The organism is Trichocoleus desertorum AS-A10 (genome assembly GCF_039962155.1).
Classification (GTDB): Bacteria; Cyanobacteriota; Cyanobacteriia; order FACHB-46; family FACHB-46; genus Trichocoleus.
This window is the reverse complement of record NZ_JAMPKN010000014.1, coordinates 1-57,671: the sequence shown is the minus strand read 5'-3', so window position 1 is coordinate 57,671 and position 57,671 is coordinate 1. Positions and strand designations below refer to the sequence as shown.

The following is a 57,671-nucleotide window of genomic DNA, read 5'->3' as shown; positions in this document are numbered from 1 at the left end:
TATATCTACTCGGCTCCACCACTGAAGCTGAAACAGAATGGCTGGTTGGGTAACTACGCACTTGGGGCTAGCTATATTGCTTTGCCTTGGTGGGCAGGACATGCGCTGTTCGGGGATCTCAATCCCACAATTGTGGTTTTAACGTTGTTCTATAGCTTTGCGGGCTTAGGCATTGCGATCGTGAACGACTTCAAGAGTGTGGAGGGCGATCGCCAGCTAGGTTTAAAGTCGCTACCAGTCATGTTTGGTGTCACTACCGCCGCCTGGATCTGCGTACTGATGATTGATGTGTTTCAAACCGGGGTTGCAGCTTATCTAGTTAGTATTCATCAGAATTTGTATGCGGTCATTTTGTTACTGCTCGTAATTCCCCAAATCACGTTTCAGGATATGTACTTCCTGCGTGATCCCCTCAAGAATGATGTGAAGTACCAAGCGAGTGCTCAACCGTTTTTAGTGTTAGGCATGCTAGTCGCGGCTCTAGCACTAGGCCATGCGGGTGTTTAAGCCTGTTTTAGCTAATTTTTTGCCTAAAAAGGTTATGAACACTTGACTTTTAGACTGAGGTTACGATAGGACGATTTCGATCATTGGGGTGCATATTGGGATACCAAGCCCTAAAATTAAGAGCGAAGAGCGGCTTGGTGTGTGGTGGCGAGTGAGGAGCTACAGTGGCAAAGTTTATCTCAAGGCTCAGGGGTTTTTCGGCCAAGTTCAATAATGCTGAGTCAGCAGAACCTGGACCAATCGCCTCCAATGATCAATCGCAACCTAAAAAGCGGCGCAAGAAAGTGCCCAAATCACCAGGGAAGCGGCTAAAGTCGAACGTTAAGCAATTATCGACTCAAGCCGTTTCTCGCGTTGAAAGATCACGACTCGCTCCCATTCTGCGACCATTCCGAGGCCCAAAACCGCTTCACCAGAATCGCTTATTTTGGTTGGGACTCGGTTTGACTAGTGGTATCTGCGCTTTGGGAATTGGTTGGTGGTCTCTGGAGAGCACTTTACCGGATACCGGAAGTATCTTTACCTTTGTCCGAGACGGCACCCTCACGATTAAAGCCGCTGACGGAACTATCCTACAGCAGTCGGGGCCTGCTACAAGAGAAAAATTGACCATCCGTCAATTTCCCAAAAACACGGTCGAAGCTTTTATTGCAGCAGAAGATCGGCGTTTCTATAAGCACAAGGGCGTAGATTATCAAGGGATTGTCCGTGCAGCTCTCTCCAATGTTGTCTCAGGGGATTTGGTGCAAGGTGGCAGCACGATCACGCAACAGGTAGCCCGCATTGTATTTTTAAACCAAGAGCGTAGCATTACGCGCAAATTGAAAGAAGCCATGCTAGCTCGAGAGCTAGAGCGGCAGATGCCGAAAGAGCAAATTCTAGAGCGCTACTTGAATTTGGTTTATTTGGGTTCTGGGGCTTATGGTGTCGCTGATGCGGCTTGGGTTTACTTCAGTAAGCCAGTGGACAAGCTGACTTTGCCAGAAACCGCAATGATTGCTGGGTTGCCTCCTGCTCCTAGTGTTTACTCACCTTTGGTCAATCCTGACTCTGCCGTCAAGCGGCGCAACGTTGTGTTGCAGCGGATGTTTGATACTGGCTACATCAGCAAGGCTGAGATGGAAACGGCGATCGCGGCTCCTCTGCAACTCAAACCCAGCACTCCAAAGCGCTTGGTGATCGAAGCGCCCTATTTTACCTCCTACATCCAGCAGGAGCTACCCAAATATGTTTCTCCCGAAGCGCTGGAACTGGGTGGCTTAACGGTTGAAACTACCTTAAATCGCCAGTGGCAAAAGACCGCAGAAAAAGCAATTAAAGATGCCGTAGAGCTAGATGGCTCGGCGGAAGGTTTTAGCCAAGCCGCCTTAGTGTCGCTCGACCCCCGCAACGGTGAGGTAAAGGCGTTGGTAGGAGGTAATGGTTATGGCAAGAGCCAATTTAACCGAGCGACCCAAGCCCAACGGCAACCAGGGTCTACCTTCAAAACCTTGGTTTACACAAGTGCGATCGCGGCTGGGTTCTCGCCCACCGATGGGTATCTAGATGCTCAGTACACGGTTGATGGTTACAAGCCCCAGAACTACGGTAAGACCTATCGGGGATGGGTCTCGATGCGAGATGCCTTAACCTATTCTGTCAACGTGGTTGCGGTCAAGGTCTTGATTGACGTTGGCTTTGATCCGGTGGTCAAGATGGCGAAAGACATGGGCATTCGGTCTAAGTTAATGCCGACTTATTCCTTAGCCTTAGGAGCGTCGGAAGTTAACTTGCTAGAGCTGACTAGTGCTTATGGGACATTAGCCGCTCAAGGAAATGCAGTTACACCTCACGGCATTACTCGGATTCTCAATCGACAGGGACAAGTTCTTTACAGCGCCGACTTTAAACCCAAACGAGTGGTTGATAAAGGTACTGCCTCCATCCTCACTTGGATGCTAGAGGGTGTGGTGCAGTCTGGAACAGGTCGGCCAGCCCAGGTAGGGCGGCCTGTTGCTGGAAAAACAGGCACTTCTGAGGAAGCTCGTGACTTGTGGTTTATCGGCTATATTCCTCAGGTTGTGACTGGGGTGTGGTTGGGCAACGACAACAACGACCCTACTTGGGGAACGAGTGGTACGGCTGCTCACACTTGGCGTGAATTCATGACTAAAGTTGTGCAAGGCATGCCAGTCCAGAAGTTTCCCGAGTTACCAAGTTTTGAGGGGCGCAAAGGCAGCATCAAAGCTAAGCCTGTCACTCCTAAACGTGAGCTTTCAGGCAGTACTGCGCCTGAAACTGGGGGTGCGAATAGCGAGAGCTCTGGTGGTGGATACGATTCTGGAAGTAGCTACGATTCGGGTGGTGGCTATGATTCTGGCGGCGGCTATGACTCCGGCGGCTATGAAGATGCCGCTCCCAGTGAACCTGCACCTGAACCTGCAGCAGAAGAAGCGCCACCCAGCGACTATGCACCCGTGGAAGAAGCGCCTGCGGAAGAAGCACCCGTAGAAGAAGCGCCTGCAGAAGAAGCTCCCGTAGAGGAAGCGCCTGCGGAACCTGAACCGCCTGCTGATTCTGAGCCTGCGCCACCTGCATTCTGAAGAACTGTCTTAGGAAGGGGGATCGAATCCAACTCTGGGGAGAGCCAGCCTCTGAGCAAGCTCTGCTACTGTTGTTGTACTGTAAATTAGTATTTCAAATCGTAGAGAGGTTATTAAGATGTCTTTATTAATTGCGGCAGCGGCAACAGCAGAAGTTGCTACAAATACTCCTCATTTCCCCATCTCTGCCACCTTGGTTTATATCGTTGGGTTTATTGCAGCTGCGTCAATTGGTTCGGTCGCTTGGTACAACTCTAAGCGTCCTGTCGGCTGGGAAGATAAGGATCGCCCTGACATTGTGCCTGAAGTTGAGAAGGAAGAAACTCCTGGCATCGGTCAGCCTCGCTAAGCTTTTTAGAAAATCGATTGAAGTGGTCTCTGTTTGGGAACTCCAGTGCATTAGCTGGAGTTATTTTTTGTCGTCTAACCACTGAGCATAAAGCTTGCGAATTGCTCTCTTTACTCGCAACATTGCCATCCTTAAAGATGAGAGCCTCGATCGCCTGAATTAACTAGTGGCAGTCTGCCGAACTGCACGCTTAAGGCGAACCATGAAAAAGCCATCCATCTGTTGACGATGGGGCCAAACTTTCACCAGGCCTTGAGGGGTGGCAAAGGCCGCAGCCGGGGAGTTGGGTGCAGGTGGCTCGATCTGCCAATCGGGATGCTGAGCGAGAAAAGCCTCAATGACTTGCTCATTTTCTTGCGGATGCAGCGTACAGGTAGCGTAAACCAGCACGCCATCGCGTTTGAGCCAAGTGGCGGCTGCGACTAAGAGTTCCTGTTGCAGCGTTGCTAGCTCTTGCACACGATCGGGAGTTTGTCGCCAACGAGCATCGGCGTGACGGTTGAGTGTACCAAGGCCAGAACAAGGTGCGTCGAGGAGAACGCGATCGCCCTTGCCGACAAATTGCGGTTGGTTGCGGCTGTCTCCAATGCTGATCTTGGTGGAGTGGATGCCCAATCGTTCGGCGTTTTCCTTGAGTTTTTTCAGGCGAGATGCAGTGCGATCGCAAGCCCAAATGGTACCTTGGTTTTGCATCAGTTCTGCGAGATGTAGAGCTTTACCACCGGGAGCTGCACAAGCATCAATCACAAAGTCACCAGGTTGCGGGTCAACCAGATAGCTAACCAACTGGGCGCTGGCATCTTGCACCATCCACCAGCCTGACTGAAACCCTGGCAATTTCTGAATCGCACCCGCAGGCTCCAGTAATCGCAAGGCTTGAGGCAAATGGGGCAAACGTTGCACCACCACGCCTGCGGCTTGCATCGCTGTCTCCACTTCGTCGAAGGAAGTGCGGAGAGGATTGATTCGCAGGTCAATGTGGGGCGGGCGATTCATCCACTCGCACAATTGCTCGGTTTCGGCTAAATCCAGTTGGTCGAGCCAAACTTGAACGATCCAGTCAGGATAACTGTGCAGAGTGCCTAACCGCTGAACGGGATCAGACGGAAGTTGCAAGGGATCGCCAGCCGTCTCCACCAAGCGGATGTATTGGCGCATGAAGCCGTTGACAAACCCAGTCAACCCTGAAAAGCCATTTTGTTTGGCTAGCTCAACGGTGGTATTGACGGCGGCTGAAGCAGGAATTTGATTCAAGTAGCGCAGTTGGTACAAGCCCAAGTGCAGAATAGTTCGCAGATCAGGGGGTTGTTGGTGAGCTTTCTTTTTGCCCAACTGATCGATCAGCGCATCTAAAGTGCGTTGCCGTCTGACGCTGCCATACACTAGCTCAGTCATCAGCCGTCGATCTTGGCTACTGAGTTCAGCATCTTGCAGGACGCGATCGAGCGCCACATCTGCAAAGGCGTCCCGTTGGATCGATCGCAGAGCAAGGAAAGCAAGTTGGCGAGGGTTGGGCACGGGCAAAATTAGGCAGCAATGCGCTTGTCGTATTCCAGCTTGCCATAATCCAGCTTCACAATGCGGTCACCAAGGTGGAAATAGTGGTCGTCGTGGCTAATCACCAAGACAGCTTTGCCTCTCTGTTTCAGTTCTGGTAGCAATTGCGTGTAGAAAATTTCTTTGAAGATCGGGTCTTGGTCGGAAGCCCATTCATCAAATAGATAAATCGGGCGGTCTTCTAAATAAGCTGTGAGCAGCGCTAACCGTTTGCGTTGTCCCTGAGAAAGTGTCGTGGTCGATAAAGTGCCATCCTGAACGCGAACTTTGTGGTCGAGATGGAGTTGGCTCAGATACTCTTTGGCTTGTGGATCGAGATCGCTGCGATCGCCCAAACCCAACAAGCGATCGAATAGGTAAAAGTCAGCAAAAACCACCGAGAAGTGCTGCCGATACCATTCCCGATTCGCATCGGTAATCGGTTGACCATCAAGCTGTAACTCGCCTGCTTCAGGACTATAGAGTCCTGTAATTAGCTTGGCTAAAGTTGATTTACCGCTACCGTTACCCCCGACCAGAAACACTACTTCTCCCGGGTGAAAGCTTAAAGTTAGTGGCCCTAGCGTGAATCCGTCTTCTTCGCGCTCGCCTCGGTAAGCATGAGTTACATCTACGAGATCGAGTTGTTGCCAAGCTGGATTGGGTGGAGGAGGAGCGATCGCTGTTGTCTCAGTAGCGTGTTCTGCTAAAGCTAATCCCAAGGCTTGAATCGCGTCTAGGGCTACGGTGGCTCGACTCAAAACGGGAATCACCCCCAAGATTCCTTGGAAAGGCAGCATTAAATAGAGCGCAACGAGGGCATAACCAGACAAAATTTCGGGGCTGGTGCTGATAAAGCGGGGCAAGGCAAAGAGCAACAAACCGATGATTAAAAAGGTGGCGAGAAGTCCATAGCCTCCAGCGATCGCAAAGGTGGTCATGCCTGCGACGTTGTGGTCACGAGCAGCCGTGGCAGTTACATAAAGGTCTTCGGTCAGGAAGCTTTGTCGCCGCTGATAATGCAGCTTTAGCTCCTTAATGCCTGCAATGATTGCCTGGAAGTGATGTAATAGGTTGTCTTGTTCTTTTCGAGCTAGAGAGAGGGCTTTTCTAGCTCTACTAATAATTACTTGCAGGCTAGCAATCACGATTGCCAGCACTAGCATCATCAACCCAAATACAGACAATGAAAGCCACGCGAGGTAGGTGAGGCAACTGACCAGAATGGCAATATCAATGCAGAGTACTGGAAATGAGAAAAGGGCGTTGGCAACCGATTGAATGTCGTCTGTGAGGGTAGCCAGAAGCCGAGATGCGCCTAGTGCTTCTAGTTGGCGTAGGGGGGAAGCCAGTATTTGACGACTTAACAACAACCGCAACTCAAAAATTGAGCCTTGGGCCAGTCGAGCTAACAAAATCTGCGAGGCGATCGTGGTGAGCAACAGCACTAAGCCCAGACCCGCAAAGTTTCGCATCAAGGCGGCAGTAGGCGGATTCTGGCTGGTTAAGCTGGTGTTGGTCAGGGCAATGAGTCCGGTACTACTCGCACCGCCCAGCAGTCCAGTTAGCATCGCCAGTAGAACACTCACCCAAGAGGTTTTGAGCAGCAGATAAACCAAGTTCACAAGAGTTTAGCCTCACAACCCGATAGTTAAGCAAGGTCTCAAAACCAGAACTTCACATTCTAAGTCGGTATTTCCGCTTATAACCTAACAAAGAGAAAGCCATGCTTTTGAGGGCATGGCAACCGGGATGAACGTACAAGATTCAAAATTGGGGTTTTTCGGAATTTACAGTTGTTGCGGGTTCTGCTTACGCTTCCAAGCAGAACCCGCAACAAACGCTCCAACACCCAAAAGTCCTACGAGAGAAGCAGGTTCAGGAACCGATGCTGTATCCTTCTTTTCAAAGAAACTCACTTCATAGAAAGGCTCTTCACCGTCCTCAGCTAAGTAAGGAGCGAATGCAATTCCTGTTGCTCCATCTAAGGCATCTAAAGCCTTTGAAAGAGAACTGGAAGAAACTTGAAAGCTAGACAAAAAACTAGGAAAAAGAACCGCGACAAAGTTGCTATCTAGCGCATCCTGAATGGGACCGAGACTGAAGGCGATCGCATCTACAGTATCTGAACCCAGCAGATCGTTGCCAACATAGAAATCAACATCTTGAAATGTCAACGACTGGCCATATCCTGTGACTGTAGCCTGAGAAATGGCTTTGGCGTAGTAGCTGATGTCAAAACCAAGGACAGGGCTGGTTCCGGGTGTCGTGTCATCAATCGTAAAACTACCTGTGATTGGGAAACCTTCGTAACTACTTTCAAAACCAAATATCCGGGCAGCTTCAGCGGGGGTAGCATGAGCCGCGATCGCCAGCACCGAAGCACTAGCAGCCGCGATCGATAACTTCTGGATCGTTGTTGCCATAGTCATGGGTTGTATTTCCCTCAATAACAAAACTCGGCAATGGGTCCGTTGCGTGAAGATACGTAGAAACTGGGTTGAAAGAAGCGATCCAAACTCCAGCTTCCTCAACACAGAAACTATTTTGATTGCAATCAAATAGCTTGAAAAAATTTGATGGAAAGGGACTTTGGTAGAAGCAGCCCCAACATTTAAGTCTCGTAAGATCTTGTCATACGCCTCCATAAATCCATCCCCGTATTCGGACACTCTTCATTAAAAATTGATACTCACACGGCATTAGCTTCATGAAGTTGCTATCTAGGAGGCAGCACCACTTAAGTAGCAATGACCTTCTTTTCTAGAAGTAGACTGAAAAAAACTGCGGAGTACCGGAAATTGCCGCTTCAGTTCGAAGAAGTGTACTGAATGCTATATATTCTCTAGTCGCTGCTACTCACCCGTGACGGGAATGCCTTGGCTGTAAAGCAGTAGAACAAAATTGCCCCCGACAGAATTAGTAACAAAGCTTGCATGCTAGTCAATCGGATTGTCATCGGTTCAGCCGCTTTCGGCCTTAGCTTTGGCTTGAGTTTTCTCGCTGAGCGAAACTTGCAGCGATCGCTCCTCACCGGGTTGATTGCTCCCGGTGCCTATGCGGGTGCCGTTGCTATTGACGATCGCCAGAAGCAGCAAGCCCGATTAAAGGGACAGGCGATCGCGGGACAGTTGCAGGCTTACGAGCAACGGCAAGCCGAAATTCAGCAAGCTCTCCTGAGCGCAACCGCAGAAAAGCAACAAGCCGAAACCAGTTTGAGCTTTTTGCAAGCTGACCTTGAAAAGCTTCAAACTCGAATTGCTGAACAACAACAGCAAGATCGGGAACTAGGTCAAGCGATCGCTACTTTGGAAGGTCGCAAGCAACAACTGGAAGTTAACTTTCAACAGTGGCAAGAGCGGGTCCGAGGGTTGGCAGCGCAGGAAGGCGAAATCCAGCAAGCGATCGCCACTACGAACGAGGCGCGGCAAACTTTAGCGGTTGATGTGGGCCAGCTCCAGCAAGAACTGACGCAACTCAAGGCTCAAGCTGCTGAGTTTACGACTCAGAAACTCCAACTCCACAGTGATGTTGCTGCACTGCAAACGAGCAAGCAGCTATTAGCCGCAGAAACCCAAGATTTGCAAGCGCAAATTCAAGCGCTAGAGCGATCGCGACAAACTCTAAACCAGTCTCTGACGGACCTAGCAGCCATCGATATAGAGCCGTTGAAGGCGGAGATTCAAACCATCATTTCTGCTGTGGATGTGCAGCCATTAAAAACGGAAATCCAAGGATTAGTTTCGGCGATTGACACTGAGCCGCTAAGAGCCAAGATTCAAGAGCTAGCGGCAGCCATCAATGTGCCGTTGTTGAAAGCGGAGATTCAAGAATTAGTCACTGCGATCGATCTGCAACCGCTGAAGTCGGAGATTCAAGAATTAGTCACTGCGATCGATGTTCAAAAGTTGAGATCAAAGATTGAAGCATTAATTTCAACCATTGATGCACAGTCATTGAAGTCGGAAATCCAAACCATCATTTCCGCGATCGATGTAGAGCCGCTGAAATCGGAAATCCAGAAGATTGATTTACAACCGCTGAAGTCAGAAATTGCAGAATTAGTCACTGCGATCGATCTGCAACCACTAAAGTCAGAAATTCAATCACTAGTGACGGCGATCGATACACAGCCGTTAAGAGCGGAAGTTCCAAGCATTGATTTGCAACTGCTGAAATCGGAAATTGCAGAATTAGTTACAACGATCGATCTACAACCGCTGAAATCGGAAATTGCGGAGTTAGTTGCAGGGATTGATCTCCAACCCTTGAAGTCAGAAATTCAATCGTTATTTGCGGCGATCGCCACTCAAAGGCGCGAGCTAGAGACATCTCTGGAAACTCTGCTAGCACAGGTTTCGAGTCGAGAATCTCTTCCTGGCAGACTTATAACAGTCGAATCCGTACTTCCAGCGATCGCGCCGCCGTCTGAACTGCCTGTTCCTACATCTAATCCAGATGCAGATCAAAGACCTTTTTTACCTCCTGAGTGGCACGAGCTGATTAATCAACTTTCCGACTCTGAATATTGGGCATTAGAAGCGATTCTGCGACAAGACGCGGAAGAACTGCGACAGATTGCTGATGCGGTGCCCACCATGCCGCAAATGCTGGTGGATGCCATTAACGAGAAAGCGGATGCCATTATTGATGACCTGATTTTTGAGCCTGGAACCTCCTCGCTGATTCCACAAATTTATGAGGACTATGAGGAGTATTTGCAGCGAGCGATTGCGGTTGTGGGTCGGGAAAGTTTCCCGGTCACGACCATTGATGTTGAGGTGGCGGATGTGCCAGCAGCGATCGCGGCCCTACCCTCCAAACTGGGCACTTGGAAATGTCGGGTGATCTTTGAGAGTGGAGCCAACGCTTTAGTAGTCACCTCGAATAACCAAACCTTAATTAGTGGTGGTAGTGACAACAAGCTGCAAGTTTGGGCCTTGGAAGGTAAATGGGTGCAAACCCTCCCTCACCCAGAAAACTCTGGCTCGATTTATGCCCTAGCTCTACATCCCGGCGGCAAGCTGTTGTTTAGCAGTGGCAGCAGCAGCACGATTAAAGTCTGGAATCTCAAGGCAGGGAAATTATTACGAACCCTCACCGGACATACAACCGCCGTAAATGCGATCGCCGTCAACCCAGATGGACAGTTGCTCGCCAGTGGCAGTGCCGATCGCAGCATTAAGGTATGGGACATCAGAACTGGGAAGTTAATCCAAACCATCAACGGTTATGGCTTCATCACCTCAGTGGTTTTCAACCCTCGGCCTGACAAAGACATTCTGGCCAGTGGTGATCAAAATGGCACCATTCACCTCTGGAATTTAGACACCAAAACAAGTTTCAACTCGCTGCCTGCTCATGGCAGTAAAGTTTGCTCAATGGCATTTAGCCCCGATGGCAAAACCTTGGTTAGTGGTGGTGCAGACAGCACCATCAAGCTTTGGGATTTAAGGCCAGACGTTAGTTCTAGCCTCGCGTTGCATAAAGGTCAAGTATCGGCAGTTGCCATTAGCCCCAATGGTCAATTCTTAGCCAGTGGCGGTGAAGATGGCACACTGAAAGTTTGGAATTTAGAGTCGAGAGAATTACTAACCACTTTGAGCGACCATACGGCTAAGATTTGTGCGATCGCCTTTGCGCCAGATAGCAATACATTGGTTAGCAGTAGCGCCGACCAGACCATCCGAGTTTGGCGGTACAGTTAACAGACACTCGTACCAATCCACATCAGCCACTACAAGACCGAGCAAAGACACATGGCAAAGCAGAAACTGTCTAAGCGCGTATCCACAGCCTTGATCAATGCTTTGGGTGCGGGAGTTGTGCCCAGAATTGGTCTAGAGCAAATTGCCGTGGGTCGCGAAGTGGAAGCCAAAGCCCTAGTGCAAGACCTAGAAAATACCGCTGAAGGTGGCGCAGCCTTTCGGTTTGTCGTCGGTCGTTACGGCTCTGGTAAAAGCTTCATCCTGCAACTAATCCGCAATCAGGCGATGGAGCAAGGCTTTGTCGTCGCCGATGCTGATTTGTCTCCAGAACGCCGCTTAGCAGGAGCCAGTGGGCAAAGTATCGCCACTTATCGCGAGTTGATGCAAAACATTGCCACAAAAACGAATCCAGACGGCGGCGCGATCGCCCTAATTTTAGAACGCTGGATTAGCGGTGTCTTAACTCAAGTCGCTCAAGAAAGCGGCAAACGTCCCAAAGATGAAGGCTTTGATGACTTGGTAGAAGTAAAAATCCGGGAAGTGGCCCAGACCCTAGAAGGATTAGTTCACGGCTTCGACTTTGCCAGCGTGATCATCGCTTACTGGCGGGGCTACCGCACCGATGACGACCAGCTTAAAGATTCGGCTCTGCGTTGGCTGCGAGGAGAATTCTCGACCAAATCCGACGCGAAAGCAGCCTTGGGCGTGAAGGTGATCATTGATGATGAAACTTGGTACGACTACATCAAACTGTTTGCCAAATTTGTCTCTGGAATTGGTTACAAAGGCTTGCTGGTGCTGCTAGATGAGGCGGTCCATCTCTACAAAATCACCCACGCAGGTTCCCGCCAGAACAATTACGACAAGTTGTTGGCAATGTTTAATGACACCGTGCAAGGTCGAGTCGGACATCTCGACATCATCATCGGTGGCACCCCACAATTTCTCGAAGATTCCCGCCGAGGACTCTACAGCGACCCCGCTTGGCAACGCCGCACCGCTCAAAGCCGCTTTGCTCAACCAGGTCTGCAAGATACCTCTGGCCCCGTAATTCGCCTAGAACCCCTCACCCAAGCCGAAATTCTCCAATTGCTGCAACGCTTGGCAGAAGTCCATGCCGCTCACTACGCTTACCAAGCTTCCCTCAATAATCGCGACCTGCAAGCCTTCCTCAAAGAAATCACCAATCGTCTTGGTGCGGAAGCCCTACTTACCCCTGGCGAAATTGTCCGCGACTTCATCAGCGCCCTCAACCTACTCCACCAAAACCCCAAACTCTCCCTCACCCAACTACTCGGCGGCACCAATTTTCAACCTACCCGTTCAGGCAAAGACGCCAAAGTAGACGAAACCGGAGAATTTGCAGAATTTACACTGTAATTGCAGGAATAAAGATTAGTAGCGATCGCTTTCACTATTGATTAAAGTTCAGAGAAAACTCACTTAATCCAGAAAAACATTTCCCAGCCCTAAATTTGATAATCAAGTTAACTCAACTAATCTAAAGCCGCTATTAAGATTACCAAGGAGTACGTATCCTAGAAGTTTTGCGTACTTTTCTCAATACGCCCTTTTGAATGCCTGTAGTAACTTGCTTGACCTTTTTGATACCGTCGCTGGCAACCTTAATAGTAGACTTTGGAAGCTCTTCAACTTGTGAGCTTCTGGATCTACCTTTCTTACACCAATTTGCAAAGTGCTCACAATTATTAAAAATAAGATTGTAGTTTCGTTCGCCTAAGCGTCGTTTAGCTCTCTTTACAACTCTGGTTTGTGAAAATGATTTGCGATGGCGTTTTATATGAATTTTTTCTGTCTTGGCAAATTTAGACAATAAAGTTTTACCAATTCTTTTGGCATTTACGTAGTGAATAACTTCATTATCACCACAATAGATTCCATGATGAAAGCAGTGACCATAATCAGCATAGATATGATCACCCATTTTTAGACCAGTCCTACAATAAATAGCGAAGTCCTTGCTATTAATAAATTTATATTTAAGCTTTTCTTCTTTGAGTCTTGCTTCCGCTTTTTTAATTGTTTTTTCTCGATCAATACATCTGCAAGCATGTTTCCTGACTTTGGAATTTGCACCTTGAGTGAACTCTGCGAGACTCACTCGACAAAGTTGATCACTTTTTGAATCCTGATCTGTCCAGTAAACAACTAAATCTTCACCAACGTATATTCCATGCTGCTTGCAGGAACAACGATCAACATAGATATGATCGCCCTTTTTCACGGTATTAGTCTCTCTATTTATTTTTTATAGAGTTCCCATCTCATTGATAAGCTGATCATCATTACCACTACTGTTGAACTTGGAGAGAGCAATCACCTATCTTTTTTGGCTTCCTGCTAATGGTTGAATTGAGACAATAAGAGTTACAGAAAATTCTATTGCAGAGGTTTAGGAATTGGACGATCGCACAGTGAAGCTCACTTTTAGCAGTCACACAATACTTGCCCAAAGACATGTTCAATTTACGTAACTCTCTCTTCTCTTGTTTAGCGATCGCCACCCTCGCCGGAATTAGCCTCTCTGCCAACGGCCCTACAAATGCCCAATCTGCTGGAAATGCCGCAACAACAACCGTTGCTGCTACAACCAGCACCAAGCCAGTCAAAGTGTTTTTCCCCACCAGCCGCAGCCAACAAGATTTCTCTTACGTGGCTCCCGTAGTACGACGCACCCAAACTCAAGGGGTGGCTCAGTTTGCCATTGAGCAATTAATCGCAGGCCCAACCAGTCAAGAAAGACAACAAGGTTTTAGAGCCCCGATCAATTTTCAAGGTAGCTCTAACTGTGGTCGAGACTTTAAGCTTGCTGTGTCTACAGGCGTTGCCAAGTTACAGTTCTGCAAGCAAGTAGTATCCGGCGGCATTGGTGATGATGCACGGATTAAAAGCTCTATCAGTGCCACATTAAAGCAATTCTCTAGCATTAGTTCAGTGGTACTTCTCGATCGAAATGGCAACTGCTTGAATGACCAAAGCGGCGAAAATCGCTGCTTACGATAGAGCTACAAACTGTCATCACTTCAAGTTGAGTGATGAGTAAAGCGATCGCTTTTAACTTAATTGGTAAAGGGCGATCGCTTTAACAAAACAGAAATAGAAAACCAGATTCTTGTTATTCTAAAGTTTTCTATTTGTTTGCCCGACTTGAAATACTATACGGCGAACTTCTGCTTATACATTAATTTGGGGTGAGTATAGAAGTCACTTATCTATTTACTTCGCCTCAAAATAATATGAACTGAGTTTACTAAGTCTACCTCTCTGTTCTCTGCAAGGATTACCTATGAATATAACTTTTTCACGTCTAGAAATTCAGGAAGTTGCTAAGTACCATAGGTTACTTTTATGGTCTATTATGGCCGCTATAGCTGTTAACTTATCTCGTGTTTCTCTAGAAGAGCCATCCATAGGTTTGTTTGTATATGTGGCTGCATCAGTACTTCAGATATTTGCGTTGTACAAGCTTGGCAAGTCTCTCAAACTTTCCGTCACATCGATGGTATTACTTATGATTGGTCTACTCGTACCAGTTTTGGGCTTATTAATACTACTTTTCATGCACGATAAGGCAATGAAAGTGATGAAATCTGCTGGTGTAAAGGTAGGCTTTATGGGTGCCGATCCAAATTCTATCTAACAAGGCTAATAAGAGCGATCGCCCTACTCACTCTTAACTCGCTATTAAACGCTGAACTAAAACGGGCAATGTCAAGAAAACAATTTCAACGGCAATAGCCAGATCGTGTAGGGTGGGTTACTAGCCCAGAAATACAGATCTGTATGAGCGATCGCGCCTATCACTGCTTAGCCCCCTTTATTCAGGAATATATTTATAGCCACGGCTGGACCGATTTGCGGCAAGTGCAGGCGGAAGCGTGCCAGGTGATTTTTGAGACGGATGCTCATCTGTTGATTGCAGCGGGGACGGCAGCGGGCAAAACTGAAGCGGCGTTTCTGCCAGTCCTGACCTTGCTGCATGAGGCACCTCCCAAAACGATTGGCGCGATGTACATCGGCCCGATCAAAGCGCTCATCAATGATCAGTTCGATCGCCTCAACGATTTACTGAAAGAAGCAGATATTCCCGTGTGGGCTTGGCATGGGGATGTGGCGCAGAGCCAGAAACAAAAACTGCTAAAACATCCCACAGGTGTACTGCAAATTACACCCGAATCATTGGAAAGCTTGTTGATTAACCAGAGCAAAAACCTCGATCGCCTGTTTGGTGAATTGCGCTTTGTGGTAATTGATGAAATCCATGCCTTTATTGGTTCGGAGCGCGGTTGCCAAATTCTCTGTCAGTTGGCTCGGTTAGCAAAACAGACTCGAAATCTGCCGCGTCGGATTGGTTTGTCTGCCACGTTAGGAGATTATGGATTAGCTGAAGATTGGTTGCGATCGGGCACTCAGCAATTGGTAATCACGCCAGAAGTGAAGGTCGCGCAACGTACCCTGCATTTGTCTCTGGAGCATTTCTATCGCTCAGAACCAATCCGAGCCAAAGGAGACAACCGGGATGCAGCGTTTAGCCCGTACCAAAATTACTTGTTTAATCAAACTCAGTCGCGCAAGTGCTTGATTTTTGCCAACAATCGCACCGCTGCTGAAGAAGCGATCGCTACTCTGCGCCAATTCGCCACCGCTAAAGGCTTGCCCGATATTTACCATGTGCATCATGGCAGCATCTCCGCCACCTTACGAGCAGCCGCAGAAGATGCGATGCGGGCTCCCACGCCTGCGGTGACAGCAGCAACCGTAACTTTTGAGATGGGGATTGATATTGGGCAACTAGAGCGAGTGATTCAGCTAGAATCGCCTCCTTCGGTCGCCAGTTTCTTACAACGGTTAGGGCGATCGGGGCGACGGGGAACGCCTGCGGATATGCGCTTTGTCTGTGTGGAAGATCCGATCGCAGACCCAGAATTTTTGCCCGATCACGTTCCCTGGCAACTCCTACAAACGATCGCTATCCTTCAGCTTTACCTGGAAGAACGCTGGATCGAGCCGATTCAACCGTTGCAGTATCCGTTGAGCCTGCTCTATCACCAAACCATGAGCACATTGGTCGCTCTAGGAGAGCTTTCCCCTGCTGCCTTGGCTCAGCAAGTGTTGACACTGCCGAGTTTTCGAGCGATCGCTCCAGAAGAATTTCGCCAACTTCTGCGCCACCTGATCGAGATTAACCATATTCAAAAAACTGTCGAAGGCACGCTAATCGTTGGGCTGGCAGGTGAGCGGATTGTGCGGAGCTTTAAGTTCTACGCCACCTTCCCAGACAGTGAAGAATACACAGTGCAAGAAGGCACAACAGTGATTGGCAGTATTGCGCTGCCTCCGGATGTGGGCGATCGCGTCGCTCTAGCAGGGCGAGCGTGGCAGGTGCTAGAAGTTGACGACAAAACCAAAACGGTATTTGTGCAACCCAGCGCTGGGGCCGCCAGTAGCGCTTGGCAAGGAGGGGGCGGCACGCTGCATACCAAAGTGCTGCAACGCATGCGCCAGGTGCTATTCGAGGATATCGAGTATCGCTACTTGCAACCGGGCGCAAAGGAAAGACTGCAAACAGTGCGGCAGTGGGCCAGACGGGTAGAACTCGATCGCCACCATTTACTGCAACTAGATGCCCGAAGCTGTTGCATTTTTCCCTGGCTGGGCACCACCGCTTACCGCACCCTAGAACGATACCTGAAGCTCTGCTGCCGAGACTCCCTAAAAATCAAGGGAATTGGGGGGCGATCACCTTACTTCTTTACAGTACAGTTAGGCAAAGCCAAGCTCGAAAACTTGCTGTGCGAAATTGTGGCGATCGCGGATGGCAAGCTGGCGGCTGAAGAACTACTGGGTCCGGATGAGGTGCCGAGACTACAAAAATATGACGAATATGTCCCCCCAGAACTTTTGCGGAAAGCCTTTATCCTGGATCATCTAAATACCGTAGAACTAGGGAGTGTGGTGCGGCAATGGTCTTAAGACATTTGTCTTGATCCACGGAGGCTGAAAGTTACAGAGAGTATCGCTCAAGCGTCTCACCCACGGGGTTACCCGGAAAACCGGAAGCTGGCGTTGTGGTTTATGTTCTCAGTACTAAAACAAATAACCTATATCAGTGATGGGGCGATCGCGATCGTCTCGCTACACTGACTTTATCCTGAGTGACTTTGATCACGCCTGCCCGTATGATTCGTCACACTGATTACCTCAGTAAAGTCACTAGTATCCTGTGCGCGTCATCAACCAAAAATATGAGCAGCTTCACCGCATCTACCAGGGTTGAATCACGAGGTTGCCTTCGGGCAAACCATAAGATTTGGAGCAACAGCCGCATCCGGGAGTCAGTTACTAGCTTGGATGCAGGTTGGCTAGCAAAAGTTCCCCAGTTGGTCTGTGCGAGCTACTCCAAACTCTCCTTCCCTGTTGACTCCTTATGTTAATTCAAGAACCTGCGGTCGAGCGTTATCACCCTGAGCCTCATTTTCAGCACTTCACGAAGGGAATTGAACACGCTCAGGAAACAATCTATGAGTTCTTGATTCATACAGTCAAGCAATGCTCCCCAGAGGTTGCTTTAGCTGAGTTTGAAAGCTTGTTTGTTCACTCAGTGAACATGACCAGCTCGGAGGTAAACCAAGCACTGTATCAAATCATTGTTGCCAATGATGAGCAAGAGTTTCGTAATACGCTCAAACGCTCTTGCTACATTTTAATTAACAACTGGAATACCAGTAAAAAATATCAGATAATCCAACAGCTAGTTGGCTTATTTCCTAAGATTAAGTTCAATCGCAAAACAGCTTCTCTCATCCTAACCCGTCTCAATAGTTGGCTAGAGAAGTTTGTCGGCAGCAGCGATTATCAAGAGCTAGAGTTATTTGTTTCTGCTTGCACATTTCAACCAGAAAGACCTTGGAGCCATCGCTATACGTCTTATTTGTTAGTTTCTCAGTTTGTGAATACCACAAATTCGGTAGAGCAACGAGAAACAGCTAGAGTTCTATCAAAACAGTTAAAGGAGCAGTACAAACGAGATCTAGCTTTATATGTAGCTAGATCCCAGTCTAATGTCGTGCAGACTGTACCTCTGAAGAACCCAACTCTGCTAGGAGATGAAGTACTGCTCTTAATTAAGAGATTAGTCGCTAAGAAATGCGTATTTAGCTATACCAACTTGGCTAATATTTTCTTGAAACAAACCCATGAGTTAACTTATTGCCAGTTTAAGGACAGTCTCAAAAAGTACTTGATTTACTCTATGAGTAATCAAGATTTAGCAGAATCAGTGAAAAAATCATTGTTTGGTAGTTTGGAATCCCTGTACGAAATTCATGATGAGCGGGATTTAGATGATGCTTTGTTACTTAGAACTTGTAATCGAGTTATTGAATGTTTAACCACTGAGAATCGTAAAGAGCCAAGTTCCCTATTCGCGTTATTTGTCATGCAGAAGAGCCCAATTACATTGGTGATTCTGCTGCTCAAATTAATTTTAATTTCCAAAAACTCTCGGACTCATCTAGAGGCTTGTATTGCTGATTTGATTCGACACTATGAGAATTTACAAGAAGCGGATTGTCAGTGGGTAATTCACTTTTTGGAGATCTTCAGCGTCATCTTCACCGTTTATGCAGAAGATGTAGAGTACAACTTGGTTAAAGTAGACCCGGAGAACGTTAACGGTTACCAGAAGCAGAACTTAGCGGCTTACCAGGTCTTCTCACAATTTCGTGGCAATGTAGAAATACCTGCTCAGCTCTCAGGTTGAGGTTGCGATCGCCTTGACTAAATAGCCTAAGTTAAAAATCAACACCGCGCTTCAAATCCACTCCCTTCTCGGCATAGTGCTTGTGGCAAATCATTTCAGAATGCACACTAGCGAGATCAAAATAGGCTGGAGGATTATTGCAACGCCCGGTGATGATAATTTCCGTGTCGCGCGGTTTCCGCAGCAGCGCTTGCACAATTGGTTCTTCGGGGAGCAACTCTAGATCCACCGTCGGATTCAGTTCATCCAAAATGATGGTTTTGTAGAGTCCAGAAGCGATCGCGGCTCTGGCAAGTTCCCAGCCTCGTTCAGCTTCCACATAGTCGAGTTCTTGCTGCTGGCCCCGCCACACAATTGCATCTCGGCCACAGCGTTGGTGATCAACTAAGTTAGGGTAGCTTTGCTGCAAGGCGGCGATCGCCGCATCTTCGGTATAGCCAGAGCCACCCTTTAACCATTGAATAATCAAAACACGGTGAGATTTATCTTGGCTAATGCCTTTGCCGATCGCTTGCAACGCTTTTCCTAGCGCGCTGGTGGATTTGCCTTTGCCAGCCCCAGTGTAAATCTCAATGCCATCAATCCCTTGCTCTGCGGCAGTGGGATGGTGGTGGGGTTTCATTTCTGAGTGTAGGTTGGCAATGTCAATCAAAGCTGGAGGAGCTGCCCGCCCGGTGGCAATAATCTCCATGTGCTCTGGCTTGTGCTTCAGTGTTTTGACCACTTCATCGACTGGCAACAAACCTAAGTCGAGCACTGGGTTGAGTTCATCCAACACCACGACCGAGTAGAGACCAGAAGCGATCGCACCTTTAGCTACATCCCAGCCTCGCTGTGCTTCTAAGCGATCGAAGCGAGTGATGTCATTTAGGCCAAAATGTTCAGCTCGCCCAGTCCGCACTTGGTCAATCAGGTGGGGGAAGCCTCGTTGTAAAGCTTCGATCGCGGCATCTTCCTCATACATGCGACCTGGCCCTTTAAGAAAACGTAGGAGCAAGACGCGAGTTTGGACAGAACTGTTGATGCCTAAGCCAATCGAGCGCAACACTACGCCCAGCGCTGCTTGGGACTTGCCTTTGCCTGCTCCATCGTAGACATGAATTTGTCCCTCTAGCCGCTCAGAACGTGCTTGAGCGGTTCGAATGCCAACGCCAGTTCTTACCATAGCTCTCAGTTTTCTCGTGCAGTTTCATCTTAGCGGAGGTGCTGTCAGCTTTACTTGAAATAAAATTCAGAGATTATGGGCTGGAAAAGTGACTGAAAAAGCTAGTTTATGGAAACGGCTGTTGAGGAGGTAGACCCGTGTTTTCGTTTGTTTTGCCATTGCGGGCTATCTTATTTCAGCTACTCTTTTTATTCATCGCGATCGCGATCGAGTCGGTGGTATTACAAGAACGATTAAAGTTGAGCCGTAGAATTAGCCTGGAATATTCTACTTCGATCAACCTCTTATCTACTGCCATTGGTTGGCTATTTTTCTTTACGCTGGAACCTGCTTTACCGCTGGATTGGAAAGGCCCATTAATGAGCTATATCCTTTTTAATGCTCGTTCCACGAATACCAATACTCTGTTGATTATGGTTGGTTTGTTTACGTTTTTTGGTACTTTCATTGTTGAGTTGCAAGGGTTAGAACTATTAGAAATATTGCTGCAAAGAAACAAGAAAGAAGAAGTAAGCACTCAAAAAATCCTTCGTTCTCGTGATAAGCTGCAACGCCGAGAGCTAAGCCTGGCTGCTACCAACCGAGCGACTACAATTTTATTAGCGAATGCTTGTAGCTACAGTGTTATTTTGTTGATCTTATTGGCGCGTGCATTCGACCTGAGCTTTAAAGCGAATGGACAGAGTTAAAGAAATTTTTGAGACGCTACAAAAGTTACTACTGCCGCCAAAAGCTTTTTCTTGGCAAACTTTGATTTTGCTAAGCATTTTTTCTTGTCTGATGGCAGCCTTGGCAGGTGATTTAGTTCGAGATTTGCTAGCAACATGCGGCTGGATTTTTTTAATTTTTGGGGTAGGTTGGTTCACCACTGAGAACCCGATCCAGATCGGAGGTCTGTCTTTAGGGCCTTGGATTACAGGCATCTTAGTGAGTATTTTTTTGTTTGGTGAATGGCTAGATGAACGTCCTTCGCTATTGTTTATTAGTTGGCCCTTGATTTCAGCCGCGATCGCCTCTTTGGGGGAGTTTATCCAATCAGGCCCTCGGTTTAGGGCTCCCACCCCAGCAGGCCGTCAAAGATTAGTTATTCTTTTTTTAAGCAATTTAATTATTAGCTGCTGGTTTCAACTTTACTTTGTGATTCAAGGTTGGTTAGAAATCTACCCCAGCTTGTTAGCGAATGATTTTAATCAGAGCAACTTTGTTGTACGTCTGGGGGTGCAAACAACCCAAGCGCCAACGGGTGTAATCATCCTCAATCAGGCAGAGGCTACGCTAAAAGCGGAACTGGAACCGCGTTCTTGGTCAGAGGTAGAGCGGTGGCTCTTAACGCTCAAGCAACAGCCAACCGAGTTTGAACATGCTGTAATGCAACAACTGCCTGCCTCGGAAGAAAATGCTTTATGGCAATTGCAAGCGCAAATCTTGCCCGATCAACCAGATTACACCTTGCAGTTGCTCGCTCTCTGGCAAGGACCGAGTTCTGATCTCGCCAGTCACTATCTCACCAAAACCTGCCGCATCACTCAAGGAGAGAACCCACTTGCCACTGCTTCGCCCGCTCCTGAAACTGCTGTCTCTGCCTCGCCTAGCCCTGAAGCTGGTGTCTCTGCCCAGCCTGCCCCTTCAGCTTCAACGCCGGACAACGGTTCCCTAGCGCCCAGCAAGGAGCAAAATTCTGTCAGTCCAGTTGCACCTATCTCTCCTACACCTGTGGCTCCCGAAGTGCCGCCGCAAACGACAAGCACTAGTAAGATTGAATGCGGATCTATTAGTCGGCCTACTTTAGTTCAACCAGGCCCAACTTTGCAATCCTAGGGTCTGCTTTGCAGGAATTGCTGAAGGAGTGAGAAGGTGAATCTCGGCAGAATCTTTACGATCGCCACCAATGTCTTTTGGGAAGTCATCCGCGATCGCATCCTATATTTGATCGGCTTCTTTGCCTTGCTGCTGATTATGGCGCTGCGATTGCTGCCAGAAGTTGCGGCAGGCACAGAAAACAAAATCTTGCTAGATGTCGGGTTGGCGGGGATTACAGCCCTGAGTTTGATCATTGCCGTGTTTGTGGGCACTGGCTTGGTTAACAAAGAAATTGAAAAACGCACGGTCTTGGTGCTAATTGCCAAGCCGATGAGTCGCGCTGAATTCATCATTGGCAAACACTTAGGCTTGTCCGCAGTTTTAGCTGTGCTCCTGTCGCTCATGACTGCAATTTATCTGGGGGTGCTAACTTGGGCGCAGATTCAGTATCCGCTGGTCAGCATCTTGGTGGCGGTGCTTTATTTGTTTCTAGAGTTGTCTCTAATCACGGCAGCGGCAATTTTGTTTGGGGTGTTTACCAGTTCGCTGTTAGCCACTTTACTCACCTTCGCCGTTTACTTAGTAGGACATTTCAGCCGCGATTTGGTAACGCTAGGCAACTTAGCTTCTAGTCCCGATTTGCGCCGTCTCACCAAAGGCATCTACTTATTTCTACCTGATCTAGCTCGGCTCGACCTCAAGAACGAAGCAGTTTATGGAGTCTTGGCTGCTCCCAGAGAATTGTTGCTGAATGCAGGGTACGGGCTAGTTTACACAGTGTTGCTGTTAGCGATCGCGATTTTGATTTTTACTCGACGGCAATTCTAACGCTCAATCTAGAAACTGGAGTTACGACTACAGGAACGCAACCGAGTCAGGGTGAGCACAATCTCATCAATGGTTTGCCGTAGGGTTGAAGCGGGTTGATTTGAGTGATTGACAATGATGCTAAACACGAGTGGCGGATACTGAGGCGGATTGAGATAACCAGACAAAGCCGCAATGCCCGACAGTGTGCCCGTTTTCGCTTGGAGTCGTCCTTGGGCTGGGGTGTCTCGCAAGCGGCTTTGTAAGGTGCCACTCACGCCTGCCACTGGTAGTGAGGCGCGATAAATCTCAGCTTCTGGTAACTGGGCGATCGCTTGTAAGGTTTGCACTAGCGCCGTGGGACTAACTAAGTTATGGCGAGACAATCCTGAGCCATCCGCCAACACATAGCTATCTGGTTCCACTCCAAGTTTGGTTAGAGTTTGCTGGACGACTGCTAAACCTTGCTCAGCAGTAGATAGATCCGCAACTTGTTTCAGGGTAGCTCCAGTATTGGCTCCTAAAGTCCGCAAAATAGCCTCGGCATAGAGATTGTTGCTCTCTCGATTGGTTTCAATCAGCAGGGTTGATAACGGGGGAGAGGCGATCGCGGCAATTTCTGTGCCTGTTGTGGTAGAAGGTGTGTGGGTGACTAAAGTTTGTCCAACGCGAATTTGTTGGGCCGCTAAAGCCTGCTGGAATCGGCGCAAAAAATTCTGGCTGGGGTCTGCGATCGCTACTGCTACAGGTTCCGGTGGTCCACCTACCCGCAGTTGTCCTTGTACTTGTAGCAATGGCTGGCTCAAATTCCGCCCTACTTCTACAAACTCATCTCCTGTGTCTTTGACAGTTACTGATTGATTGTTGATGCGCCATCGCCTCGCCTCTGCCGGATCATCCCACTGCACTCGCAACGGCTGTCCCACTGCTTGCGGCCACAACTGGAGCCCGACTGCGTTTTGATTCAGGATTAAGCCATTGACGGGTGCGCCGTACCCCGCTTGGATGTCACCCCATTCCCATTGCGGGTTAGGCACGGGACCACGAAAGTAGGATTCGTCCCCAAGCAACTGAGCAACCGCTTGAATCCCTCGCTGGCGTAGTTGCTGCGCCAAAAGGCCGAGTTCCCGGTCTGTCAAACTAGGATCGCCTCGTCCAACAATGCGTAGATTTACCTTCCCCTGGCTCTTAACCTGGTATACCGAGGTGCGAACGCGGAACTGTGGCGTTAATTGATGCAGAGCAGCCGCAGTGGTCAACAACTTGGCGTTAGAAGCAGGCAAAAAGTAGCGATCGCTGTCCTGGGCATACAAAGTTTTCCCTGGAGCGCTCGCCGAGGTCAAGGTCTGAACCAGGATGCCCCAGCGGGCGCGCGCAAAGGCGGAACGATTTGTAGAGGAAACGCTTTGGAGGATTTGGGCGATCGCGGAGTCTAATTGAGTAGGGCAAATTGGCGCAGGTATAGCATTACCTGGAGTTGCTAATCCAGCTTTTGGTTGTACTCCCACCCCCACCGTTCCTATTGCAAAAAAACATAGCAATGAGACGATCGACTTGCGGAGAGTGATAGGCATATTGCCAGCTTGCCTAGGGGCAGTAAGTTTTAAGTGGAGATGAAGAGAGTATAAAAGGATTGACAAGATTCGGAGGGACCGCAAGAGGAGATCACGGAATGAATAGCTTTCCCTTACAATAGCCTCATCTTGATCCGAACTCAGTACACGCAAATCTCATTGTAATACAAGGCTATCTCAGTAATGCTACTTATGAAAACCCGTGGCCGAGAAAGTGAAAAACCCCTTGTGCGCTCAGATGCTCAGCGGCAAAGCTCCACCGGCAGTTCGTCATCCAAGTTGGCGCTCCTCTTCTCTTTACTAGCATTAGCATTGAGCGGTTTTGCTGCCTATCAAGTGTGGCAACTCCAGCAAGCAGCTAAGCCTGCTGATACCACCCAGACCCAGACAAAGCCTGAAGCTGCAAAGGATAAGTCACCAACTGCAACTGCTAGTGCACCCAGCGCTGTGCCAACCGAAGCAGGCAAATTGGTTCAGCCAGGACTCGACAACAAAGCAGAAGTGACTTTGCTATCAGCGGAACGCATTCAAGATCCAGACACGGGCAATTCTGATGTTGTCAATGTCAAATTACGGATTCGTCGTCTCGCTGAGAACGTCAGCGCCTACGACTTCATCAATGTAGGAGGTGCCACTGCCCAAGATTCAGGTAGTGATATCGCTACCTATGAACCTGTGGATGCCATCAGGAAATCAACGGGTCCAATTTCTTTGGAGGGAATTCGCAAAGGCGCATCGGTGGATGCTTATGTTTGGCTGCGCGTACCAGAAGCAGTTAAGACCTTAAATATCCGCGTACCGGAAACTGAATTGTTTCAAGCAGTCAAAGTTGCGAAATAACGCCTTCGGTAGATGACCCGCAGTAGAAGGGCGCAGCAGTAATAGGTTGTGTACTCAATTGAGTACAGCCAACCTCTCAAATAGTTCCGATGCAAATCAGTCCACGAATCAAGGCGCTCTATCAAGTAATTCGGTGCCTGGGCCAGGAAATGCAGCATCTACAACCCTTGCCCCTGGAACTGCCGCTCCCGCTAATTCAGTCGCATCTTCCAGGTCTAGTCCCAATCCTCAAATCCAACCGGGACAATTTGTCCAACCTGCCTTAGATACCAAGGCCAAGGTAGAGTTGTTGACAGTTAAGCGCATTAAAGAGCCAGAAACAGGCAATCGAGATGTCGCGAATGTGCAGATGCACGTTCGGAGAGCGACATCAGGGTATTTCACTATTTCAATTGCGTCTCTCTGCGTCAGCCGATGCTTATGTTTGGCTCCGCATTCCTGAAGGAGTCAATGCGATCGATATTTTTATCCCCGAAACGGCAGCTTTTAAAGATGTGCCGATTGCGAATTAACCATTGAATATAAAGGGACAGGCGCAAAAAAGGCAGGTACAAGACCTGCCCCTAGCAGTTCTAATTGTTCTGGCGAGTTACAGCTTAGTGCCGCACTCTGGGCAGAAGTTGTTGGTAGAGATGTTTTTCGCACCGCAGCTATTACAGTAAATCAGCTCTGCTGCCTTTCCTAGCTTGTCGCGCTCTGGCAAACCAATCATCTGGGCATTGCTCTTGCCAGGAGCCACCATTGGGTAGCAGTTCTCATCTCGCTTCACCCGAGCTTCTACGAGTACGGGACCGTCATGGGCTAGCATTTCGGCGATCGCATCTTGCAGCTCCTCGCGGGAATGGATCACCATTCCTTTAATACCAAAGGCATCTGCTAGCTTCACAAAATCAGGCATGCCAACTTCCATATTGGAGGAAGAGTAGCGTTCGCCGTAGAAAGCTTCCTGCCATTGCCGCACCATGCCCTGCCAACCATTGTTGAGGATGACAGTTTTGACGTTGATGCCGTATTGAGCCAAGGTGGCTAGCTCTTGGAGATTCATTTGGAAGCTAGCGTCACCGCTGATACAAATCACCTGTTCATCCGGTAAAGCAACTTTAGCTCCCATTGCTGCAGGCAAGCCAAAGCCCATCGTTCCTAGGCCAGCGCTGGAAATCCAACGACGAGGGCCATTCTTGAGAAACTGGGCTGACCACATTTGGTGTTGGCCTACATCGGTAGTGTAGTAAGCGGCAGGCGCTTGACGGCTAAGTTCTACAATGACTTCCTGTGGCGCTAAGCTGCCCGGATACTGAGGCACTACGAGTGGATAATCTTCTCGCCAGCGGTTAATTCGCTCTAGCCAAGCTTGGGTTTGAGTGGAGTAGCGGCTATCTCCGTCTTCGGTGCTGCGTTGTAATAAGTCCGTCAACACTTGTCGAACATCACCCACAATGGGAACTTGAGGCGCTCGGTTCTTGCCGACTTCAGCAGGGTCGATGTCAATGTGAATGACTTTAGCGCGGGAGGCAAATTCGTCTAGTTTGCCAGTCACGCGGTCATCAAATCTAGCCCCAACTGCAATCAGCAGATCACACTCGGTGACAGAAAAGTTGGCGTAGGCTGTCCCATGCATACCCAACATGCCGAGGGCCAGGGGGTGAGTCTCTTCAAATGAGCCTTTGCCCATTAAGGTTGTGGTGACGGGAATTTGGAAGCGCTCTGCTAGCTCACAAACTTCTCTATGCGCTCCAGCCGCGATCGCGCCACCTCCAATGTAAAGCAGAGGTTGTCGAGAATCTCGAATTAGCTTGAGTGCTTGTACAACCTGGCGCGGGTTGCCTCTAACCGTGGGGCGATAGCCCGCTAGCTTAACGCTGCTAGGGTCAACGGGTACATAGTCAAATTCTTCTAAGGCTACATCCTTAGGCACGTCGATCAAGACAGGACCAGGACGACCAGAGCTGGCAATGTAAAACGCTTCAGCCGTGATCCGAGCCATGTCTCTAGGATCGCGCACTACATAGGAGTGCTTGACGATGGGTAGCGTAATGCCCCAAATATCGGTTTCTTGGAAAGCATCACTGCCGATCGCAGCTCGTGCGACTTGCCCAGTCACCACAACTAAGGGAATGGAATCCATGTGAGCCGTGGCAATGCCAGTCACTAGATTCGTGGCACCGGGACCAGATGTGGCGAAGCAAACGCCAACTTCACCCGTAGCCCGCGCATAACCGTCAGCCGCATGAGCTGCTCCCTGTTCATGCCTGACCAGAATGTGGTGAATGCCGCCAGCCGCCTCAGCGCGGTACAGCTCATCATAAATTGGCAGAATCGCGCCACCGGGATAACCAAAAATGTGTTTAACGCCGTGACGTTTCAAACTATCAATTAATGCGAAAGCACCAGACGCACGCTTGACCGCTACACTCTGCAACTGCACAGGAAGACCTCTCGACCGCTATAGATTAAGGTGGATGACTTTTGTATCTAATGATGCATTCAAGACTAAGACTTCAGTTTAGATCCCAATCCTGATCCCTGTCGATAGATAAGTCTCAACAGTTTCTAGATTGGCTGAAATAGATCAAACCTGCACCTGATAAAGGGTAGAGGTGTAGCTGCTGTCAGGAACTGATGACAGTCCTAGTCCGATGCGATTAGATCACATCTTGCAGAACTCGGCGGGTGTTTTGCCAAGCCCAAATTCCTACCATACTAACTAAAATGCTCATGCCTAGGAGCACCGCTCGCAAACCAATTGCATCAGTGAGTGGCCCCGCGATCGCGAGTGGTAGGCTCAGCGCGATGTTGACGACATTATTTTGAAAACCAAACACTTTGCCTCGCATGGACTCTGGCGTTTGTTGATGGATTAGAGTTTGCATGGGCACGCCAATCATCGAAGCACCCACGCCCAAGAAGGCACTTAAACTCAAACCGATCCATAGGTTAGTGGTAAAGGTAAACATACTCAGGGCAAAAGCCATGCACAAGAACCCAATCAGGGGTAGGGGTTTGTGATGGAAGCGATCGCCCCAATGACCTAGCACTCCTGCCCCAAAGACCATACCAATCCCTGCTGCGGCTAGCAGAAAGCCAAATTGATTGGGTTTAAGGCCAATATCTTCTACCAAGTTAATGGCGAGAACCGTTAGGGCAGCAAAGACAGAATACAAAATAGTGAGTTGGAGCAAAGCATTACTCACCAGTCGCTCTTTCTTGAGGTAACGCAGCCCTGCTTTGAAATCATGCCAAGGATGAACCGCTACCAAGTGATCGCTGACATGCTTTTCTCGAATTGGGACGAGCCACAAGACGGCTCCCGCAATCAGATAAAGCCCCCCCACCAAAATCTCCTGGCCGAAGTCACCCCCAACTCTCGCCAAGCTCAACAACGGTTCACCCACGGCAAATCCAATAATTAATGACCCCAGCATCGTCGTTGTAAACAACGCATTGGCGGTCATTAACCCTTCTTTTTCCACCAAGAGCGGAATGGCTGCCTGTTCTGCGGGCGCAAAAAACTGAGTCAGCACTGATTCAGCGAAGGTGATGATCAGGAGAATCAGAAACGCCTTGGGCAAGATCGGGATAAGCAAGGTGAGCAGGCCACGGCTGACATTGCAGATAGTAAGAATGTGCTTTTTAGGAAAGCGATCGACAAAGATACCAGCCGCAGAACCAAACAGAATGGCAGGCAACGTGAAGGCAACCATCAGCACTGATCGCATCGAGTTTTCTAGCCCTGGTAGGGGTTTGTAATCTACCAGCAAGGTAATCAGCAGCACGAAAAAAACTTTATCCGCGACTTGCGAGAGTAATTGCCCCATCCACAACGCCAAAAATGCTCGATTTTTGATCAAGCTGCGAAATCCACTCTCAGGAGGGGGCGGGCTGACTGGAAGCATAAAGCGAAGTTGTAAAGTCCAGGGATTCTACCTCCCCTAGTGTGCGCTTTGCTAGCTCTAAGTGACTAGTTGCTGAGCAACTTTTTCGCTTCAGGCTATTGGGCGAGTGCTAGAGGAAAAAACAAAGAACAAGAATTAGCAAGCTAATGACTGAAAGCCTAAGTTAGCGGCGGTTTTTCAGGAGCAAGGTTTTTAGCTGGTTATGTTTAGCTTACAAAGAGACCTGATTCTCCATAGCGCTGTAGTAGGACAGTTAGAAAAATGGCTGCGGTAGTTGCAGTTGGTGATTGCTGAGTTGGATTGGCTACAGGCACCCACCATCCCTGAACGGTTTGCGGCGATCGCCAAAGCTCTAAATGGTCAATGGCTGGCTCGGCATAAAAACTATCTGCTCCAGCACCCCACAAAGCAGAACTCCAATGGGTAAAGTAATCGTGACTGACTCGGTGAATGGGAAAGTCTCCGTATAAGGGTACACCCCAACCATCCAAGGCGATCAAGGCTTTTACTTGACCCCCCAACTGTTGCCAAGCCCAAGCTGCACCCATAGCCCCTGCCACACCTGCACTAAAACTTAGAAACACCAAGCCCGTTTGAGCAGAACTCAGCTGATGCTGACGAAATGTTTCCTGGAGGAAGTGCACGATATGAAATACAGAATAGGCTGGATAACATTGTGCCGGAAAAATGAATAAGTTTTCAGATTGATTTGTGTGATCAGCGGCCAATAGGTTTGGTGTAGAACGCAATGGCAACCCCTGGAGAAAACTTTGAGTCAGCTCTAAGTTGTGTACACCAGGACAAATAAGAATGCTCATAAATTTAGATTTACTAACAGCTAACTCTGCCATTTCAAGGTTGTCTCAGCGCATTTTGGTTGCTACCTCAAGCTGTGCGATCGCCCGCTAGTTACCCGCTCTAATCGCCTCCTCATCAGCCTCTGATTACCTAGTGACTCTCAGGGGAATATTAGAGGCAAATGTAGATCAGGCATAGATTCAGGCCAGCGCAGTCAAAGCTGGCCAGAGCACCAGTCTGCTAACTAACCACTAGGGCAAAGAAATGGCTTTGATTCTTATCGTCGAAGATGCGTGGTTTACCCGCAGACTCATTAGTAAAACTTTGCAGGCCGCAGGTCACACCACAGTAGAAGCTAGCTGTGGTCGAGAAGGACTGGAGAAAGCTCTCACTCATGCTCCTGACTGTATTTTGCTAGATCTGTTGATGCCTGATCTAGATGGTCGTGAAGTGCTGCAAAAGCTGCGAGACCACGAAAGCCGGATGCCTGCGATTGTCCTGACTGCGGATATTCAGTCGAGTTCTCGGCAGCAATGCTTAGATTTAGGAGCGATCGCCGTTCTAGGCAAGCCCCCCAACCCCCAAGAGTTAGCCGCCGCCATTGACCAAGCGATCGCTGCCAAGGTGGGAGGAATCACTCCATGATGCCAACGGTCTATGAGCTAGACGCTTTGCAAGAGCTAGTGAATATTGGTGTCGGACGCGCCGCTAGCATTCTGAATGAAATGGTTGGCTCTCATGTCCATCTACAAATCCCCTATACAAAGTTAATCTCATCTGCCGAAGTCCAACAGGACTTAGAACAGCAGCTAGGCGTAGCACCGATTTCAGCGGTACGGTTGGGCTTCAATGGTTCCTTCGCAGGCGTAGCTCAACTCGTGTTTCCGACCGATAGTGCCTCCAAACTAGTTGCAGTTTTAACTCGCGAAGAATTTGACTTATACGACTTGGATGCTGTCAAGATTGGCACTTTAAGCGAAGTCGGCAACATTGTGATCAATGGAGTGATGGGGTCGATTAGCAATGTCCTCCAGCAACATCTCAACTACTCGTTACCCATTTATTTAGAAGATACAGTTGGCAATCTGTTAACTTCTCACGACTTCGAGATTGCCAGCGCTACGGTTCTCATTGCCAAAGCTCGCTTCACTATCGAACAACTCCTAATTGCTGGAGACATCATCTTAATTTTTAAGTTGGGCGCTCTCGACACACTGCTCACAGCTCTAAATCTTGGCTTGGAAGAATCAGCATGAATGAAGCCCAACTGATTGCAGAAAAATTTGGTTTACTGGACCAGATTCCGATGGGAGTCTGTGTGTTGCAGCAAGACTTCAGCGTAGTCTTCTGGAACAGCTGCTTAGAAAACTGGACCAAATTATCTAGAAATCAGTTACGAGGTCAAAACCTGACTGAGGTGTTTCCTCACTTACAGGCATCGCAGTATGTGAGTCGTTTGCAACAAGTTTTTGGGAATGGCACTCCTACCGTCTTTTCGGCCCGGCTTCATCAATCTTTAATTCCATCTTGCTTACCCAGTGGGCAATGTCGGGTGCAGCATACTGTTGTGACGGCGATTCCTGCGGCTGATGGCAATGGCTTTTATGCCCTGCTCTCAATTCAAGATGTCACAGACCTCAATTCCCAAATTCAAAATTATAGGCAAGCACAACAACTAGCGCAGCAAGAGATTCAGGAACGCCAACGAGCAGAGGCTGCTTTGCAAGAAGCGCACGACGTTCTAGAGCAGCGGGTACAACAGCGTACAGCGTCCTTCTTGCAGGCAAACATGCAATTGCAGCGCGAAATTCAGGAGCGGCAACGGGTGGAAGCTGACCTGAGGCGCAGTGAGGAGCGCTATCGTTCCTTGGTAGTTGCCACGGCTCAGGTCGTCTGGACCACAGACGCCGCTGGCCAAGCCACGGCAGATTCTCCTCTGTGGCGGGCTCTTACCGGACAAAATGAGACAGAATTCAAAGGATTAGGATGGCTGGAAGTCGTGCATCCTGAAGACCAAGAGCGCATCAAAAGAATTTGGCTGGAGGCAGTTCGGACGAACTCACCTTATGCCGCTGAATATCGGGTCCGCGACAGAGAGGGTTGCTACCGTCACTTTGCGCTGCGGGGAGTCCCTGTACTGGAGAGAGATGGCACAGTCCGAGAATGGATTGGCACTTGTACAGATATCGACGAACGTGTGCAGGCTGAGAACGATCGCAGCCAAGCAGAAGCTGCTTTGCAACAGGCCCACGACGAGTTGGAGCAGCGAGTAGCCGCACGGACTGCTGAACTAGCTCAAGCCAATACAGAACTGCTCAATGAGATTGTTGAGCGCAAGCAAGTAGAAGCCGCTCTACAAAAAGAGCAAACGTTTCTCAAGATTCTGCTGGACAACGTGGAATCAGGGATAGTGGCTTGTGATGCGGCGGGAAGCTTGACCCTGTTTAACCGGGCAGTGCAAAGCTTTCATGCTTCAGACGTGCAGCTAATGCCGCTAGAGGACTGGGCGGCTTACTACGGGTTACATCGGCCTGACGGAAAAACTTTGATGCCGCTCGAGGAAGTCCCCCTCTTCCGAGCTTTGCAAAACGAAAAGGTCCGCAATGTAGAAATGGTGATTGTGCCTCCAGGGGGACAACCCCGCACCGTGTTAGCGAGTGGGCAGGCGATCGCCGATCCTCAGGGCAAAAAGCTGGGGGCCGTAGTAGTGTTGCACGACATTACCGAGCAAAAGCAAGCCGAGCAAGAACTAGCGCGATCGCTCTCTCTGCTGCAAGCCACCTTGGAATCCACGGCGGATGGCATTTTGGTCGTGGACCGAGAGGAGAATATGGTGATTTGGAATGGCAAGTTTGCCGAAATGTGGCACGCTCCTGACACCATTCTGTCTGCTCGGAGCGATCGCCAGTTTGTCGCCTACGCTCAGACTCGCGTTAAAGATCCAACCAACTTCCGAGCTCAGGTGCAGAAGTCTTACGATCATCCAGATACAGCTAGCTGCCATGTGATTGAGCTAAACGATGGCAGAAGCTTTGAGCGTTATGCACAGCCGCAAAAGATTGCTGGTGAAACGGTCGGTACGGTTATTAACTACCGAGACATCACTCAACGCCAGCAAGCAGAATCAGCATTGCAACAGCAAATCTATCGAGCTGACCTGCTCAAACAAATTACTCAAGAAATCCGCCAAAGCTTAAACTCACAAGATATTTTTCGGATTACAGCCACTCAGGTAGGTCAAGCTTTCGGGGCAAATCGCTGTGTCATTCGTGCTTACTTAGCAGGAGCAAGTCCCCAACTTCCTTGCGTTGCTGAATATTTAGAACTAGGCTATGCCTCGACCCAAGTCGTCAAAGTGCCTCTGGTCAGTCAAGTTTATGCAGAAAAGCTGCTGGCTCAAGACCAAGCGATCGCTGTACCGAATGTTTATGCCAGCCATCTCTTTCAATCGGCTGTTGCTAACTGCGCTCAGGTCAATCTCCAATCAATTTTAGCTATTCGCACTTCTTATCAAGGAGCCCCTAACGGCACCATTGCGCTCCATCAATGTGATCAGTTTCGCCAGTGGGCACCCGATGAGATTGAACTCCTAGAAGCCGTAGCTACCCAAGTCGGGATTGCCTTAGCTCAAGCTGCCTTACTAGAGCAAGAAACTCTGCAACGAGAACGGCTAACTCAACAAAACTTGGCTCTAGAACAAGCGCGGCGGGCTGCCGAAGCTGCCAACCAAGCTAAGAGTGAGTTCTTGGCCACCATGAGCCACGAAATTCGCACGCCCATGAATGCTGTGATTGGCATGACTGAGTTGTTGTTAGACACACCGCTAAATTCTCAGCAGCGGGACTTTGCGACCACGATTTGTAGCAGTAGTGAAACGTTGCTCACGCTGATCAACGACATCTTAGACTTTTCCAAAATTGAGTCAGGCAAGCTGGAACTAGAGCAACACCCGTTTGAGTTGCAAGCTTGCGTAGAGGAATCGTTGGATCTTTTGGCATCTCAGGCTGTGGAGAAGGGCTTGGAGTTAACTTATCTGATTCAGCCAGAAACACCAAGCCAAATTATGGGAGATGTGACTCGCGTGCGTCAGATTTTGGTGAATCTGCTGAGCAACGCCATCAAATTTACTCAAACGGGGACGATTGAGTTGTTAGTCACGGCTCGAAAGATGCAGACGCAGGCAGGCAATAAATTTCTGATCTCTGGCGATCGCGTAGGGACGACGAGAGAGATCAGAAATTTATTGCCTGAACTCTCCTCCAACTCGTTTTACGAAGTGCAATTCTCGGTCAAGGATACGGGCATTGGCATTCCAGCGCAGCGGATGCACCGTTTGTTTCAGGCTTTTAGTCAAATCGATTCCTCCACTACCCGCCAATATGGTGGCACTGGTTTAGGTCTAGCCATTAGCGATCGCCTCAGCCAAATGATGGGGGGGTGCATGTGGGTGGAGAGCCAAGGCCAGGTAGCAGGTAATCCCTCTCCCGCTTGGCTGTCTGTTCACGCATCTAAGGCTGGTTCAGGCTCTACCTTTTACTTCACCATCCTGGCTCAAGCCATTGCTTTCACGCCAGTGCTGAACGAGCCTGATTCTACATCTCCATTAGCGAGCCGATTCGCTGGGAAACGGCTGTTAATTGTAGATGATCACGCGGTTAACTGCGCTTTGGTCGTGGGGCAAGCCCAAGCTTGGGGGATGACAGTACGAACTGCGGCATCAGGGGACGCAGCGCTCACACGGCTACATCAAGGTGAGCAGTTTGATCTGGTGCTACTAGATGTTCAGTTACCAGAGATGCAAAATTTAGCTTTGTTTAAGGCAATTCGGCAGCAGCCCGGATGTCAGCAGTTGCCGATCGCCTTCCTCGCACCAATGGGATGGTCCATAGCTAGCCCGGAAGTAAATGCTGCACCTTCGACCGCGTTGCTGTCCAAACCAATCAAACAAGCCCAGCTGTATGAAGTAGTCACCAAACTTCTAAACGAACCAGTGCTGCCTCAAACCGTTGCTTCCATGAATCTAGCTACTTCGGATATTTCACCAGAATTACCTCAATTGCGGATTTTGCTCGCGGAGGACCACACCGTGAATCAGAAGGTGGCCTTGCTGCTGCTGAAGCGCTTAGGCTACACAGCCGACATCGCTGCAAATGGTTTGGAGGTGCTAGAGGCATTGCGTCGTCAGGTTTATGATGTGATCCTAATGGATATCCAAATGCCTCAGATGGATGGGTTGGAGACAACTCGTTGCATTTGTCAGGAATGGTTGCCTCATCAACGTCCTCGGATCATTGCAGTGACTGCCAATGCGATACAGGGCGATCGCGAGATGTGCTTAGAGGTAGGAATGGACGACTACATCAGCAAGCCAATCAAAGTTGAGGAATTGTCTACTGCTTTGCTGAGATGTCAGCTGAAGACTAGTCCCAGCGATCGCCCACACCAAATAGACCAGGTAGAACATAGCTCTGCGGCTGTCGATGCTCAAGTCATGCAGTCTTTCCGCAAGATGGTAGGTGAGGATGCAGGGGGCATCTTGGTGGAACTGATTAGTAGCTATCTCCAAGAAACTCCCAAGCTGATCCAAAGCATGCAGCTAGCAAGCGCCCAGGGTGATCTAGCGTTGTTGCGCTTACTGACTCACACTCTAAAATCAAGTAGCGCTACCCTAGGAGCTATCAGGCTTGCTGCCTTGTGTAAAGAGCTGGAAAGCAACTGTCAGGAGATGGCATCGATGAATTGGGTCGCCCAAGTCGCTTTAGTAGAGAAGGAGTTCACCGAGGTTAAAGCAGCCCTAGAACTGGAGCGGCAACGGTGTCTGATATAAGCACGATCTTGGATCAGCGAGACTCTCCATTAGTGCTAGTCGTGGATGACGATGTCTTCATGCGGCTACAGTTACGTCGAGCGATGGAGCAAGAAGGCTACCAGGTCGTAGAAGCCCCAAACGGAGAGCAAGGGCTAGAAGACTACAAACATCTGCATCCTGATATTGTCCTCTTGGATGCACTTATGCCGATCATGGACGGTTTTACCTTTTGCGCTAAGCTACAAGCCCTTCCTAGTGGCGATCGCACTCCGGTTTTGATGATTACCGGATTAGAAGATGAAGAATCAGTCGCCCAAGCTTTTGCTGCTGGAGCTACTGACTACGTCACCAAGCCGATCCATTGGGCCGTGTTGCGTCAAAGGGTGAAGCGCTTAATTCAACAAAGCCAACTGCATCGCCAGCTAGAATCAACCAATCAGGTACTACAGCGTCTGGCCTTAGTAGATGGGCTAACTCAACTAGCGAACCGCCGCTGCTTCGATCAGCACCTCTATCAATCCTGGCAACGTCTGGCTAGAGAGCGGGTGGCCCTCACCTTGATTTTGTGTGACATTGATTGCTTCAAAGCCTACAACGATACCTATGGTCATCAAGCGGGAGATGACTGCTTGCAGCAAATTGCTAAAACCATTAGCAGTTGTGCTAGACGTCCTGCTGACCTCGCAGCTCGCTATGGCGGCGAAGAATTTGCTTTGATCTTGCCTTCTACCGAATCTAGGGGCGGGGTTAAAGTCGCCCAGGATATTCAATACAAAGTCAAAGTGCTCCAACTTCCCCACAATAGTTCTCAAGCCAGTCATTGCGTGACGCTCAGCTTAGGCATTGCAACAGTTGTGCCCCAATTTGATTCAAATCCCTCAGCCTTAGTTACCCTTGCCGATAAAGCGCTGTATCAAGCGAAGGCCGCAGGACGAAATCAATACTGCACTTCCCAAACAAGCCTCTACTAAGCTTGAGCTGGCTGCCATTTGTGATGAACCATTTGTGATCAACCAGTTTAGTCAGCGATCGCCTAGAAAAAATATTTCTTCGGAAAGAAGATTTGATAGCTAGGATTCGCTATCAATAGCGGTGTTGTCTGCAAGATATACAGCGTAGGTAGTGTCTCTCATCGGAGCGATCGCCGTTATAAAACATTTTTTAATTCCATCCCCCCGGAGGGGATGTTAGCCTAGGGAGACTAGGACGTGCTTGAAGTAGAGCTTTTAAGCCGCTGCTGATGCGTCAGTGATTAACTAAAGTGCAAGGTCGAGGAACAAATAGTGGTTGCAACTCCCGAAAAACAGCAACAGCAAACTCCAACTTCATCTGTCCCGCAAGATCGAGTTGCTGTCTTGTTGATGGGTTATGGCGAAGTCGAAAGCTACGAAGATTTTGCGAACTACAACGAGCAAGCTCTTAACTTACTCACCGCTAAGTTCGCCCCAGTTCCCACTTGGATCTATCCTCCCCTAGCCAAACTGCTTGCAGTTTTTGATCTGCACGAGTGGGGACACCAGCACGACAACTTTATTTCGCCGCACAATGCCATTTTTGAGCAGCAACGAGCTGGAATTGAAAAAAACTTACAAGCCAGATGGGGCGATCGCGTCCAAGTTTTCAAAGCCTTTAACTTCTGTGCGCCATTTCTGCCAGAACAGGTGTTAGCCGAGATTAAAACCCAAGGTTTTGACAAAATTCTGATTTACCCACTGCTCGTCGTTGATTCCATCTTTACCAGCGGCATTGCTGTGGAGCAAGTGAATAACGCTCTCACCAAGTTAGTAGATGGCACCGAGCATTGGGTCAAGGGTCAGCGCTATATTCCCTCCTTCTACAGCGAACCGGAATATATTGATCTGCTGGCTAATTTGGTCGAGGACAAAATCAAAACGGATTTGGCTGTAGCTCATCTCCCCTCCCAAACGGGCATCATTTTGATGAACCACGGCTGTCCGCACAAAGCCAAGGGCTTCACCTCTGGGATTGAAGAAAGCGAAGCACTTTACAACCGGGTTCGTGAGAAGTTGATTTATCGTTACCCCCTCATTTCTCCGGGATGGTTAAATCATCAAACTCCTTTGATTGAGTGGACGCAGCCTAATGCCGAACTAGCTGCCAAAAACTTGATGGATTTGGGGGCAACCGCTTTAGTCTTTATGCCGATTGGCTTTGCGACTGAAAACCATGAAACTCTTTTGGACGTAGACCACATTATTCACGGTCTCCGTCGCCGCCGACCTGACGTGACCTACGTGCAGATGGAATGTGTCAATGCCCAGCCTGAGTTTTTGCAGATGGCAGCAGATTGGGCTAATCCCCAAATCGAAGCGTTGTTGGCAGAGCAGGCCCTGGTGGTAAACCCAAGTCTAGCTAAGGCTCAGGCGCAACATACCCATGATCACCATCATCATGGCCATCACGATCACTCTCATGGCAACGAGCATCATCACGATCACGGACACCATCACTAGAAAACAAGTGCGGCAAGATCTCTAGCGATCGCTGCCAAAAAGTCTATTGATAAACAAGAAAGGGGGTTAGTAACCCCCTTTTTGCTGTGATTGTGATTTTAGTTGGGAAGATTTGCCAAAGTTAATGAGGCAACTTTTAAGAACGGGTGCTAGTTGCGGTACCTTCTTTGTTGCCATTATTTAGTGCTGTCAGTATTAGTGCTGCCAGTAGTTAAAACACCTGCTTGAGCTACGAGCACGTCCTGAGCAGAAGCCACAGAGACGCCGCGCAGCTTACAAGTGTTCTCGACTAAGCTGCGAGCGAATTGGTCGAAACGTTCAGATAGTTTTTCGTCTCGTAGCTGACCGTTTGGGTCAAAGGCGCTCCAGGCTTGCCCGATCGCAACTTGTTCTGGAATTACCCAAGCGTGGACCCAACGCATGATGACGCGCAAGTCATTTAGGGCGTTGCTGTTAGACTGGCCGCCGAGCACACTAATCAATCCAGTCACTTTGTCAGATAACTGCTCAAAGCTCAGCAAGTCCAAAGCATTTTTGAGCACACCACTGAGGCTGCCGTGATACTCCGGTGTGGATAAGATCAGGCCGTCTGCTTGCTTAACGGCTTGGCGCAACCGAGCTACGTCTGGGTAGTCCAAATACTCGTCTTGTCCCCCACGGCAAAAAGGCAGGTTCAAGGTGCGGAGGTCAATGACTTCCACTTCGGCACCGAGCGATCGCAATCGCTCTGCTGCTACATGCAATGCTTGGTAGCTATGAGCGTCAGCGCGTAGACTACCACCAATACCAACAAATCTAACCATAGGTCTAGCCCTTCTAAAGAAATTCCGTGCAAGCTTGAAATAACTGCTGAAGCTTCAGCCGGAAACCAAGTCTGAATGAAACGCACAGATTTGGTGAGCTGAGAATTGGCTCGAAAAATAACCTAAAAATGTCTTATTGAAAACGGAGTCATTACGACTACAATTAGCTTAACTAAGAAAGTTACATTTTGTCAAATTTATATGTTTTCCTTAGGGAAAATTAGAGATCAACTTTCTTGAGGATGGTTGCGGTAGATAGCTATCAACTAGATCAAGACCTGAATCAACAGAGTTGTTACTCAAAGTCCTGAAGTCCAGGATTAGGAAAGTTAAACTAGATAAGAGATTTCCTAGCTTCTACTGTCAAGCTGAGTTTTGCAGCTACTCAGAGGAGTTAGGTTCAGGCGGGAGGCAAAAGGCAATCCAGTATGAAAAGTTTCCGCAAGGCACTGACAAATAATCGCTTGATGAGGAGTTCTGCCGTTACTGGGGCAATTACAGCCAGTTGGTTTTTACTCCAAACTGCGTTGTTAACGACCCCAGGGCTAGCTCAAGCAGGCCGCAACTCCCTCACTTATGGTGAGCTCTTGCGGAAAATTGATGCAGGTCAAGTATCACGGGTTGAGGTCGACCCAACCCAAAACGTTGCTAGAGTCCGGTTGGCAGGAGAGAAAAAGACGGACGCGATGCAGGAAGTACCTCTGCTGGAGCAGAATCCTGAGTTGATTGAGCGCATCCGGGCCAATGATGTAGATTTTGAAGTTCAACCATCTCCTGATAACAGTACAGCCGTTGGCTTGCTGGCAAATCTGCTGTTGATTTTTCTCTTGATTGCGGGTTTGTTGATTATTCTGCGGCGCTCGACTAACGCCCCAGGTCAGGCGATGAACTTTGGCAAGTCGCGGGCTCGGTTTCAAATGGAAGCCAAAACAGGCGTCATGTTCGATGATGTCGCTGGGATTGAGGAAGCTAAAGAAGAACTGCAAGAAGTTGTGACTTTCCTCAAGAAGCCAGAACGCTTTACCGCTATTGGAGCGCGCATTCCTAAAGGAGTGTTGCTAGTGGGTCCTCCAGGCACGGGTAAAACTCTGTTGGCTAAGGCGATCGCGGGAGAAGCGGGTGTACCCTTCTTCAGCATCTCTGGTTCTGAGTTCGTCGAGATGTTCGTGGGTGTTGGTGCTTCTCGCGTCCGTGACCTGTTCAAAAAAGCGAAAGAAAGCGCGCCTTGCATTATCTTCATTGATGAGATTGATGCGGTGGGTCGTCAACGAGGGGCAGGCATTGGTGGTGGGAATGATGAGCGGGAGCAAACCCTCAACCAGTTACTCACCGAGATGGATGGCTTCGAAGGCAACAATGGCATCATCATCATTGCGGCAACCAACCGTCCTGATGTCTTGGATTCTGCGCTATTGCGTCCCGGTCGCTTCGATCGCCAAATTACAGTGGACCTGCCTAGCTACAAAGGCCGCTTGGGGATTCTAGAAGTTCATGCTCGCAATAAGAAGCTAGCACCAGACATCTCTTTGGATGCGATCGCCCAAAGAACCCCTGGTTTTTCAGGAGCTGATCTAGCCAACCTGCTCAATGAAGCTGCTATCTTGACCGCCCGACGGCGCAAAGATGCAGTTACACCTCTAGAAGTGGATGATGCGATCGATCGCGTCACCATTGGCTTAACTCTCACCCCGTTACTTGACAGCAAGAAGAAGCGCCTGATTGCCTATCACGAGGTGGGTCATGCCCTCCTGATGACGCTGCTAGAAAAAACCGATCCCCTAGACAAAGTGACGATTATCCCTCGCTCTGGTGGGATTGGTGGATTTGCCAAACCTCTACCCAATGAAGAGACCATTGATGATGGCTTGTACAGCCGCGCTTGGTTGCTCGATCGGATCACCGTTTTCTTGGGTGGCCGTGCAGCGGAAGAAGAAGTGTTTGGCTATCACGAGGTGACAAAAGGCGCTTCGGGAGATATCCGAGCTGTGGCTGACTACGCTCGAGAAATGGTGACTCGCTACGGTATGTCTGACTTAGGGCCATTTGCGCTCGAAAGCCAAAGCAGCGAAGTGTTCCTGGGGCGAGATCTGATGAATCGCTCGACTGAATACTCTGAGGAAGTCGCTACTAAAATCGATCACCAAGTCCGAGCAATTGTCTTCCAGTGCCATGAGAGAGCCCGTACCTTGCTGAGGGAAAATCGGGCTTTGATGGATCGGCTGGTGGATACGTTACTAGACCAAGAAACGGTTGAAGGCGATCAATTCCGCCAGATTGTGGCTGAATACACCCAAGTGCCTAGCAAGCATCAGCCAGCGGCTCCTAGCGAAGTCAGCAGCATCTAGCTGGTAATACTTGTTACGCGGGCATCTTGCTCGTGCAAACGGGCTACCACCTGTTTTCGCCCCAAAATTGAGCCATAAAAAAGAGAGAACAGATTTTAAGGCTGTTCTCTCTTTAGTTTTGTCTGCCTTAATTCAGAACCTTTAGTTGGGGCGGCTAGAAACTGAGTGACCAGCTCTTTGCTGAGCATACATGGCTCGTAACACTAAAGCTGGATCAACCCACTGCCCAGAATACTTCATCCCCCAGTGGAGATGGGGGCCAGTGGTACGGCCTGTCATACCTACTCGACCGATGCGGGTTCCGGCAACTAGCTGTTGGCCTTCGCGCATCTGAATGCCACCTTCGCGATCGACTAGGTAACGACCTCCATTAGCCGTTTCTACATGACCTTGCATATGGCAATAAATGTGCTCCCACTCGCCCGACTGAACGACCACTGAAGTACCGCAAGCGCTGTCATCAGACACTTCCACCACGGTACCGTTCCACCAACTCCGAATGTAGCTACCTTCGGGGGCAGCCAAATCTAGGCCGTGGTGAAATTCCTGGCTATAACCGCTGGGAGATTGGCGATAGCCAAAGGCAGAGGTATAAGCTTGGAAATTTTCAACTGGGAAAGAGGCGCCTTGCCAAGTGCTTCCTGTCGCTACTTGGTTGGTTGCAACTTCTTGTGCTCTAGCTGTTTTTTGGGGCCAGTCAGAGGCAACGAAGCCTGCTAAACCCAAACCTGCAATCAGTAGGGCTTGTCCAATTCGAATCATAGTTTTGGGTTTTAGGAGCGATGTGGATGCTTGCTGCTTACTCCTCAACTGCTCAGCGGACTTACAATTGCGTTTCTCCATACAGCGTCCTTTACGGATGACGAAATATTTCTAAGGTCTCAATCAGGGGGGCAGGATTGAGTCTGCTGTAGCTCAAGCACTCAGATTATGTACGTCGATACACCCGTTTAAGTTCCTCAAGCGATCGCTGCCAGATCATCCTAGATCAGGAGTTGCTAGCTCAGAACCATTTTGTAGCCAGAAGCACGAATGGCCATCAATGCCACTAGCGCTTCCGGAGTATATTACCCTAGGCTGCTGGCAAATCTATCAGGTGTTTATGTCAATTCGTCACAGAGCCGCTGAATCAGTGTAATTTCGTTCTTATATCTGTTACAACTTTTTACAGTCCATTAAATTTCACAAACTGCTGCCATAGCCATGCAGATTAATATTTTTCCCATACCGCTAGTACTCGATACTACGGCGATCGCAGGGGCGAGTTTGTGGTCCCTAGGCTTATATTTAGGATTCTCATCCGTGGGCCAATGGGTAACAGAGCAAATCAATCGCTGGTTTAACTTCGCCGAGCGATCGCTCTACACGTCAGAAGCAGAGTTTGAGCGGACTCGCAAAGCCCGGGAAGCCCAAAATGCTTTCTATGCATCGGTCTTTAGCATTGTGCCGTTTCTAGGGGCAGGAGCGCTGTGCAACTACGGAGTGGAAATTAGTCTAGGTAAAAGCTGGGCTATCAGTTTAGGAATTTTGACTTGTATAGGCTGTGCTGTTTACGAGCTAGGCCGCCGAGATGGGCAGGCAGCGGGGAAGTGAGAGAGGTGAGGAGTTAGGAGTGAAGGGAGAGGAGTTAGGAGTGAGGGGAGAGGAGTTAGGAGTTAGGAGACGAGTTGAAGCCTAGTTCCTCAGCGACGATTTGACTGAGTTTTGTGGCAGCTCCGGGTTGGCCTCGAACGTTGCGGAGGCGATCGCGGATTTGTTGCAGTTGCTCAGGATGCTCTAGCCAGTCTAAGGCTAAGTCTGCAATTTCTTGTGGCTGCACGATGCCCACTTTTTCTGGCACGATTTGCTCCTGTGCCCAGATGTTAGGCCAAGCTAGCAGCCGAGGTTTGCTAAGAAACCACCAATTGATCAGTTTGGCGAAACTGCTGCCAACCCCAGGCAAGTTAACTAGTAGGCCAGGGATGCCGCCCCAAGCCCGCATAGCATCCGCTTGCTGCATGGGAATTAGCACAATCATGGGAACAGCGAGAGATCCTAACTCGGCAGTGTTTGCGCCGACTGTAGTCAGGCAAAGCTGGCATTGGGAGAGTAGGTCGTAGGCAGGGAAATCAGTCCGCAGTTCTACTTGAACTCCTGCTGCGGTTTTCAAATAAGGTTGTTGACCTGCTTCTGGCACCACTAAGTGCGCCCCTACACCACCAAATAATTGTGAAATTGGATTTTGCTCAGGATCAGCAAAGCGAGCTAGGGTTTGCAGACTGAGGGTAGGTGCCACGGGAATGACGAAGCGAGTTTGGGGCCGAATCGCGTGAATGCGCTCCGCGATCGCCAAGGTTAACGGGACGCCTTGAGCTAACTTGGCTGGTTTCGACCCTGGCAACAAGCCGATCAGTTCTGTGCTTTTCCCTGTGCTTGCATCTGTTAGATGGCTCTTGGGTCGCTCGAAGGTGCCTGCCTCTGCCATTAAGTCACCCACGACGGTAAATTTATGGGCTTGAGCGGGGGGAGCTTGAGCAGCAATTTCCGGTTTCATAACTCCAAAGCGATCGATCCAGCGCAGCCAACGAGCATCCCACTCGGCGTAGACTACAGTTCGGTACCCCAGCCGCTTACCGATTACTACGGGAAAGAACTGGTCGCCACCCAGAAACAGCACTACCCCGCGATTACGCCAGTCCCAAGCGTCTACAGTTTTACCAGACAGCAAAAACGCAGCGAAATGCTCAGCTGCCTGGACTCGGTCAACTTCTGGATAGCTCTGCGCGATCGCCGCTTCTTGACCGCTAGCATTGGGGCAAGGAGATAAAACAACCGAAATCCGCACTTGGGCACGCTCGTCTCCTAGTTGCGCTCTCAATGCCCTAACCACAGGTTTCACCCAGGTGGCTAACTCTCCGGGGCCATTGGAGAGAATCAAAATATCAACAGCAGACACTAATTTGCTTCTCCTGCTTTTAGTGCTTGGTTAGCTTGCGTCAAAGTCCCTCCTCTTAGGATAAATTTTTCCTAGAGCGACTTTGATGACTCTATTTGATCCACCTACGGGTGTGGGTGCGATCGCTTAGCTTCAAGTCAATTTCAATTTAATCCATTCCGTTTGTACTTCTTTGTGCATGTCTAGATAGGGATCGTAAGCCATGACAGACCTAATCACTGGATCTAAACGGGGAGACATTGCCCAAGTAGAAACCTTACTGGCTCAAAAAGCAGACGTGAATGCTCAGGATGAGGAAGGCTCAACAGCTTTAATCGCAGCGGCAGAAGCAGGGCATGCGGATGTCGTTGCCGCTCTGCTGAACCAAGGCGCAGCAGTCAACGCTCTAGACCGAGATGGCTGGTCTGCCTTAATGGGTGCGGCTGCGGCTGGGCACCTCTTGATTGTTCAATTGCTGCTCAATAAAGGTGCAGAAGTCAACGCTAAAACCAGTTTTGGTTTGACAGCGTTAATGAGCGCTGCTGCTAAAGGCCATCCGGAAGTTGTGAAAACTTTGTTGGCCAGTGGTGCTGATATTAATGCTAGAGATAACCATAATTGGACTGCTTTTGTTTGGGCAGCGGAGGAAAAGCAGACTGAGACGATGGAGCTGCTAAAGCAAGCCCGTAAAGGTTCCTAGCACTGTCGTAAACTAAATAACTAGTTAAATAAGTGGTAGTTCGACTAAATTTTAGTCAAACCATGCAAATCAGTGTTTTCCTTCCTGCATCCGGTTAATCAACATAGAAATCAAGAGCTTTAAGAGCCACATAATTAATGAATTAAATGAGGATCTTCTAATGTATTAATTACTTAAAGCCCTGCTAAAAATAAATCATTCAAGCAAATTCAACAATTAAAAAATCACGAAGCTATTATTTATTTCGAGAAACAATTATTGCTAATCTAGGCAACTTGAGCAACGCATTCCGCTCCTGTAGGGGTTTTGCTACTTTGGTGCGATCCCTCAATAAAATTTTATAGGATAAAAATTAAGAAATATTAAAAATACGTGAGTGCTTGCACTTACCTATTGTAAATAAATGTAAAGAAAGTTCTCAGTTTTTTTATCAAATTGTGTCAGTTAGTCGTCAAACTGCTCACTTGGTAAGGATTTTCTGGTAAAAACACTCATGGGTCACTAATTTGTCTCACCGTGCAAAACTTCGCCTCTATACCTAGCGCTGGTTTTGGCAAGGCATGTCTAAGATGAGGCACCTTTGGTGAAACAAGCCCAAGTTGTCCTGTGAGTGGCTGAAAGGCGAATGGGTAGAAAGCTGGAGTTATATCCTTCCCCAGCCGATCCCTAGTGATGCCAATAAGAGAACACGTATAACAAGGAGCCCAACCGCATGTTCACCCACGTCAAGCCCACCGTTCGACACATTGCGCCTGACAACATCCAAGGACGCTCTCTGATTAAGGTGGTCTATGTCGTGCTAGAGCCGCAGTACCAGAGTTCTCTCTCGGCAGCGGTTCGCTCTATTAACCAGAACAATCCCAATGTGGCAATCGAGATCAGCGGCTATTTGTTGGAAGAACTCCGCAGCCCTGAGAATCTTGAGGCGCTTGAGCAAGATGTCGCCAACGCCAATATTTTCATTGCGTCACTGATTTTTATTGAAGAGTTGGCAGAAAAAGTGGTTGCGGCAGTAGAACCGCACCGCGATCGCCTAGATGTGGCCGTGGTCTTCCCTTCCATGCCAGAAGTCATGCGTCTGAACAAAATGGGCACCTTCTCAATGGCGCAGTTGGGCCAGTCAAAGAGTGCGATCGCCCAGTTCATGCGGAAGCGCAAAGAAAAAGCTGGCTCTGGTTTCCAAGACGGCATGCTGAAGCTGCTGCAAACCCTGCCCAAGGTGCTGAAGTACCTGCCAATGGACAAGGCACAGGATGCCCGCAACTTCATGCTTAGCTTCCAATACTGGCTCGGCGGCTCTCAGGAAAACCTAGAAAACTTCCTGCTGATGCTGAGCGATAAATACGTCGCTAAGAGAGTAGGTCAGCAGAGCTTCGCGCCCTTGCAATACCGCGATCCTGTCACCTACCCGGATATGGGCATCTGGCATCCGCTCGCCCCTGCCATGTACGAGGATGTCAAAGAATACTTCAACTGGTACAACAGCCGCACCGACATTTCTGCCGACCTCAAAGATCCGTTGGCTCCTTGTGTAGGTTTGGTGCTGCAACGGACACACCTAGTGACAGGCGACGATGCTCACTATGTGGCGATGGTGCAAGAACTGGAGTGCATGGGCGCACGGGTAATCCCTGTGTTTGCAGGTGGTCTGGATTTCTCTAAGCCCATCGATGCTTACTTTCAAGACCCGATCGCCAAATCCACGATCGTTGATACTGTCGTTTCTTTAACTGGATTTGCGCTAGTCGGCGGCCCCGCACGGCAAGATCATCCCAAAGCGATCGAGTCTTTGAAGCGCTTGAACCGTCCCTACATGGTGGCGCTACCGTTAGTGTTCCAAACCACCGAAGAATGGCAAGACAGCGACCTCGGTCTGCACCCAATTCAAGTGGCGCTACAAATTGCCATCCCAGAGCTGGATGGCGCGATCGAGCCAATTATTCTCTCGGGTCGCGATGGTGCGACAGGTAAGGCGATCGCCCTGCAAGACCGAATTGAAGCAGTGGCTCAGCGGGCGATGAAGTGGGCCAGCCTCCGCCGCAAACCCAAAGTAGACAAGAAACTAGCGATCACCGTTTTCAGCTTCCCACCGGACAAAGGTAACGTCGGCACTGCTGCTTACCTAGATGTCTTTGGCTCCATCTACAAAGTGCTGGAAGCCATGAAGCAGAACGGTTACGACGTACCAGAATTACCTGAGTCCCCAGAAGCGTTGATGCTAGAGGTGATTCATGATGCTCAAGCTCAGTACAACAGTCCTGAACTCAACATCGCCTACAAGATGTCGGTTCCTGAGTACGAGGAGCTAACTCCTTACCACGAGCGTTTGCATGAGTCTTGGGGACCTGCACCCGGACACCTCAACACCGATGGTCAAAACCTGCTGGTCTACGGCAAGCATTTTGGCAATGTCTTTATTGGGGTACAACCAACCTTTGGCTACGAAGGTGACCCGATGCGGTTGCTGTTCTCCCGCTCTGCTAGTCCTCACCACGGCTTTGCTGCTTACTACACCTACCTAGAGCAGATCTGGAAGGCCGATGCAGTGCTGCACTTCGGTACCCACGGCTCTCTGGAGTTTATGCCTGGTAAGCAAATGGGTATGTCGGGTGAGTGCTACCCTGACAACTTGATCGGCACCATCCCTAACCTCTACTACTACGCGGCTAACAACCCTTCGGAAGCCACGATCGCCAAGCGCCGCTCTTATGCCGAAACGATCTCTTACCTCACCCCTCCTGCCGAAAATGCGGGCCTCTACAAAGGGCTAAAAGAGCTAAGCGAATTAATTGCTTCTTACCAAACCCTGAAGGATAGCGGTCGCGGCGTCCCCATCGTCAACACGATTATGGACAAGTGCCGGATCGTCAACTTGGACAAAGATATTGCCCTGCCCGATCAAGATGCCAAAGATATGACGGCAGAGGAGCGGGATAACATTGTGGGCATGGTCTACCGCAAGTTGATGGAGATCGAATCGCGCTTGCTGCCCTGTGGCCTGCATGTGATTGGTAAGCCACCCACTGCGGAAGAAGCGATCGCCACTTTGGTCAATATCGCCGGACTCGATCGCCCGGAGGAGGAAGTCAAGAGCTTGCTGCGGATCATTGCTGAGAGCATTGGTCGCGACATTGACGACATCTATAAGAACAGCGATCGCGGTCTGCTCGAAGATGTGCAACTACTCCAAGACATCACCCTGGCTTGTCGAGCGGCTGTCGCTGCCTTGGTGAAAGAGCAAACCGATGCTGATGGCCGAGTCTCTAAAGTTTCGGTGCTCAACTTCTTCAACATGGGCCGTAAAGAACCTTGGATTGAAGCGTTGCAGCAAGCAGGCTATCCCAAAGTCAACGGGGACGACATCAAGCCCCTGTTCGAGTACCTAGAGTTCTGCCTCAAGCAAATCGTGGCAGATAACGAACTCGGTGCCTTGCTCAAAGCCCTCGAAGGTGAATATGTCCTTCCTGGCCCCGGTGGTGATCCCATTCGTAACCCGGATGTACTACCCACAGGCAAGAACATTCACGCCCTTGATCCCCAATCCATTCCCACAACAGCAGCAGTACAAGCCGCTCAAATTGTGGTCGATCGCCTGTTGGATCGGCAACGAGCAGAAAACGGCGGACAGTGGCCCGAAACTGTATCCTTTGTGCTCTGGGGAACAGATAACATCAAGACTTACGGCGAATCCTTGGCGCAGGTCATGCTGTTGGTGGGGGTACGGCCTGTCGCTGATGCTCTGGGACGGGTTAATAAGCTGGAGATGATCCCGCTAGAAGAACTCGGTCGTCCTCGCGTGGATGTGGTCGTGAATTGTTCTGGGGTGTTCCGTGACTTGTTCATCAACCAAATGAACCTGCTCGATCGCGCCATCAAGATGGCTGCTGAAGCGGATGAACCTCTAGAGATGAACTTTGTTCGCAAGCACGCCATGAAGCAAGCCGAAGACATGGGCATCAACCTGCGTCAAGCAGCGACTCGCGTGTTCTCGAATGCTTCTGGCTCTTACGCAGCCAACGTCAACTTGGCTGTAGAAAACAGCACTTGGGAAGCTGAATCTGAACTCCAAGACATGTACTTGGCCCGCAAGTCGTTCGCCTTCAACTCCGATAATCCGGGGATGATGGAGCAAGATCGCAGTTTGTTTGAGTCAGCCTTAAAAACGGTGGATGTCACCTTCCAAAACCTGGACTCCTCTGAGATCTCTCTCACAGATGTGTCCCACTACTTTGACTCCGACCCCACCAAAGTTGTGGCGCGGCTCCGGGGCGATGGCACAGCACCTGCTTCCTTTATTGCAGATACCACCACTGCTAACGCTCAAGTGCGGACTCTCTCAGAAACCGTGCGTTTGGATGCTCGCACTAAGATGCTGAACCCCAAGTGGTACGAAGGGATGCTCAGCCACGGTTACGAAGGCGTGCGGGAACTCTCCAAGCGTTTGGTAAACACGATGGGTTGGTCGGCGACCGCTGGTGCAGTGGACAACTGGATCTACGAAGATACCAACGCCACGTTCATCCAGGATGAAGAGATGCGGAAGCGGTTGTTGAATCTCAACCCCCATTCGTTCCGCAAGATGGTTTCCACACTGCTGGAAGTTAACGGTCGCGGCTACTGGGAAACCAGCGAAGAAAACCTCGATATGCTCCGCGAACTGTATCAAGAAGTGGAAGACCGCATTGAAGGAGTTGAATAGCTAGCAAGCTGTTGAGTCTTTAAGTGCATCAAATAACTAGTAAAACTGAATGAGTTAATCAGGACGGGGGAGGCTTGCAAATAGTCTCCCTTTTTTCGTAGGGTGCTGTGAGCGATAGCATCATGCACCGTCTCTCAATTAATTCGCTATTTCTGGTGATTCGTGCGTTACAGCTGCGCCTAGCACACGCTACCGCGTTACTCTTGGGTTATGTAGGTCGTTTCTCCTCAGCGATCGTGCCATGACTAGCTTTACGGTTGACTTCAGTTCGGTAATTGACCTGACGGACGAGCAGTTTTATCAGCTCTGCCAGAAAAACCGTGATTTGAAATTTGAACGCTCTGCGGTTGGGGAATTGATCATCATGGCACCTACGGGAGGAGATACGGGAAGAAGCAACTTTGAAATTGCGGTTGAGCTAGGGATTTGGAATCGACAAACAAAATTAGGAGTGGCTTTTGATTCTTCCACTGGTTTCAAGTTACCGAACGGTGCCAATCGCTCTCCTGATGTGGCTTGGGTGCAGCAAGCGCGATGGAATGCTCTGACTCCTGAGCAAAAAGCAGGGTTTATTCCTCTCTGTCCAGATTTTGTGATTGAGTTGGTATCGCCCAGCGATCGCTTGACCACAGTACAAGAAAAAATGCAGGAATATTGTGAGAATGGAGTGCAGTTGGGTTGGTTGATCGATCGCAAATCTCAGCAAGTGGAAATTTACCGCCCCGATCGCGATGTGGAGATTCTAGAATCACCTTTAAAGCTTTCAGGAGAAGGGATATTGCCTGGGTTTGTACTCAGTCTTGATTCTATTTGGTAAAAGAGCGATCGCTTGCATTGCCTCTTCCTGGCCCAACTTCCTAGTTGACCTTAACTTGAGCAGGTAGACGCTGCCATCCTGTGCCCTCATAGCCAAAGTTAAATAGATGGGGATGCAAAATCTCCGCCAGGATTTCTAGGGAATCTACTAATCGAGGCCCAGGACGGTTGAAATATTGATTGCCATCTGTAATGTAAACATTGCCTGCTTGCACTGCTCGTAACGTCGGCCACTCTGGATGTTTAGCTAAGGCGATCGCATCTTGATGAGTGCGTTCCAAGTCATAACCGCAAGGCATCAAAATTATCACCTCAGGGTCGGCAGCTACTAAGGCATCCCATTGCAACCAAGGCGAGTGCTGACCCACAACACCAAATAGGGACTGACCTCCAGCTAACTCAACCAACTCAGGTATCCAATTGCCTGCGGCCATCAACGGTTCGGCCCATTCGATACAAGCAACCGTGGGGCGATCGCTGAGAGCTTGTGTTTTGGTAGCACAAGCCTCTACTCTGGCTTGTAGTTGAGTCAGGCTAGATTGGCTCTCAATCCCCAAGGCGATCGCCACTCGTCGGATATCGTCCCAAATATCCTTTAACGTATTCGGTTGTAGCGAAATAATTTGTGGTTGAGTCTGGGTCAGCGTAGCCACAGCTTGCTCAACGTCGGCTAAATTGACAGCGCAGACTTCGCATTGAGCTTGGGTCAAAATATGAGTCGGCTTTAACTGCTCTAGAACCTCAGTTTTGACTCGATAAACACTGAGTGCGGATTGGAGCAAGTCAGTCACGCGATCGTGAATTTCTGCACTCGTACCCACTGGGTTAAATTTAGGTTCTGTGCAAACTGGGCGAGTTCGAATTTCTGCCGGGTAGTCACACTCATGCGATCGCCCCACAATCTGATGCGTCAAACCTAGCTGAGCCAAAATTTCTGTGGCACTCGGGATCAGAGAGACAATTCTTAGTTCCATATCAGCCATCAGGATTGACTCTAAACGCTGTTATCAACCATAACTCTAAATAGTTCATGCCGAAACGCGGTGAGTTTTGATCCTTAAATAACGCCAAAATTGTAAAAAGGCTGCTAGTTTCGAGAAGTAGGATGAGGATGTTTTCACTAGTTTAAGGGATTGCTAGAAAGTTGCTCAGGACTTAATGTTGCAACATGGTTTCACCCAAAAGTTTGATTTTACTAACTTTCGATTGAATTATGAGCGAGCGCAAACAAGCTGAATGGCAGCAGACAGAGCGCGATTGTTTACTGCGTAATATAGCGTTGCGAATTCGGCGATCGCTGAGTTTAGATCAAATTTTGGCGACAACCGTTGTAGAAATTCGCCAATTCTTGCAAACTGATCGTCTTTTAATCTACCGCTTTGATTCGAATCAGAATGGAACTTTAGTGGCTGAGTCAGTATCTCCTGAATGGTCGTTGTACCCAGCAAGAAAAAGTCATTCGGTTTGGCAATCAAGCTCAAATTTAAATACAGAACTGAATCAAAACCAGATTATTAATGATACTGCTGAGAGCAATTATGCAGTTGAGTTTTTGCAATTGATGAACCAGTTGCAAGTTAAAGCAAAGCTAGTAGTGCCAATTTTTCAGGCTGATGCTGCCTTTGCCAATGAACCAGTAGAAGTAGATACTACCAGTACTGAACAATCATCTACTACTCAAACTGATGAACCAAATCAGGAGCAATCGTGGGGATTGTTGGTAGCCCAACAGTGTTCCGAAGCGCATTTTTGGCAACCTGATGAAGTAGAGTTTCTAGAGCAAGTAGCGACTCTAGTATCAATTGCAGTGCGACAGGCTGAATTGTTCAATCAACTGCAACAGCAAGCACAACGCGAACAACTGCTGAATCAGATCAACCGAGCCATTAATTCAACCCTTGATTCTGAGCAAATCTTAGATGAAATTACTCAGTGTCTCGGTCGGTATTTTGCGGTCGATCGAGTGATTATCTTTCAGTTTCAGGCTAGTTTTATTCAAGTATTAAATGAGTGGCGAGTGAACCCTGAGATTGGGTCAATGTTGAGCTTTCAAGCACCTGTATCTGTATGGCCTGATCTGCTAGATCCAGATTCCGAATTTTATCATCGACGTGTTTTTCATGCCCCTGATTACGCAGCAAGAAACGTCACTATACAGCGGGTTCAGCAGTATCACATTTCTGTACTCAGTGCTCCTATTTTTATTCAGGATGCCTTGTTTGGTGGTATTGGTTTGCACACTACAAGTGATTACCGCCAATTCACCACAGATGAGATTTCGCTTCTAGAGAAAATTGCTGAACAAGCTGCGATCGCGCTTTGCAAAACTAAAAACTTAGTTTACTCTAAAACTCAAGAATTAGAAGTAGAGAAACAAATTTCTGAAGCAGTTAATCAAGCCAAGACTGAATTTTTAAGCACGATGAGTCATGAGCTTCGTACCCCTCTAAATGCAATTCTAGGATTATCTCAACTGCTACAAAAACAAATTTTTGGTTCCTTAAATGACAAACAGCAAGAATATATATCTTGCATTCATAGCAGTGGTGAACATCTCTTATCTCTGATTAATGACATCTTAGATTGCTCTAGGATTGAGGCAGGTTATGAAGAGTTAAGCCTAGCCCCTATTTCAATACCTGAACTTTGCCAGTATTGTCTAGGCACAGTTAAAGAGCAAGCGTTAGCGAAAGGGCTACAGCTAGTTAGCACAATTGACAGTCAAGCTAAGACCTGCGTTGCCGATGAACGGCGCTTAAAGCAAATGCTGTTGAACCTGTTATCTAACGCTGTTAAGTTTACGTCTGTAGGCCAAGTCTCACTGTCCGTCTGTAAGCAAACAGATGATTTTATATTTACTATTGCTGATACAGGCATTGGTATTGACGAGGCAGAAATTCCTTTGTTGTTTCAACTCTTTTCTCAAGTAGATGGTGAGCTGAACCGACAATACGAAGGAACAGGTTTAGGTCTGGCTCTAACCCGTAAACTCGCCCGTCTTCACGGTGGCGATGTCACAGTCACTTCTACCTTAGGTTGCGGTAGCCAGTTCACCCTCTGTCTACCAGATCTATCACTTACTAGTCATGCAACTTCTTTTTCATCTTGACGTGCAGAATTCCTGCTTCTTCAAATACATCTCCAACCTGAGTGAAACCCAGCTTTTGATACAGATCTTTGACATAAAACTGAGCATGCAATTGTACTGTTTTAACTTTAGATTGGGTGAGAAATTCCAGTGCAGCCTCCATAATTCTGCGGCCAGTCTTTTGTCCCCGGAATTCCGGTAAAACTGCTAGCCGTTCTATTTTGACAGTTTGCTCATCTAAATACCGTAGTCTGGTAGTGCCGATAGGCTGCCCATCTATGGAAGCCAAAATATGCTGGCTCTTTGGATCTAATCCATCAAAATCAAGTGCTGGATCAACTTTTTGTTCAACTTGAAAAACCAAGTATCGAATCGCTTGAATCGACACCTGTGCTTCGGTGTAGGTCACAATTGTCAGCTTCAGGTTTTCCATCAGTGATTAGCCAAAGCTTCGGATGATGGCTTAATCTACTCCTTCAAGTGGCGCAAACCCTTGACGTTGGATGTTTTCCGTAATTGCATAGGGTTCTAAGAATTGCAGTAGATAATCAGGGCCGCCTGCCTTAGAGCCCACTCCAGAGAGCTTAAAGCCGCCAAAGGGTTGCCGAGCCACGATTGCACCTGTAATGCCTCGATTAATGTACAAATTGCCCACCTCAAACTCAGCCTGAGCTTGCTGAATGTGAGAAGGAGTGCGGGAGTAAAGACCGCCTGTGAGGGCAAATTGCGTGCCATTCGCGATCGCCACAGCTTCCGCAAAATCCTTAGCCCGAATCACAGATAGCACAGGGCCAAAAATTTCTTCTTGAGCGATCGCGGCAGTGGGAGCTACTTCACTAAAAACAACAGGCCCGACAAAATACCCTGTGTCTGGAGTTGGCATTTCCAAAGCAACTTGGGCTTCAGATTTGCCTTGCTCGATATAACTCTTGATGCGATCGCGAGCCGTGGCATCAATAACAGGACCGACTTGAGTACTAGGATGAGCCGCATCACCTACATTCAGCGATCGCGTTGCTTCTACTAGCCGCGCCAAAAACCCCTCGTAGATTGGCTCCACCACAATGACTCGTGAGCAAGCAGAGCATTTTTGGCCGCTATAGCCAAAGGCCGATTGCACAACCCCTTGCACCGCTTGGTCTAAATCAGCGCTCTCATCAATAATGATGGCGTTTTTGCCACCCATCTCAGCGACCACCCGCTTGAGGTGTCTTTGTCCTGGCTGCAAAATGGCAGCATCTGCATAAATGCGGCAACCCACCTCTTGAGATCCAGTAAACGTAATCATGTGGATATCGGGGTGCTTCACCATATAAGCGCCAACCGTTGAGCCTTTAGCTGGCACGTATTGAAAAACGCCTTTAGGAATGCCCGCCTCTACCAAAATCTCTGTCAGCTTGGCAATAATCACCGAGGAGACCTCGGCAGGCTTGAGGAGAGTGCAGTTACCTGCAACTAAAGCTGCTACAGCCATTCCGGTTGGAATTGCTAAGGGGAAATTCCAAGGAGAAATGACCAAGACAATACCTCTAGGTCGGTAGTGGTAGCGATTGGTTTCACCTGCTAAATCGTAGCTATGCCCCGGTTCCAACCGCTCCATCTCATCGGCGTAGTAGCGGCAGAAATCGATCGCCTCCGAGACTTCACCATCTGCTTCCCGCAAGGGCTTGCCAACTTCCAGCACAATCCAAGCGGCTAGCTCAGCGCGTCGTTGAGTGAGCAAATTGGCAGCTTTGCGAAGAATATTAGCTCGTTGCTGAGCAGGAGTACGTTGCCAAGCGGGGAATGCTGCTTTGGCTGCTGCGATCGCCTCATCTGCTTGAGCCTGGCTCATTAAGCCAATACGGCCAATCACTTCTGTAGGGTTAGAAGGATTAACAGAATATACCTGAGCTTCTGTCTGTTGATACTCACCCTTGATTAAGGGCCAGTAGGTTCTGCCTAACTGCTGCTTCACCGTGGCAATCGCCTGCAAAGCAGGTTGCCGTTGAGCTAAATCAGCATAGTCGGTGTCAGGGACATTCTGAAAATGAGCTTGATGAGTAGAAACTGGAAGTGACGCAGTGCCTGCTTGGTCCGCAGTTGTCACTTGTGGAGGTGCCAAAAGTTCTGCACTCGGTCGCTCTTCAAGGTTTTGTCGCAGGAAGGAACTGTTAGCAGTATTTTCCAGCAGACGACGAATCAGGTAAGACATCCCTGGAATCAAGTCACCATAAGGACAATAAACTCGTACTCGATATCCCTGCTCAACCAGAGCTCTGGCAAATTTATCTGCCATGCCGTAGAGCACCTGCAATTCAATCCGTCGCCGAGGAATCTTGAGAGTTTGGGCGATCGCGATTGCATAAGCCTGCGATCGCACGTTGTGGCTCCCGATCGCTGCATAAAGATACTCGTGGTTTTCTAGCAGGATGCGCGTCAAGTTCTCAAAGTTAGCATCTGTAGAAGATTTGTCCTTGTAAACAGGTTCTGGCCAATCTTTTTGCGCGGCTTTAATGATCTCCTGATCCCAATAAGCACCTTTGACCAAGCGCACTGTGACTGGATACCTGCGTTCCTTGGCCCAAGCAACTAAATCTTGCAAATCTTGTGCACTATCTCGCAAATAAGCTTGCAGCGTCACCCCGATATCTGTACGACTGCGAAACTCCTCTTCCATCAAGATTTGCTTCAGAATCGCTAGGGTCAAATCTTTATAGACATACTGCTCCATATCAAAATGAATAGCGGCTCCCACCTCTTTCGCTCGTCGTAAAAGAGTCCGGATGCGATCGCTCACTTTGGCTTCGCTACCTTGAGCATCCAACGGATCAAATTGGGAATAAAACGCGGTCAGCTTGACTGAAACCTGAACTTTATCAAGTTCCTCTCCCTCGGCTTGGTCAATTGCCTCTACTCTCGGCCAGGTTTTGGCAGCATTACTTAACTGGGTAATCAAGTCTAAATAGCGATCTAAATAGGATTGTGCTTCTACTTCTGTGATCACCGCTTCACCGAGCAAGTCAACGGTAAAAGCCATCTTGTCTTTACGCAGTCGTTCGATCGTTTTTAGGACTTGCTTGACGCTTTCTCCGGCTATGTATTTATGCGCCAGAGTTTCTACCGCAGTTGAAACGGTTGTGGCTGCGACTTGCCCTGGTAGTGAGTCTGGACTGGCAAAGTTGAGCAAGCCTTTAAGCGCCACTGGCAACTCTACGGTTGGATCACCCAAGTACTCTTGTAAATGTCGAGCAATCTCAGTTTTGCTACGCAGGGAGGGCAAGCAGTCAATGAAACGAAAGAGTTGTACCCGCAACCCAGGATTACTCATAGCCCAAGCTAGCAACTTGTCATCCCAGCGCATTTGGTCGCGCATTTGGGCAAAAAAGGAGCGACTCTCTCGTGATGCTGTCAACAGTTGTTGGGCGATCGCTTGGGTCAGTTGTTCTAATGCTTGAACTTGAATTTCGTCGGCTCGACTGGAGATGTGGACAACCATAGATACAAGGCTCCCATTTGGCCAAAAGCTGCGGGTACGATCTCTCTACTTCCTATTGTGAGCGCTGAAATGCAAATGCGCTGGAAGCTTCGTTGTTACTCTAGGACTAGTTGGCTCACCAGCCTGTGCTCTACTTAGCAAACCGCCGACAGAGCTGTTAGCCACAAAGCTGCATCAGTTAAAAATTGCTCCCGATCTGCGTTGTAACGTCGGAGAATTAACAATTTTGCGATCGCCCGCCATCTCTAAAGAGCTACAGCAAAAAGTTCTGCTAATTCACGATCGCCTGTGCTCAGAGTACGGTTGTCCCATCCCGTTCTTTCACGATCTAGATCCCCTAAGTGAGTTGGTTTCAGCGCTGTTATCTCACCGGACTCGAAACGCTGATTCAGCCCGTGCCTTCAAACAGTTAACCTCACGCTTTCCGGATTGGTCAGCCGTGCGAGATGCTCCAACTCAAGAGATTCAGTCAGCGATCGCACCTTGCACTTGGCCAGAACAAAAAGCCCCTCGTATTCAGCAAATCCTGCGCTTAATCAGCGAGCGTCATAATGGCGAGCTATCCCTAGACTTTCTAGCAGAGTTACCAGTCACCCAAGCAAGGGCATGGCTAGAGTCGCTACCTGGGGTAGGCCCTAAAACCAGCGCAGCCGTATTGTTATTTAGTCGGTTGCGTCGCCATGCCTTACCCGTAGATAGTCACCATCATCGAGTAGCCGTGCGACTAGGTTTGATCCCAACTAATACTGCCGTGGGACCAGCGCATGCTCTCCTAGAAGCTCAACTTCCTCTCGATTGGAACGCTCAGCAAGTCTACGATAATCACGAAGTTCTGATGCTACACGGTCAGCGCTGCTGCTACTACCGAAATCCTGCTTGCGATCGCTGCCCAGTTTTAGACCTTTGTCTTTTTGGCCAAGCTAGGGCTCAGTGAACTGAATTCCCTTTCAATGCTTGAGTGAAAATTTTTTGGTTTAGATAAGGTAGGCGATCGTGCTCTCAAGCCTAAGAAAATCGCTAAGGCCTTTTCAGGGAAGGGCATTTCCAGCCCTTCAAAAAAATCTTCTATCTCCCCCCTTGACAGCTACCAGTGGACTTCGTTATATTGGCTAAGCGGTCGAGGGAGAAGGGGCGCGGAAGCGCACCGAATCAGTCGGCCCCCGCACCTAGAAAAGAGAATAGTTTGAAAGCCAAGATAGCACC

The 57,671-nt window shown here is 49.0% G+C and carries 42 protein-coding genes (1 of these 42 running past the window's edge); 27 read left to right on the top strand and 15 right to left on the bottom strand.

Going from position 1 to position 57,671, the window contains the following annotated elements; translation table 11 throughout:
* The 3 genes from chlG to psb35 all read left to right on the top strand — a co-directional run.
* A protein-coding gene (gene chlG, locus NDA01_RS18180) for a chlorophyll synthase ChlG (RefSeq protein WP_348229062.1) crosses the window boundary here: on the top strand, window positions 1-507 show its final stretch. It extends 585 nt beyond the left edge of the window; only the last 507 of its 1,092 coding nucleotides appear in the window; the start codon falls outside the window, past its left edge; it ends in the stop codon at window positions 505-507.
* A 164-nt stretch (window positions 508-671) separates the two neighbouring features.
* Window positions 672-3,089, top strand: coding sequence for a transglycosylase domain-containing protein (locus NDA01_RS18175; RefSeq protein WP_348229061.1), 2,418 nt, complete (start codon window positions 672-674; stop codon window positions 3,087-3,089).
* 118 nt (window positions 3,090-3,207) lie between these two features.
* Window positions 3,208-3,438: a photosystem II assembly protein Psb35 gene (gene psb35 / locus NDA01_RS18170; protein ID WP_190555143.1), complete on the top strand. Its 231-nt coding sequence runs from the start codon at window positions 3,208-3,210 to the stop codon at window positions 3,436-3,438.
* Between the two features lie 159 nt (window positions 3,439-3,597).
* Here the strand turns inward: psb35 and NDA01_RS18165 are convergent, their stop codons facing one another.
* The 3 genes from NDA01_RS18165 to NDA01_RS18155 all read right to left on the bottom strand — a co-directional run bounded on the left by NDA01_RS18165 (window position 3,598) and on the right by NDA01_RS18155 (window position 7,400).
* Window positions 3,598-4,956, bottom strand: coding sequence for a 16S rRNA (cytosine(967)-C(5))-methyltransferase (locus NDA01_RS18165; protein ID WP_348229060.1), 1,359 nt, complete (start codon window positions 4,954-4,956; stop codon window positions 3,598-3,600).
* Between the two features lie 8 nt (window positions 4,957-4,964).
* Entirely contained in the window at window positions 4,965-6,599 is a 1,635-nt protein-coding gene (locus NDA01_RS18160) for a cyclic peptide export ABC transporter (RefSeq protein WP_348229059.1), read from the bottom strand.
* 165 nt (window positions 6,600-6,764) lie between these two features.
* Entirely contained in the window at window positions 6,765-7,400 is a 636-nt protein-coding gene (locus tag NDA01_RS18155; protein ID WP_348229058.1) for a PEP-CTERM sorting domain-containing protein, read from the bottom strand.
* Between the two features lie 510 nt (window positions 7,401-7,910).
* Between NDA01_RS18155 and NDA01_RS18150 the strand changes: the two genes are divergently transcribed.
* Together NDA01_RS18150 and NDA01_RS18145 are read left to right on the top strand one after the other, a co-directional pair.
* Window positions 7,911-10,682: a WD40 domain-containing protein gene (locus tag NDA01_RS18150; protein WP_348229057.1), complete on the top strand. Its 2,772-nt coding sequence runs from the start codon at window positions 7,911-7,913 to the stop codon at window positions 10,680-10,682.
* A 51-nt stretch (window positions 10,683-10,733) separates the two neighbouring features.
* A complete protein-coding gene (locus NDA01_RS18145) occupies window positions 10,734-12,062 on the top strand; it encodes an ATP-binding protein (RefSeq protein WP_348229056.1) in 1,329 nt (442 codons plus the stop codon).
* A gap of 139 nt (window positions 12,063-12,201) precedes the next feature.
* Here the strand turns inward: NDA01_RS18145 and NDA01_RS18140 are convergent, their stop codons facing one another.
* Window positions 12,202-12,927 carry a lecithin retinol acyltransferase family protein gene (locus NDA01_RS18140; protein WP_348229055.1) on the bottom strand — a complete coding sequence of 242 codons (726 nt, stop codon included), beginning with the start codon at window positions 12,925-12,927 and terminating at the stop codon, window positions 12,202-12,204.
* Window positions 12,928-13,160: 233 nt separating this feature from the next.
* On the opposite strand from NDA01_RS18140, the gene NDA01_RS18135 reads away from it, so the two are divergent.
* From NDA01_RS18135 to NDA01_RS18120, 4 genes are all read left to right on the top strand, one after another.
* Window positions 13,161-13,706, top strand: a complete 546-nt coding sequence (locus NDA01_RS18135) for a GerMN domain-containing protein (protein ID WP_348229054.1) — start codon at window positions 13,161-13,163, stop codon at window positions 13,704-13,706.
* Between the two features lie 283 nt (window positions 13,707-13,989).
* The gene (locus NDA01_RS18130; protein ID WP_348229053.1) at window positions 13,990-14,343 is read left to right on the top strand and encodes a hypothetical protein; all 354 of its coding nucleotides are present in this window, start codon (window positions 13,990-13,992) and stop codon (window positions 14,341-14,343) included.
* A gap of 143 nt (window positions 14,344-14,486) precedes the next feature.
* Window positions 14,487-16,676, top strand: coding sequence for a DEAD/DEAH box helicase (locus NDA01_RS18125; protein ID WP_348229052.1), 2,190 nt, complete (start codon window positions 14,487-14,489; stop codon window positions 16,674-16,676).
* Window positions 16,677-17,130: 454 nt separating this feature from the next.
* Complete coding sequence (locus NDA01_RS18120) at window positions 17,131-18,465, top strand: hypothetical protein (protein ID WP_348229051.1); 1,335 nt, start codon at window positions 17,131-17,133, stop codon at window positions 18,463-18,465.
* 31 nt (window positions 18,466-18,496) lie between these two features.
* Here the strand turns inward: NDA01_RS18120 and NDA01_RS18115 are convergent, their stop codons facing one another.
* Window positions 18,497-19,630, bottom strand: coding sequence for a cob(I)yrinic acid a,c-diamide adenosyltransferase (locus NDA01_RS18115; protein ID WP_348229050.1), 1,134 nt, complete (start codon window positions 19,628-19,630; stop codon window positions 18,497-18,499).
* Window positions 19,631-19,767: 137 nt separating this feature from the next.
* On the opposite strand from NDA01_RS18115, the gene fraC reads away from it, so the two are divergent.
* The 3 genes from fraC to NDA01_RS18100 are packed head-to-tail and all read left to right on the top strand — an operon-like array spanning window position 19,768 to window position 22,258.
* The gene (gene fraC / locus NDA01_RS18110; protein ID WP_348229049.1) at window positions 19,768-20,319 is read left to right on the top strand and encodes a filament integrity protein FraC; all 552 of its coding nucleotides are present in this window, start codon (window positions 19,768-19,770) and stop codon (window positions 20,317-20,319) included.
* Window positions 20,306-21,448, top strand: a complete 1,143-nt coding sequence (locus NDA01_RS18105) for a DUF5357 family protein (RefSeq protein WP_348229048.1) — start codon at window positions 20,306-20,308, stop codon at window positions 21,446-21,448. Before fraC ends, NDA01_RS18105 begins: the two co-directional genes overlap by 14 nt.
* Before the next feature lie 36 nt (window positions 21,449-21,484).
* Window positions 21,485-22,258 (top strand): ABC transporter permease subunit, encoded by a 774-nt coding sequence (locus NDA01_RS18100; RefSeq protein ID WP_190434456.1) that lies wholly within the window; start codon window positions 21,485-21,487, stop codon window positions 22,256-22,258.
* An 8-nt stretch (window positions 22,259-22,266) separates the two neighbouring features.
* Here the strand turns inward: NDA01_RS18100 and dacB are convergent, their stop codons facing one another.
* Window positions 22,267-23,811 carry a D-alanyl-D-alanine carboxypeptidase/D-alanyl-D-alanine endopeptidase gene (dacB, locus tag NDA01_RS18095; protein ID WP_348229047.1) on the bottom strand — a complete coding sequence of 515 codons (1,545 nt, stop codon included), beginning with the start codon at window positions 23,809-23,811 and terminating at the stop codon, window positions 22,267-22,269.
* A gap of 192 nt (window positions 23,812-24,003) precedes the next feature.
* Between dacB and NDA01_RS18090 the strand changes: the two genes are divergently transcribed.
* Window positions 24,004-24,651 (top strand): hypothetical protein, encoded by a 648-nt coding sequence (locus tag NDA01_RS18090; RefSeq protein WP_348229046.1) that lies wholly within the window; start codon window positions 24,004-24,006, stop codon window positions 24,649-24,651.
* A gap of 341 nt (window positions 24,652-24,992) precedes the next feature.
* A complete protein-coding gene (locus NDA01_RS18085; protein ID WP_348229045.1) occupies window positions 24,993-25,163 on the top strand; it encodes a hypothetical protein in 171 nt (56 codons plus the stop codon).
* A gap of 77 nt (window positions 25,164-25,240) precedes the next feature.
* On the opposite strand, the gene ilvB is transcribed toward NDA01_RS18085, so the two are convergent.
* The 3 genes from ilvB to NDA01_RS18070 all read right to left on the bottom strand — a co-directional run bounded on the left by ilvB (window position 25,241) and on the right by NDA01_RS18070 (window position 29,362).
* Window positions 25,241-27,076: a biosynthetic-type acetolactate synthase large subunit gene (ilvB, locus tag NDA01_RS18080; RefSeq protein ID WP_348229044.1), complete on the bottom strand. Its 1,836-nt coding sequence runs from the start codon at window positions 27,074-27,076 to the stop codon at window positions 25,241-25,243.
* A gap of 217 nt (window positions 27,077-27,293) precedes the next feature.
* Complete coding sequence (locus NDA01_RS18075; RefSeq protein WP_190434428.1) at window positions 27,294-28,544, bottom strand: MFS transporter; 1,251 nt, start codon at window positions 28,542-28,544, stop codon at window positions 27,294-27,296.
* A gap of 206 nt (window positions 28,545-28,750) precedes the next feature.
* A complete protein-coding gene (locus tag NDA01_RS18070; RefSeq protein ID WP_348229043.1) occupies window positions 28,751-29,362 on the bottom strand; it encodes a hypothetical protein in 612 nt (203 codons plus the stop codon).
* A 244-nt stretch (window positions 29,363-29,606) separates the two neighbouring features.
* Here NDA01_RS18070 and NDA01_RS18065 point away from each other — a divergent pair, with 244 nt between their 5' ends.
* From NDA01_RS18065 to NDA01_RS18045, 5 genes are all read left to right on the top strand, one after another.
* Window positions 29,607-29,987 carry a response regulator transcription factor gene (locus NDA01_RS18065; protein ID WP_348229042.1) on the top strand — a complete coding sequence of 127 codons (381 nt, stop codon included), beginning with the start codon at window positions 29,607-29,609 and terminating at the stop codon, window positions 29,985-29,987.
* A complete protein-coding gene (locus tag NDA01_RS18060; protein WP_348229041.1) occupies window positions 29,984-30,598 on the top strand; it encodes a chemotaxis protein CheC in 615 nt (204 codons plus the stop codon). The genes NDA01_RS18065 and NDA01_RS18060 overlap by 4 nt, the downstream gene beginning before the upstream one ends.
* On the top strand, window positions 30,595-35,169 hold the full coding sequence (locus NDA01_RS18055; protein WP_348229040.1) for a PAS domain-containing hybrid sensor histidine kinase/response regulator: 4,575 nt from the start codon (window positions 30,595-30,597) through the stop codon (window positions 35,167-35,169). The genes NDA01_RS18060 and NDA01_RS18055 overlap by 4 nt, the downstream gene beginning before the upstream one ends.
* Entirely contained in the window at window positions 35,157-36,122 is a 966-nt protein-coding gene (locus tag NDA01_RS18050; RefSeq protein ID WP_348229039.1) for a diguanylate cyclase domain-containing protein, read from the top strand. Before NDA01_RS18055 ends, NDA01_RS18050 begins: the two co-directional genes overlap by 13 nt.
* 312 nt (window positions 36,123-36,434) lie before the next feature.
* Window positions 36,435-37,625 (top strand): ferrochelatase, encoded by a 1,191-nt coding sequence (locus tag NDA01_RS18045; protein WP_190434420.1) that lies wholly within the window; start codon window positions 36,435-36,437, stop codon window positions 37,623-37,625.
* A 176-nt stretch (window positions 37,626-37,801) separates the two neighbouring features.
* On the opposite strand, the gene NDA01_RS18040 is transcribed toward NDA01_RS18045, so the two are convergent.
* A complete protein-coding gene (locus NDA01_RS18040) occupies window positions 37,802-38,428 on the bottom strand; it encodes an NADPH-dependent FMN reductase (RefSeq protein WP_348229038.1) in 627 nt (208 codons plus the stop codon).
* Window positions 38,429-38,856: 428 nt separating this feature from the next.
* On the opposite strand from NDA01_RS18040, the gene ftsH reads away from it, so the two are divergent.
* Window positions 38,857-40,773, top strand: a complete 1,917-nt coding sequence (ftsH, locus tag NDA01_RS18035; protein WP_190555122.1) for an ATP-dependent zinc metalloprotease FtsH — start codon at window positions 38,857-38,859, stop codon at window positions 40,771-40,773.
* Between the two features lie 141 nt (window positions 40,774-40,914).
* Here the strand turns inward: ftsH and NDA01_RS18030 are convergent, their stop codons facing one another.
* Window positions 40,915-41,535, bottom strand: coding sequence for a M23 family metallopeptidase (locus tag NDA01_RS18030; protein ID WP_348229037.1), 621 nt, complete (start codon window positions 41,533-41,535; stop codon window positions 40,915-40,917).
* Between the two features lie 441 nt (window positions 41,536-41,976).
* On the opposite strand from NDA01_RS18030, the gene NDA01_RS18025 reads away from it, so the two are divergent.
* Window positions 41,977-42,366, top strand: coding sequence for a hypothetical protein (locus tag NDA01_RS18025; RefSeq protein WP_348229036.1), 390 nt, complete (start codon window positions 41,977-41,979; stop codon window positions 42,364-42,366).
* 55 nt (window positions 42,367-42,421) lie between these two features.
* Here NDA01_RS18025 and NDA01_RS18020 read toward each other — a convergent pair whose 3' ends face one another.
* On the bottom strand, window positions 42,422-43,708 hold the full coding sequence (locus tag NDA01_RS18020) for a glycosyltransferase family protein (RefSeq protein WP_348229035.1): 1,287 nt from the start codon (window positions 43,706-43,708) through the stop codon (window positions 42,422-42,424).
* A gap of 202 nt (window positions 43,709-43,910) precedes the next feature.
* Between NDA01_RS18020 and NDA01_RS18015 the strand changes: the two genes are divergently transcribed.
* The 4 genes from NDA01_RS18015 to NDA01_RS18000 all read left to right on the top strand — a co-directional run bounded on the left by NDA01_RS18015 (window position 43,911) and on the right by NDA01_RS18000 (window position 49,903).
* Window positions 43,911-44,387 (top strand): ankyrin repeat domain-containing protein, encoded by a 477-nt coding sequence (locus tag NDA01_RS18015; RefSeq protein WP_348229034.1) that lies wholly within the window; start codon window positions 43,911-43,913, stop codon window positions 44,385-44,387.
* Window positions 44,388-45,099: 712 nt separating this feature from the next.
* Window positions 45,100-49,086, top strand: a complete 3,987-nt coding sequence (locus tag NDA01_RS18010) for a magnesium chelatase subunit H (protein WP_348229033.1) — start codon at window positions 45,100-45,102, stop codon at window positions 49,084-49,086.
* Between the two features lie 107 nt (window positions 49,087-49,193).
* Window positions 49,194-49,331, top strand: coding sequence for a hypothetical protein (locus tag NDA01_RS18005; protein ID WP_348229032.1), 138 nt, complete (start codon window positions 49,194-49,196; stop codon window positions 49,329-49,331).
* Window positions 49,328-49,903 (top strand): Uma2 family endonuclease, encoded by a 576-nt coding sequence (locus NDA01_RS18000; protein ID WP_348229031.1) that lies wholly within the window; start codon window positions 49,328-49,330, stop codon window positions 49,901-49,903. Before NDA01_RS18005 ends, NDA01_RS18000 begins: the two co-directional genes overlap by 4 nt.
* A 40-nt stretch (window positions 49,904-49,943) precedes the next feature.
* On the opposite strand, the gene NDA01_RS17995 is transcribed toward NDA01_RS18000, so the two are convergent.
* Window positions 49,944-50,885, bottom strand: a complete 942-nt coding sequence (locus tag NDA01_RS17995; protein ID WP_348229030.1) for a cobalamin-binding protein — start codon at window positions 50,883-50,885, stop codon at window positions 49,944-49,946.
* A 230-nt stretch (window positions 50,886-51,115) separates the two neighbouring features.
* Between NDA01_RS17995 and NDA01_RS17990 the strand changes: the two genes are divergently transcribed.
* Window positions 51,116-53,011: a sensor histidine kinase gene (locus tag NDA01_RS17990; protein WP_348229029.1), complete on the top strand. Its 1,896-nt coding sequence runs from the start codon at window positions 51,116-51,118 to the stop codon at window positions 53,009-53,011.
* On the opposite strand, the gene NDA01_RS17985 is transcribed toward NDA01_RS17990, so the two are convergent.
* Together NDA01_RS17985 and pruA are read right to left on the bottom strand one after the other, a co-directional pair.
* Entirely contained in the window at window positions 52,983-53,423 is a 441-nt protein-coding gene (locus NDA01_RS17985) for a GNAT family N-acetyltransferase (RefSeq protein WP_348229028.1), read from the bottom strand. The genes NDA01_RS17990 and NDA01_RS17985 overlap by 29 nt on opposite strands.
* A 30-nt stretch (window positions 53,424-53,453) precedes the next feature.
* On the bottom strand, window positions 53,454-56,468 hold the full coding sequence (gene pruA / locus NDA01_RS17980; protein ID WP_348229027.1) for an L-glutamate gamma-semialdehyde dehydrogenase: 3,015 nt from the start codon (window positions 56,466-56,468) through the stop codon (window positions 53,454-53,456).
* 226 nt (window positions 56,469-56,694) lie between these two features.
* Here pruA and NDA01_RS17975 point away from each other — a divergent pair, with 226 nt between their 5' ends.
* The gene (locus NDA01_RS17975) at window positions 56,695-57,402 is read left to right on the top strand and encodes an endonuclease III domain-containing protein (protein ID WP_348229026.1); all 708 of its coding nucleotides are present in this window, start codon (window positions 56,695-56,697) and stop codon (window positions 57,400-57,402) included.
* The last annotated feature ends 269 nt before the right edge of the window (window positions 57,403-57,671 follow it).

Coding starts and splice junctions, on each gene's coding strand:
- NDA01_RS18010 (WP_348229033.1), top strand. CDS start 45,100: ATGTTCACCCACGTCAAGCCCACCGTTCGACACATTGCGCCTGACAAC.
- NDA01_RS18105 (WP_348229048.1), top strand. CDS start 20,306: ATGGACAGAGTTAAAGAAATTTTTGAGACGCTACAAAAGTTACTACTG.
- NDA01_RS18125 (WP_348229052.1), top strand. CDS start 14,487: ATGAGCGATCGCGCCTATCACTGCTTAGCCCCCTTTATTCAGGAATAT.
- psb35 (WP_190555143.1), top strand. CDS start 3,208: ATGTCTTTATTAATTGCGGCAGCGGCAACAGCAGAAGTTGCTACAAAT.
- NDA01_RS18025 (WP_348229036.1), top strand. CDS start 41,977: ATGCAGATTAATATTTTTCCCATACCGCTAGTACTCGATACTACGGCG.
- dacB (WP_348229047.1), bottom strand. CDS start 23,811: ATGCCTATCACTCTCCGCAAGTCGATCGTCTCATTGCTATGTTTTTTT.
- NDA01_RS18145 (WP_348229056.1), top strand. CDS start 10,734: ATGGCAAAGCAGAAACTGTCTAAGCGCGTATCCACAGCCTTGATCAAT.
- NDA01_RS18120 (WP_348229051.1), top strand. CDS start 17,131: ATGTTAATTCAAGAACCTGCGGTCGAGCGTTATCACCCTGAGCCTCAT.
- NDA01_RS18070 (WP_348229043.1), bottom strand. CDS start 29,362: ATGAGCATTCTTATTTGTCCTGGTGTACACAACTTAGAGCTGACTCAA.
- NDA01_RS18060 (WP_348229041.1), top strand. CDS start 29,984: ATGATGCCAACGGTCTATGAGCTAGACGCTTTGCAAGAGCTAGTGAAT.
- NDA01_RS17990 (WP_348229029.1), top strand. CDS start 51,116: ATGAGCGAGCGCAAACAAGCTGAATGGCAGCAGACAGAGCGCGATTGT.
- NDA01_RS18150 (WP_348229057.1), top strand. CDS start 7,911: ATGCTAGTCAATCGGATTGTCATCGGTTCAGCCGCTTTCGGCCTTAGC.
- NDA01_RS18155 (WP_348229058.1), bottom strand. CDS start 7,400: ATGGCAACAACGATCCAGAAGTTATCGATCGCGGCTGCTAGTGCTTCG.
- ftsH (WP_190555122.1), top strand. CDS start 38,857: ATGAAAAGTTTCCGCAAGGCACTGACAAATAATCGCTTGATGAGGAGT.
- NDA01_RS18115 (WP_348229050.1), bottom strand. CDS start 19,630: ATGGTAAGAACTGGCGTTGGCATTCGAACCGCTCAAGCACGTTCTGAG.
- NDA01_RS18040 (WP_348229038.1), bottom strand. CDS start 38,428: ATGGTTAGATTTGTTGGTATTGGTGGTAGTCTACGCGCTGACGCTCAT.
- pruA (WP_348229027.1), bottom strand. CDS start 56,468: ATGGTTGTCCACATCTCCAGTCGAGCCGACGAAATTCAAGTTCAAGCA.
- NDA01_RS17985 (WP_348229028.1), bottom strand. CDS start 53,423: ATGGAAAACCTGAAGCTGACAATTGTGACCTACACCGAAGCACAGGTG.
- NDA01_RS18065 (WP_348229042.1), top strand. CDS start 29,607: ATGGCTTTGATTCTTATCGTCGAAGATGCGTGGTTTACCCGCAGACTC.
- NDA01_RS18085 (WP_348229045.1), top strand. CDS start 24,993: ATGTGCAGATGCACGTTCGGAGAGCGACATCAGGGTATTTCACTATTT.
- NDA01_RS17995 (WP_348229030.1), bottom strand. CDS start 50,885: ATGGCTGATATGGAACTAAGAATTGTCTCTCTGATCCCGAGTGCCACA.
- NDA01_RS18090 (WP_348229046.1), top strand. CDS start 24,004: ATGAAAACCCGTGGCCGAGAAAGTGAAAAACCCCTTGTGCGCTCAGAT.
- NDA01_RS18075 (WP_190434428.1), bottom strand. CDS start 28,544: ATGCTTCCAGTCAGCCCGCCCCCTCCTGAGAGTGGATTTCGCAGCTTG.
- NDA01_RS18030 (WP_348229037.1), bottom strand. CDS start 41,535: ATGATTCGAATTGGACAAGCCCTACTGATTGCAGGTTTGGGTTTAGCA.
- NDA01_RS18000 (WP_348229031.1), top strand. CDS start 49,328: ATGACTAGCTTTACGGTTGACTTCAGTTCGGTAATTGACCTGACGGAC.
- NDA01_RS18135 (WP_348229054.1), top strand. CDS start 13,161: ATGTTCAATTTACGTAACTCTCTCTTCTCTTGTTTAGCGATCGCCACC.
- NDA01_RS18130 (WP_348229053.1), top strand. CDS start 13,990: ATGAATATAACTTTTTCACGTCTAGAAATTCAGGAAGTTGCTAAGTAC.
- NDA01_RS18055 (WP_348229040.1), top strand. CDS start 30,595: ATGAATGAAGCCCAACTGATTGCAGAAAAATTTGGTTTACTGGACCAG.
- NDA01_RS18015 (WP_348229034.1), top strand. CDS start 43,911: ATGACAGACCTAATCACTGGATCTAAACGGGGAGACATTGCCCAAGTA.